We start from the raw sequence: 57,671 nt of genomic DNA, 5'->3' as shown, positions 1-57,671 counted from the left end.
CGCCCGCCGCGAGCTCCTCGACGAGCCGGTGCATGCCGCCGTCGATGCCGCGCACGGCCGAGCCCGCGGGCGCGAGCGCGCGCAGCGACGCGACGGCCCGCGCGAGCGACCCCTCGCGCTCGAACGCCTCGCGGAGCCCCGGCGCGACGGCGCCGACGTCCAGCCGGTCGAGCGGGGCCGAGTGCACCCCGGCCGCGACGGGCGCGACGAGCCGCTCCGTGACGCGCGTCCCCATGCGCGAGCGCGCGAACGTCTCGAGCGTGCGCAGGTCGGTGAAGCGGCGGGGCAGGACGCGGTCGAGGCTCGCGCGCAGCGCCCCGCCGACGCCGACCGCGCGGCGGACGTCGCGGGACCACGGCTGGGCCGGGATCCCGAGCACGCCCGCGCGGGGCAGCGGGTAGGCGCGCCCGGCGGCGTAGCCCCAGGCGCCCGCCCCCGACGGCTCGACGACGTCGAGGCCGAGCGCGGAGACGAGGTCGCCGACGGCCGCGCCGCGGGCCGCGAAGGACTCGGCGCCGAGGTCGACGCGGACGCCGTCGAGGCCGGGCAGGTCGCCGCCCCGGACCGGCCCGCCGGGGACGTCCGCGGCCTCGAGCACTACGACGCGCAGCCCCTGCTCGCGCAAGGACCGGGCCGCGGTGAGCCCCGCGACCCCCGCGCCGACGACGACCGCGTCCACCTCCTCGGGGACGGTCCCGGGGGAGGTGCGGGACGTCGTCGGCTCGGTGCTCACCGTCGGGTCGCCTCCTCGTGCGCGTCGTCCTGTCCCGACCAGTCTGCGCCGAGCGCGTGGACCAGGCCGACGACGCGCGTGAGGACGTCCGGGTCGGTGTCCGGCGGGACGCCGTGGCCGAGGTTCACGACGTGCCCGGGCGCGGTGCGCCCGCGACGCACGACGTCGCGCACGTGCGCCTCGAGCACGTCCCACGGCGCGGCGAGCAGCGCGGGATCGATGTTGCCCTGGACCGGGACGGGAGCGTGCCCGTCGGCGAGGAGCCGGGCGGCGTCGTCGAGCGGGGTGCGGTAGTCGACGCCCACGGTCACGTCCTGCACCCCGGCCGCGGTGACGGCGTCGCGCATCGCGGGGAGCAGGTGGCCGGTGCCGGTGCCGAAGTGGACGACCGGCACGCCCAGGTCGGCGACGTGGGTGAGCGCGCGCGTGCTCGCCGGGGCGGCGCCCGCCGCGTAGTCCGCGAGCGAGAGCGAGCCCGCCCACGAGTCGAAGAGCTGGGCGGCGCTCGCGCCCGCCTGGACCTGCGCGCGCAGGAACGTGCCGGTGAGGTCGGCGGCCCAGTCGACGAGGCGCTGCCACGTCTCCGGGTCGCCGCGCAGCAGCGCGCGGGCCGCGAGGTGGTCGCGTGACGGCCGTCCCTCGACGAGGTAGGCCGCGAGCGTGAACGGCGCGCCCGCGAACCCGATGAGCGGCGTCGAGCCGAGCGCATCGACGGTCAGCGCGACGGCCTCCCGGATCGGGGCGAGCGACTCCTCGGTGAGCTCGGTCTCCACGAGGCGCGCGACGTCGTCGGGCGTCCGGTACGCCTGGCCCATGACCGGGCCGACGCCCGGCGCGATGTCGACCTCGACGCCCGCGAGGCGCAGCGGCACGACGATGTCCGAGAAGAAGATGCCTGCGTCCACGCCGTGGCGACGCACCGGCTGGAGCGTGATCTCCGACGCGAGGTCCGGCCGCAGGCACGAGTCGAGCATGCTCACGCCCTCGCGGGCCGCGCGGTACTCGGGGAGGGACCGGCCCGCCTGGCGCATGAACCACACCGGTGTGATTTCCGGGCGATTTCCCGTCGTGCCCGCGCGCAGGGCCTGCACGAGCGGAGAACGGTCCGTGCGGCCGTCGGTCAGGGGATGGCCCGGGGAAAGGGCGACAGGAATCACAGCTACCGATTCTGCCTCCCTCCCGGTGGAATGATTAAATCGGAGGCACTGTGGCTCTTCTCTCCCTCACGGCCAGCCACCACGAGCTCGACCTCGACGCCCTGGAACGTCTCTCCACCGGGGCCCACTCGATCGGCGGCTCCGCGGTCGCGGCGTGCGACGTGATCACCGGTGCCGTCGTCCTCGCGACGTGCAACCGGTTCGAGCTGTACCTCGACGTGGACGCGCCCCTCGACGGGGCGGGCGTGCAGCACGCGACGGAGCACGTCGCGCGCATGGTCGCCGACGCGTCGGGCGTCGCCCCGGTCGAGGCACTCGCCTCGTTCCGCACCCGCGCCGGGACCGAGGTCGCCGAGCACCTGTTCGCCGTCGCGTCGGGCCTGGACTCCATGGTCGTGGGCGAGCGCGAGATCGCCGGGCAGGTGAAGCGCGCCCTGGAGACCGCGCACGCCGACGGCGTGACCTCCTCCACGCTCGAGCTCCTGTTCCAGACGGCGTCGCGCACGTCCAAGAAGGTCAGCACGCAGACGACGCTCGGCGGCGCGGGCCGCTCCGTCGTCGCGCTCGGCCTCGACCTCGCGGCGGCCGAGCTGCCGCCGTGGCACCAGGTGCGCGCCGTCCTCATCGGGACGGGGTCGTACGCGGGCGCGAGCCTCGCGGCGCTGCGTGCGCTCGGGTGCGACGACGTGCGCGTCTACTCGCAGTCCGGCCGCGCGGAGGAGTTCGCCGCCGCGCGCGGCGTCGAGGCCGTGACGGACCTCGTCGCGGCGCTCGAGGACGCCGACCTCGTGGTGTCGTGCTCCGGTGCGCGCGGGCGGGCGCTCGCGGCGGACGCCGCGCGTCCGGGAGGGGGCGCCGACCGCCGCGAGCAGGCCATCGAGCACGTGCTCGACGCCGCCGCCGTGGTCCGTGCGCGCGAGCGTGCCGCGGTCCGCGCCGGGGACGAGCCCGCGGCACGCCCGACCGTCGTGCTCGACCTCGCGCTGCACCGCGACGTCGACCCGCGCGTCGCGGACGTCGAGGGCGTGCTGCTCTACGACCTCGCGACGCTCGCCGCGCACTCGCCGTCCATCGCGTCGGAGCTCGTGGCGCAGGCCCGCACGATCGTCGACGACGCGACGCGCGCGTTCGAGGAGACGCGGCTCGGCCGCGCGGCGGACACCGCGGTCGTCGCGCTGCTCGCCGACGCGGAGCGGCGCGTCGCGCTCGAGGTGGCCGACGTCGTCGCGCTGCGCGAGGCGGACGGCGACCCGGTCGAGCCGGACGAGGCCGACGAGATCGCGCGCGACGTGCGGCGTCGCGTCCACGCCGACCTGCACCGCGCGATCGTCGAGGCCCGCGCCGAGGCCGTCGCGACCGCGCGGTCGGAGGAGCGCGCCGTCGTCGCGGACGCTCAGGCGCTGGCCGACGAGGCGGCGACCACCGCACGGCCGGCGAGCCCGGGATCGCTCCCCACGCCCGCCGCACGCTGAGGAATCACCCCGGGCTCGGCCGCCGCGGCCCTCCATGATCGACCGAGCCGTTCGCCCGGGCATGCAATTGACAGCGCAGTCATAGCCGGGAGAGAGTGACCGGCGGACGCCCGTCGTCGACCAGGAGCACCGTCGCCCCGCCACGAGCGGCCCGGGCGGCACCTGGCCGACTGACCCGGGGCACCCCGGGCGACGCAGCCCGGTCGCACGTCGAAGAGGACATGGCATGAGACGACCACGACTCGCCCTGCTCGCCGCCGGGCTCGCGCTCGCCGTCGCGCCGGGCACGCTGCTGCCCGCCGCCGCGGGCGCCGCCCCCGGCAACGAGGGCACCGTCACCGCGACCGCCGGCGACGACCTCACGCTCGAGGTCAACCCGTTCGTCGGCACCGAGAGCGAGGGCAACGCCTACCCGGGCGCGACCGTGCCGTTCGGCATGGTCCAGCTCAGCCCGGACAACACGAACTCCTACGCCTCGACGTCGTACAGCACGAACGCCGGGCGCGTGTGGGGCTTCAGCCACCGGCACGTGAACAGCGCGGGCTGCCCCGCGGCGGGCGAGCTGCTCGTCACGCCGGACACGAGCGTGACCCCGCGCACGACGCGCTCCTTCATCGCCATCAAGGACCAGAAGAACACCGAGCACGCGTCCGCCGGGTTCTACGAGGTGACGCTCGCGAACGACGTGCACGCCGAGCTCAGCGCGACCACACGCGTCGGTGCGCACCGCTACACGTTCCCCGCCTCGACGACGTCGCACCTGTCGTTCAACGTGGGCCAGACGCTGCGCGACGCCGGCGCGAGCTCGGTGACGTGGGTCGACGACCGCACGCTCGAGGGCTGGGTCGACAACGGCGGGTTCTGCGGCGGCACGCCGGACAAGCAGCGGTACTTCTTCAGCGCGACGTTCGACCGCCCGGTCGCGTCGAGCGGCACGTGGGGGACCGACGCGCGGTACGTCGCGGGCTCCACGACGAGCGAGGTCGCGCAGGGCAACAACGGCGCCGTCGCGGTGTTCGACACCACGAGCGACCGCGACGTCGAGGTGAGCGTCGGTGTGTCCTTCGTGAGCGTCGACGGCGCGCGCGCCAACCGCGAGGCGGAGGCCACCGCGGAGGGTGGCCAGGTCGCGTTCGACACGGTGCGCGAGGAGGCCCGCGACGCGTGGAACGTCGAGCTCGGCCGCGCCGCGATCGACGCGTCGCCCGACCAGCGCCGCGTCTTCTACACCCAGCTCTACAAGACCCTGCTGTCCCCGACGATCGGCAGCGACGTCGACGGGCGGTACCGCGGCACGGACCTCGAGGTCCACCAGGCCGACGGCTGGGACTACTACCAGAACTTCTCGCTCTGGGACACGTACCGCACGCAGGCGACGCTGCACGCGCTGCTCCTCCCGGAGCGCGCGCAGGACATCGTGCGCTCGATGTACCAGCACCGCGTCGAGGGCGGCTGGCTGCCGCGCTGGTCGCTCGGCGCGCTGGAGACGAACATCATGGCGGGCGACCCCGTCACGCCGTGGCTCGCGGAGAACTTCGCGCTCGGCACGGTCCCCGACGACATCGCCGACGAGCTGTGGGACTACCTCGTCGAGAACGCGACGACGACGCCCCCGTCGGACGTCGCGTCCGTCGGCCGACGCAGCACCGAGTTCTACGCCGAGCACGGCCACGTGCCCTTCTACCCCGAGAACGAGGGTGGCCTCGGCGGCCAGTTCGAGGAGTACCGCCACGGCGGCTCGGCCACGCTCGAGCTCGCGCTCGCCGACGCGAGCCTCGGCGCCGCGGCGGAGCGCACGGGTCGCGAGGGCGGCCAGGCGTTCCTCGACAAGGGCCGCAACTGGCGCAACCTGTGGAACCCGGACGTCCAGCTCTCGGGCGGCTTCCAGGGCATGGTCAACGCGAAGCGTCCGACGGGCGAGTTCGTCACGCTCCCCGAGCTGACCGACGTCACGCGCTCCGGCTTCCACGAGGGCGTGCCGTGGCAGTACCAGTGGATGGTGCCGCAGGACGTCACGGGCCTCCAGGAGGTCATGGGCGGCGAGGACGGCTTCGTCGAGCGTCTCGACTACTACTTCGACCAGCCGGCGCTCGCGGCGAACCCCGGCGTCTCGCCGAGCACGTGGGCCAAGGGCGGCAGCTCCTACTACACGACGATCCGCTACAACCCGGGCAACGAGCCGACGATCACGAACGCGTGGCTCTACGGGTACGTCGGGCAGCCGTGGAAGACGAACGACGTGCTCGCCGCGAACCTCAACCGCTTCCCGGACACCCCCGGCGGCGGCGTGGGCAACGACGACCTCGGCACGCTCGCCGCCTGGTACGTCATGGCGTCGCTCGGCTTCGAGCCCGTCATGCCGGGGTCCGGCATCCTCGCGCTCAACGCGCCCAAGGTGCAGGCCGCGACGCTCACGACCGACGCCGGGGCGACCCTGCAGATCGACGCGGCGGGAGCGAACGAGAAGCTGCCGAGCTACGTCGCGGGCCTCGAGGTCGACGGCGCCGCGCACACCGCCGCGTGGCTCGACGTCGCGGCGCTGCAGGACGGCGGCACGCTCGACTTCGACCTCGCCGACACGAGCGCGGGCCTCACGTGGGGCACCGGGGCGGCCGACCGCATCCCGTCGGTCTCCGCGGCGGCCCCGCCCGCCCCGGTCACGGTCGAGGCGAGCGCGCGCTGCCTCGGCGGCCGGGCGTTCGTCGCGGTCCGCGCGACCAGCACGGCTGACGAGCCCGTCGACGTCACGCTCACGACGCCGTTCGGCGAGCGCACGGTCCGGCACGTCCAGCCGGGCAAGAACGCCTACCAGTCGTTCACGACGCGCACCACGTCCGTCGAGGCGGGCACGGCGACCGTGACCGTCGTCGCCGCGGACGGCACGGTGTCCCACGTCGACGCCGCGTACGAGGCGCTCGACTGCGGCTGACCGCGGTCCGGTCGCGACAGGGGAGCGCACGCGCTCCCGCACGAGGGCCGTCGTCGGGCACCCCGCCCGGCGGCGGCCCTCGCCGCTAGGCTCGGCGCGTGAGCACCACCACGCGCCTGGGCGTCCTCGACATCGGTTCGAACACCGTGCACCTCGCCGTCGTGGACGCCGCGTACGCGGCGCGCCCCGTGCAGGCGGCGGGCGCGCGCACGGTCGTGCGCATCATGCGCTACCTCCAGCCCGACGGGTCGCTGTCGCCCGAGGGCGTCGCCGCGATGCTCACCGCGGTCGACGACGCGATGGCGCTCGCCCGTGAGTCCGGCGTCGACGAGATGCTGCCCATGGCGACGTCGGCCCTGCGCGACGCGACCAACGGGCCCGAGGTGCTCGCCGCGATCGGCGAGCGCGTGGGCCAGCCGGTGCGCGTGCTCTCCGGCGAGGACGAGTCGCGCCTGACGTTCCTCGCCGCGCGGCGGTGGCACGGCTGGGCCGCGGGCCGCCTCCTCGTCCTCGACATCGGCGGCGGCTCGCTCGAGATCGCGTCCGGCGTCGACGAGGAGCCCGACCTCGCGGCGTCCGTGCCGCTCGGCGCCGGGCGCATGACGATGGCGTTCCTGCCCGACGACCCGCCCGCCCCCGAGCACGTCGAGGCCCTGCGCGAGCACGTGCGCGCGACGCTCGCCCCCACCGTCGAGGCCTTCCGGGCGCTGCCCGCGCCCGACCACGTCGTGGCCACGTCCAAGACGTTCCGTTCGCTCGCGCGCCTCGCGGGCATGCAGACCGAGTCCGTCGGCCCGGACGACCGGTGGCGCATGCGCCGCTCGCAGCTCGCCGACTGGGTGCCGCGGCTCGCGCGCATCACGGCGGAGGGGCGCACCGCCCTGCCCGGCATCACGCCCGAGCGCACGTTCCAGATCGTCGCGGGCGGCGTCGTCGCCGTCGAGACGATGCGCGCGCTCGGCGTCGACGAGGTCGAGATCTGCCCGTGGGCGCTGCGCGAGGGCGCCATCCTGCGCCGCCTCGACCACAGCTGACGCCGGCGCGGCAGGCAGGGCTCAGGGCGCCGCGGCGATCTTCGGCTCGGTGAGGCTGAACCAGTTGCCGGAGTCGTTGCGGCTGGCCCCACGCGAGCGCGAAGCATCCGGGGACGGGCGGTCCGCCCGCGCGGACGTGCTCGTCCCGGTAGGCGGTCGGAGTGACGCCGACGATCGCGCGGAAGCGCGCGGAGAACGTGCCGAGGCTCGTGAAGCCCACGGCGTGGCAGACCTCCGTCACGGTGAGGTTCGCTGTGCGCAGCAGGGTCTTGGCGCGCTCGACGCGGCGCGTGGCGAGGTAGGCCATCGGGCTCGTGCCGAACGCGGCCGCGAACGCGCGCGCGAAGTGGAACGGCGAGTAGCCCGCGACCACGGCGACCCCGGCGAGGGTGAGCGGCTCCGTGAAGTGCGCGTCCATGTGGTCGCGCGCCCGCCGCAGGTGGACCGCGACGTCGGGCTCGACGCTCACGCCGTCCACCGCGGCTCGTCCGCACCCCACGGGCGGGCGGGGGCGGGGTAGTCGTCGACCGGGCCGCCCGCGAGCCGGTCGAGCGCGGGGCGCGTCGTCGTCACCGCTGTGTCCCGGCCGACCTGGCCGTCCCGGCCGTCCAGGCGCGCGGGGTGCACGACGACGCACCGGGGGCCAGGCGTGCGCGGTGCGGCGTGGGCGGGGTCGCGGCCAGGTGCGGCGAGCAGGGCGCGGGCGGTCCGGGCGAGCGCGCCGTCGACCTCGCGCCCGCGGCCGTCGGCCGTGCGGTCGGCGAGCGCGTCGACCACGGCGGCCGCGACGAGGTACCCCGTCGCGTGGTCGAGCGCCTGGGCGGGCAGCGCGCCGGGCGTGGTGTCCTCGGGAGCGCACGCGGTGCCGTCCCGCGACCCCTCCAGGAGCGCGATGCCGCTCGCCGCCTGGACGATCGAGTCGAAGCCGCGCCGCCCGGCCCACGGGCCGCCGTCGCCCCACGCGCTGACGCGCGCACGCACGGCACCGGGCGGGAGCCTCAGGCCGAACGCCTCGATCGCGCCCGGGCGGTAGCCGGTCACCAGCACGTCGGCCTCGTCGAGCAGGCCCTGGGCGCGGGCGAGGCCGTCGCGCGTCGTGAGGTCGAGCAGCGCCGACCGCTTGCCCTGTCCCGTGTCGAGGTGCTGGACCTCGATCTCCGGCAGCCCCGGCGGGTCGACGCGCAGCACGTCCGCGCCGAGCAGGGCGAGCGTGCGCGTCGCGACCGGGCCCGCGATGACACGCGTGAGGTCGAGCACCCGGAGCCCGGCGAGCGGGCGCGGCCCGGACCCGAGCGGGCGCGCGGGCGCGGCGTCCTCGCGCAGGACCGTGCGCACCGGTGGGCCCGACGCCGTCGCCCGGCCGGGCGCGGACGCGCGCCACGCGTCCTCGGTGCGGACGCGCACGGCGATCGCGCCGGACCCTGCCGCGCGGTCCTCGACGTCCTGGGCCGAGCGCGCGGCGAGGGCGGCGACGACGGCGTCCCGTGCCGCGGGCCCGTCCGCCGTCGTCGGCAGGTCGAGGAGCGCGAGCAGGCGCGCGCGGTGGTGCGGGTAGTTCGCGTGCGTCCGGACCCAGCCGTCCGCGGTCCGGAAGAAACCCGAGAGCGGGGCGAAGCCGTCCACCGGGGCGCCGTCGACGCGGAGCAGCCGGTCGCTCGCGAACGCCGCGGCGACGCGCTCGGGGTCAGGGGGCGGGCCGGGGTCGAACCCGCCCGCGCGGGCCGCGGCGTCGCGCACGGCGGCGACCGACGCGACCGCGAGGTCCAGGACCGGCAGCGTCGCGGCGAGGAACGGCGCGGCACCCACCCCGCGACCCTACGCCGCCGGGAGGCCCCGGTGCCCGGACCCGCGGTCGATCAGTTCCCGACCGTGACGGTACCGGGGAACCGGGCGGCCGAACGGTCGGTCGCGGAGCCGTCGCCCGCGGCGTTGATCTCGGAGATCATCATGACGAGCTCGAGGTCGGAGTCCGCCGCGCGGGCGAGGCTGGTCGCGAGCTGGTAGGGGTCGGTGAGCGGCTTCATGTCGTAGTCGGTGACGATCATGCGCGTCTGCATGCCCAGGCTGTCGTTCTCGACCGCCGTGCGCACGCTGTCCGCGAGGCGGTTCATCTGGGACTCCGTGAGCGTCATCGTCACCTGCTGGCCGGACGACACCTCGCTCGACGGGGAGAAGCCCGAGAAGTCCTTCGTGTTGAAGTACTGCGACGACATGTCGTCCGCGGTGACGTCGAACGAGTACGTGCGCGCCGAGAGGTCCTCGGTCCCCGAGGCGTCGAACGCCTGCGACATGCGGAAGTCGCCGCGGTCGCCGTACGTCGCGGTGAGGAGCTGCTCGGTGCTGCCGTCAGGGTTGGTCGTCGCGACGAGCGAGCCCGTGTTCTTGCCGATCTCCCACTCGGCCCCGCCGACGGGGGTGTCGAAGCCGACGGTCGACGTCGAGTCGAACTCGACCCGCTCGATCTTCGTCGTCCCGGAGATGCCGGTCGACGCGTCGGCGGGGATCTCGCCCGTGACGAGGTACGTGTCGTACGCGGCCTGGCCCTCCGGCGTCGAGAGGTCGAACTCCGCGCTGCGCAGCGACGCGCCGTCGAGCGACGTCGTGTTGCCGAGCATGACCTTCACGGCGTCGAAGTCGAGGCCGAGGCCCGCGTGGTTCGCGATGGCCTCGGTGGGGCCCGCGGTCACGCGCACCGTGTCGTCGCCCGTGCGCTCGATGAGGCTCGTCACGCCGCTCGCGTCCTTCACGGACGACTCGACGGCGATGTGGCGGAACGCCGCGTTGAGCTCGGTCTCCGAGTAGCTGCCGCCGTCCATCGTGACGGACGAGCCCACCGGCATGCTCCGCGGGTCGAACGGGTTGATGCTCCCGGGGTCGGTGACGCCCGCGTCGTCGGGCACCTTGACCGTGTACGCGGACGTGACGCCGGTCGTGTACCCGCCGCTGACGCCCGTGCCGCCCTTGTCGACGCCGCCCTCGACGCCGATCGAGACGTCGGACTTGGACGTGTACGTGGTGAAGCCGTCCTCCGACTTCTCCCCGACCGTGTACTCCGCACCGCCGTTGACGCCGAACGAGATCTTCGACCCGTTCGTCGTCTTCATCCAGTCGGAGAGCGAGCCGCTGCCCGAGTACGTGGTCTCGCCGCTCTCCGGGTCGTGGGTCACGCCGAACCCGACCTTCGCGTCGGTGCCCTCGGTCGCGGGGGTGCCCAGGCTCCCGTTGTCCGTGCCGGACTCGTGGTCGCCCTTCACCGTGACCTTCGGTCCACCCGGGCTCTCGTCGCCCGAGCCGGACCCGCCGCCCCCGCCGGGCCCACCCCCGGAGCCGGGTCCGCCGCCGGGACCGCCGCTGCCGCCCCCGCCCGGGCCGCCCGTGCCGTCGGAGCTGGCGCTCTCCTGCTGGTCGGCGTTCTTGCGGACCTTGTCCGCCGCGTCGCGGAGCGTCGCCGTCGCGGCAGCGAGCGCGGGGCCCAGCTCGGCGGACCAGCGGCCGCGCAGCTCGTCGCCGTCCGGGCCGGCCCAGCGGGCGCCGCTCACGGTCGAGTCGAGCGTGCTGCGCGTCGTGGTCAGCGCCTCGGACGCCGTCGTGAGGCTCTGCGCGAGCGCGCGCAGCTCGCCGATGTCGGCACCGTAGAACCCCATGGTCGTCCCTCTGTCGCTGCGGATCGTGCCTCCGGAGCGTACGCGGGCGGCCGTCGCCACGTCTCGCCCGGCTCATGGGGCGAGGTCCCCATGGGGCGCCTGGCGCGGCACGTGGGCACGGCGCGGGGTCAGGCGGAGAGGACCCCGGCGAGCCGGTCGAGGACGATCCGGCCGGCCGGCGGGACGCGGTGCGCGTCGGCCGGCGTGAGCCACGCGAGCTCGGCGATCTCGGCGTTCGGCGCCGGCTCGGGCGACCCGGGGGCCGGCTCGGCGTACATGCAGTGCATGCGCACGACCCGCCCGCCGAGGCCGTGCCCGGGTGCCTCGGCGACGAAGGCGGGCCGGACCGACGTCGGGTCGAGGAGCACGCCCAGCTCCTCGTGGATCTCGCGCACCAGCGCCTCGGCGTCCGACTCGCCGGGCTCGACCTTGCCGCCCGGCATGAAGAAGCGGTCCTTGCCGGTCGTGCGGACGGCGAGCAGGCGCCCGTCGCGGACGTTCACCCAGCCGACGGTGCGCAGCGGCGGCAGGGCGGCGGGATCGGGGGTGGGCGGGTCGGTGCGGGGAAGGTCGTGCGACGTCACCCCTCCACTGTGCCATCTCCACCGTGCCGGCCCCGCGACCCCGTGGGGCACCCGACGGTCGACGGCGGCCGGGATCCCCGACGGCGCGTGGCGCACCCAGCGAGCCGCGCGCCGTCGGGCTGCCCCTCGCGCGGCCCCAGTTCCGGCGAAGGGCGATCGTGCCGGGCCGGGCCCGGCACAGACGATCGTCACACCAACCGGCGAACCCTGCTCGTCGCGGCCCGTTCCCGCCCGGTCTGACGCCGAACACGACATTGCTGCCGTTATCCGGGCAATAACGGCAGCAATGTCGTGTTCGAGGGCGAGCAGGGTCATGCTCGACGGCGTCGGGTCACCAGGACGCGTTGCGCGCCAGCTCGAGCGCGACCTCCTGCCACCACTGTCCGGCGGGCGGCCCGCCGTTGCACGACCCGTCGCTCTCGCCGGGCAGCTTGACCCACAGCAGGGCGTCGAGGTGCGTGCCGTCGTCGACCGCGCCCGGCTGGTCGCCGAGCGCGCGACCCCGCGGGTTGCACCACTCGCCGTTGCTCCCGTTGCCGTTGCGCGACGTGTCGACGACGAACGACACGTCCCCGCCGAGCAGCGCGGCGACCTGCTCGCCGTACGCTCGCGACTCGGCCGTCGTGCGGTAGTTCGACGTGTTGAGCGCGAACCCGACGGCGTCGTCGAGGCCCACCTGCTGGAGGCGGGCCGCGGCGGTCGCCGGGCTCAGCCACGCGGAGTGCCCCGCGTCGACGTAGACGCGCGCGCCGGCGTCGGTCAGGATGCGCGCCGCGTCGCGGAGCATGCCCACGCGGTCGCCCTGGCCGGAGCAGTCGCCGAGCTGGGCGAGGGCGTCGGTCTCGAGGACGACCCACGGTTCGCCGACGATGCCCGACGCGACCGTCTCGACCCAGCTCCGGTACGCCGCCTCGGCGGTGCCGCCACCCGAGTGCGAGCCGCAGTCGCGGCCGGGGATCGCGTAGATCGTCAGGAGCGGCGTCGCGCCCTCGGCCGCGGCCGCGCTCGTGAACGCGGCGACCTTCGCGCGCGACACCTGCGCGTCCGCGTCGGTGACCCACGACGACTGCGGCGTGAGCGCGATCTTCGCGAGCAGGTCCCGGTCCGTGCCCGACGCCGCCTGCCAGGCCTCCCACGCCTGGTTCGTCTCGTCCACGTGGAACGTCACGTCGTCCGGCGTCTCGGGCGGGTCGGTGGGGTCCGGCGGGTCGGTGGGGTCGGGCGGGGCGTCGCCGCCGCACGCGACGCCGTCGAGCGTGAAGCTCGTGGGCACGGCCGGGGCGGACGCGGCCGTGCCCACGAGGCCGAAGGAGGCGCTGCCGCCCGTGGCGAGCGACGCGTTCCAGCCGACGTCGCCCACGGTGACCCGGCCGCCGTCGCGCGCGAGCGTGCCGTTCCAGAGCTGGCTCACGCCCTCGCCGGTCGGCAGGTCCCAGCCCAGCTCCCAGCCCGAGCGCGGGGCGCCCAGGTTCGTGACGGTGACGTCGGCCTGGAAGCCTCCCGACCACGAGGTCGTGATGCGGTAGTCGACCGTGCACGCTGCGGAGGGCACTGCCGCGCTGGACGTCGCGAGCGCCGCGCCGACGGTCGCCGTGGCGCCCAGCGTCGCGAGGGCCGCGAGCGCGGCGGCGAGCGCCGCGGCACGGTGCCGTCCGGGACGGGTGGGGGAGTGGACTCTCATGATCGGGGCTCCGTCGCCTCGGGGTCAGGACGTCACCACGGTAGGGACCGGCGGGGAGCCGTGGTCAGGGTGCGAAACGTTTCGCCCCGGCGCGTCGGGTGCTATGGCTTCGCGGCAAGGGTATGTTCGTCGCCATGGCATCCAAACCTCTCCAGGAACCCGCGTTCCTCGTCCTGTCCGCGCTCGCGGCCGGGCCCCTGCACGGGTACGGCATCGCGCAGGACGTCGAGTCCAGCTCCGACGGACGCGTGACGCTGCGCGCCGGGACGCTCTACGGCGCGATCGACCGGCTCGTCGCCGCCGGGCTCGTCGAGGTCGACCACGAGGAGGTCGTCGACTCGCGCCTGCGCCGCTACTACCGGCTCACCACCGAGGGCGGGTCGCGCCTCGCCGCCGAGGCCGAGCGCGCCGAGGCCCAGGCGCGCCGCGCGCTCGAACGCCTCGGCGCCCGACGCCGTGCGTCCGCAGTGGTGCGCGACGGCGCGGCACGCCCCGCCCGCGGCGTCGCGGGAGGTCTCGCCGACGGCGGGGCGGTGCCGGCATGAGCGGGGACCGCGAGCGCCGCCCCCGTGCCGCGGGCGACGGGACCGACGTGCCGGCCGCAGCGAGCCCGACGGCGGAGCCCGGAGCGACGGTGCTCGTCACCCCGGTGCTCGTGCGGGACTACCGCCGCCTCCTGCGGCTCTTCCCGTACACCTACCGGCGGGCGCACGAGGCCGAGATGCTCGGACACCTGCTCGACGGCGCGCGGCCGGGACGGTCGCGCCCGACCCGCGCCGAGCGGTGGGACCTCCTGCGTGCCGCCGCGCGCGAGTGGGCGCTCGCGCCGCTGGGCCCGACCGAGCGGCAGCGTGCGTCGGCCGCGGTCGTGGTCCTCGTCGCGCTGACAGCGGTCCTCGCCGCCCCCGCGTCGCAGGACCTCCTGCGCGTCGGCCTCGCGCTGGGGGAGGGGTCGGCGCGGGAGGTGGTGGGAACGGCCGCCTCGCCGGCGTGGCTGGCGGTCGCGACGGCGCTCGTCGCGGTGCCTCTCGCCCCGGCCTGGCTGCTCTGGGCCGGATCGGTCGTGGCCCTGGCCGCGCGCCTGCGGCGGACCGGTCTCGTGCTCGCCGCGCTCGCCGCCGCGGCGGGCGTCGTCGCGGTCGGATCGCTCGTCGCGGCGGAGCGCGCGTTCGACGCGTTCCGGGAGGTCGGGTGGGTCGTCGCCCTCCTGGCTTCCCTCGGGGCCGTCGCCGCTCGGGCGCGGCAGACGGGGCCCGTCCTGGGCGCGCGTGCGGGTGTCGCCGCACTCTGGCTGACGGCGGTGTCGCTCGCGGTCTCCGTGCCACGGAGTGCGACGGTCGTCGCGGACGAGGGGGTCTGGGTCACCGCCCCGGGCTATCCCTTCACGCTGGCAGCGGAGGTCGTGATCCTCGTGGGGGTGGCGGTGCTGCTGGTGGCGGTCCGCCCCGTGCGGCAGGCCGCTCCCGTGCTGGCCGGGGTCTTCACCGCACTGTTCCTCAGCGGCTCGGACGTCTTCTGGTCGGGCGCGCTCGACACCACGGTCGTGAACCTCGGCAACGTGCTCGGGGTGGTCGCGCTGTCGGCCGTCGTCACGCTCGTGGCCCGGTGGGTGGTCAACCGCCTCGACGAGCTCGCCGCGTCCCGGGCCGCGCACCGTGCGCTCCTGGCGGCGTCGGGCCCCGGTGCGGCGGTCGCCGCATGACCGCGGCAGACGCCCCGGCCTCTGTCGCGGACCCGCTGGTCCCTCCCGTGCTCGTGCGGGACTACCGCCGCCTCCTGCGCCTCTTCCCGTACACGTACCGGCGAGCGCACGAGGCCGAGATGCTCGGCCACCTGCTCGACGGCGCGCGGCCTGGACAGTCGCGCCCGACCCGCGCCGAGCGGGCGGACCTGCTGCGCGCCGCCGCCCGCGAGTGGCTGCTCGCGCCGCTGGGGTCGACGCCGCGCCAACGACGGGCGGCGACCGGGCTGCTGTTCGTGCTGCTCCCGGCCGTGCTCGCGATCATGGCGGCGCGGGTGCTCGCGTTCGCCGCCGCGATCGTCCGGGCGATGCTGGGCCCGGACGGCCACGCGCCGCTCGTGGCGACCGTCCCGACGGCGCTGATGTGGGCCCTGTGGGTCGTAGCGGTCGCCCTCGCTCTCGTCGGCGCGCGCCGCGTCGGCCTCGTGGTCGCGGTGCTCGCCGCCGGGGCGGGTGTGGCGGCGCTCGTCGTGTCGGTCGCGGCGGGCAGCGCCTATGCCGCGTACCTCGACGCACCGTGGGTCGGCGGACTCGTCGCGTACGCGGGAGTGCTCGCCGCGCGGCGGACGTGCCGGGTCGGCGCCGAGCCGGTGGCGCTCCGGGCAGCGACGGCCGCCGCCATGGCGCTCGTCCTCGGCGCTTTCGTCGCTGCGACCTACTCCGACGCGGCACACCTCGGGACGCCGTGGTGGTCGGGCGGCGCCCTGGCCTCGTGGACGCTCCAGGCGCTCGCTGCGCCGGTGGTCGTGCTCCTCGGCGCCGCCCTCCTGTGGCGCCGGACCCGGCAGGCGGTCCCGGTGCTCGGCGGGCTCGCGCTCGCGATGGTGCTGAGCCGCTCGACCTTCTTCTGGTCCGGCACCGTGAGCATCCAGACGGCGGACCTCGGCAACGTCCTCGGCCTGCTCGGGCTCGCGTCCGCCGCGACGCTCGTGCTGCGCTGGGCCGTCAACCGTCTCGACGAGCTCTCCGAGGCGCGGGCCTCGCACCGCGCGCTGCTCGCCGCGACGGGAGGGACACCGGGGCCGGACGCGCCGCACCCGGGCGAGCCGACCGCCGTCTGACACCTGCGCCGTCGAGCACGACGCTGCGCGCTCACGAGAACGACATGAGGGCCGTTATCCATCGGATAACGGCCCTCATGTCGTGTTCGGCGTCGGCCTTGTCAGTCCAGGTAGTCCTTCACCAGGCGGGATGCGAGGCCCGTGTACGTCGCCGGGGTGAGGTTCGCGAGGCGCTGCGCGACGTCGTCGGGCAGGCCGAGGCCGGCGACGAACTCGCGCAGGCGCGCGGCGTCGACGCGCTGGCCGCGTGTCAGGTCCTTGAGGCGCTCGTACGGGTTCTCCATGCCGGGCACGCCCGCGACGGACGCCGCGCGCATGGCCGACTGGATGGGCTCGCCGAGCACCTCCCAGTTCTCGTCGAGGTCCGCCGCCATGAGGTCGGCGTTCGCGGCGAGGGCCTTGAGCCCGCGGCGCACGTTGTCGATCGCGAGGAGCGAGTGGCCGAACGCGGGGCCGACGTTGCGCTGCGTCGTCGAGTCCGTGAGGTCGCGCTGGAGGCGCGAGGTGACGAGCGTCGCGCCGAGCGTGTCGAGCAGCGCGGACGAGATCTCGAGGTTCGCCTCGGCGTTCTCGAACCGGATCGGGTTGACCTTGTGCGGCATGGTCGACGACCCGGTCGCGCCCGGCACCGGGATCTGCGTGAAGAACCCGAGCGAGATGTACGTCCACACGTCGGTCGCGAGGTTGTGGAGGATGCGGTTGAAACGCGCGACGTCGGCGTACAGCTCGGCCTGCCAGTCGTGCGACTCGATCTGCGTCGTCAGCGGGTTCCACGTGAGCCCCAGGCCCTCGACGAAGTGCTTCGAGACCGACGGCCAGTCCACGCCCGGGACGGCGACGGTGTGCGCGCCGTACGTGCCCGTCGCGCCGTTGAGCTTGCCCAGGTACTCGGCCGCGCCGACGCGGCGGAGCTGGCGGCGCAGCCGGTGCGCGAGCACGGCGAGCTCCTTGCCGAGCGTCGTCGGCGTCGCGGGCTGGCCGTGCGTGCGCGAGAGCATCGGCACGTCGGCGAGGTCGCGCGCCATGTCCGCGAGCTGGTCGGCGAGCGCCGTCGCGGCGGGCAGCCACACCTGCTGGACGGCGCCGCGCACCATGAGCGCGTACGACAGGTTGTTGACGTCCTCGCTGGTGCACGCGAAGTGCACGAGCTCACCGACGCCGGGCAGCACGGTGTCCGAGCCCAGCGCGTCGGGCGCCGCGGCGAGGCGGCGCTTGACGAAGTACTCGACGGCCTTGACGTCGTGCACCGTCTCGCGCTCGATGGCGGCGAGCTCGGCGATCTCCTCGCCGCCGAACGTCGCGGGGATCTGGCGCAGGTACGCGACCTCCGCGTCGGAGAGCTGAGGAGCGCCGGGCACCACCGGGCGGACCGCGTTCTCGTCGACCGCCTGGACGCCGTTGCACAGCGTGATCAGCCACTCGACCTCGACGTGGACGCGCTCGCGGTTGAGCGCGGCCTCGCTGAGGTGGTCGACGAGCGGGGCGACCGCGGCACGGTAGCGGCCGTCGAGCGGGCCGAGCGCGATCGGCGGGGTCACCTCGGCGAGCGACACGCGGGCAGGGGCGTCTGCGGCAGGGTTCTCGGGCACGCCCCTGATTCTCCCACGCGTGCCCGACGGCGGCCCGTGCCTCCCGCAGTACGGGCAGGCGATCCCGGGCGGGCGAGCGATCTGTCGGCGTCGGGCGGGTCGTGGCCGTCCCCAGGACCCTCGTTCGAGCGGCCCGTCCACAGGTCGTCCTCGATCGGGACGGGCGGTGCGCGCCCCTGCGTACGGTCCTCGCCATGTCCTCCTCGCCGCCGCCGCCCCCGCCGTGCCCCGCCGCGCCGTTCGGCGTGTCGCTCGCCCGGACCCGGGTCCTCACCGCTCAGGACGACGTCGCGCGGGCAGGCGCCGCGCTCGTCGCGCCGGACCTCCCGTGGGCGGGCCACGCGCGCGCGTCGTACGACGACGCCGCAGCCGAGCGGCGCGCCGGGCTGCTCCGGCTCGGCATGCTGCTCGACAGCTGCCTGCTGCGCCTCGACACGCTCACCGTCCTCGCCGAGACCGAGGTGGCGCGGATCCGAACCGAGCTCGCCGCGGCGGGCGTACCGTGAGCGGCCCCCGCCCGGCACCCGTGGTCGTGGTGCGCGGTGGCACGGAGGCGACCGCGGTCGAGACGGCGGCGGTCGTCGCGCAGGCGGCGGCGCTGGGCGCCCGGGCGGATCTCGTCGCCGGGACCGTGGCCGCGCTCCGGGACGCGCGGGACTCCGTGGAGGTGGCGACCGCGAGCCCCACCTCGTTCGGGGGTCGCTTCGCGGCGCCGGCCCCGCTCCAGGCCACGACGGGCTGGAGCGTTCACGCCACGCCGTGCTGGTCGGCCGAGGTGCGCGCCGCGCGCGCCGCCGCGCTCGAGGCGTTCGACCTCGCGATCGGCCTGGCGCAGGAGCAGGAGCGGGGCCTGCGCGTCCTCGCGTCGCGCCTGCAGCACGCGGTGCGCGTCTACGACGACGCGGACGCCGCGGCGACGGCACTGTGGCAGGACCTCGCGCTCCTCGCCGTCGGGGGCTTCAGCCCGGTCGGTGCCGCCACCGCCGGGCTGATCGGCATCCTCTCCCTGGGGACCGTCGGGGTCCTGCACTCGTTCCTGGAGGGTCGTCCGTCCGGGCTGAGGGTCGTCACCTCGGGAGAGTCGCTGCACCCTGCCACGATCCGTGCGCTGAGCCGGGCGATCGGCCTCCTCGACGCCGACCGTCCGTGGTATCAGATGCCGACCGTCGGCAACGGCGCGTCGGTGCTGCGCGGCCTCGCGCAGCCGCTGCGGGACCGCTTCCTGCCCGACCCCGACGTCCGGCTCGTCGACACGCCACGCAACCTGCCGACGCCCACGGACGTGAGGTCCGCGCTCGGCGCCGTGGAGGCGCTCGCGACGGACTCGACGCTCAGCGTCCAGCGGATCGTCAAGGACGACGGCACCCCCACATGGGTGGTCGCGATCCCCGGCACGCAGCCCGGCAATCTCCGGTCCGTCTTCAACATGACGTCCAACTACGACCTCATGGACGACGACCCGGCGGTGCGGGCGCAGGCCGACAGCGCGCGCGCCGTGCTGGAGGCGATGCGGCAGGCCGGGATCGGGCCGGACGACGACGTCGTGCTCGTGGGGCACAGCCAGGGCGGCATGATCGCCGCGACGGTCGCGGCAGCGACGGTCGGGACCTACACCGTGCGGCACGTCGTGACGGCCGGGTCGCCCGTCGCCGGCCACGCCCTCCCGCCGGGGGTCAAGGGCACGCACCTCGAGACCCAGGGGGAGGGGATCTCCGACCTTGACGGCGCGGAGAACCGGGCGACGCCCGACAGGGTCACGGTGACCGGGACCCTCGTGGCACCGGGCGGCGGGCCGTCGCTCGAGTGGCCGCACAGCGTGCGGTTCCACCAGGAGGTGCTGGACGCCGCGGTCGAGGTCGGGGACCGCGGGCTCGAGGAGCACCTGACCGATGTCGAGCGCCTGCTCGACGGGGAGGCGGACGAGCCGCTCGTCTACGAGGCGCGCCTGGTCCCCGACCCGGACACGACGTTCTGCATCGGGGACCTGGCGGTGCCGCGGTCGCTCACCCTCCCGTGGGCCCCGGGCACGCCGTTCCCGGGAGCGCCCGGGATGCCGTTCCCCGGGGCGCCGACGCCCGGGTCGCCGTCGCTCGAGGTGCCGGGCTTCCCGGCGTCCGGTGGTCCGGCGGCCGGTGACACCAGTGCGCCGGGACCGGACGGCGAAGGTGGTGACGACGAGGTGAGGTAACGACCCGCGGCGTCGGCACCGTCGCGAGCTTCCTCAGCGCTCCTGGGCCTTCGGCACGACGGCGGACACCGCGAAGTTGATGAGCCCGATGATGAGGGCCGCGAGCAGGGCCCACCAGAACCCGCCGACGATGCGGATGCCCCAGTCCGTCTGCTCCGTGATCCACGCGGTGAGCATGAGCATCAGCGCGTTGACGACGAGCGAGAACAGCCCCAACGTGAGGATGTAGAGCGGGATGGACAGGATCTGCACGATCGGCTTGATGACGGCGTTCACCAGCGAGTAGAGCAGCGCCACCACGAGGATGATGACGACCTGCCCGCCGGCGGTGTCGGAGCCGACGATCTGGAAGTGCTCGTCGATGAACAGGCTCGTGAGCCAGATCGCGAGGCCGGTGACGAGGACGCGGACGACGAAGCTCATACCGGGCATCCTGCCATCCGGACCGGGCGCAGGCACGGTGCGGGCCGGTGCGCCGCGGGGAACCGCACGGGCAGGTGGCATGATCGAGGACCGTGGCCCACGAACCCCGCGTCCCCCTGCGTCCCGCCGTCGCCGCGCTGCCGGCCTACGTCCCCGGGGCCCGCGTCGCCCCGGGCGCGGCGGCGTTCAAGCTCTCCTCCAACGAGAACCCGTACCCGCCGCTGCCGTCGGTCGTCGCCGCGATCGCCGACGCCGCCGCGGACGTGAACCGCTACCCGGACATGTACGCGACCGAGCTCACCGAGGCGCTCGCGGACGACCTGGGCGTCGGCGCCGACGAGGTCGTCGTGGGCAACGGCTCGGTCGCGGTGCTCGCGCACGTCCTGCAGGCGGTCGTCGAGCCGGGCGACGAGGTCGTGTACCCGTGGCGCTCGTTCGAGGCGTACCCGATCGCGGTCGCGGTCGCGGGCGGGACGTCGGTCCAGGTGCCGCTGCGGACGGGGGCGGACGTCGGTCGGCTCGACCTGCCCGCGATGGCCGCGGCGATCACGGAGCGGACGCGCGTCGTGATGGTGTGCATGCCCAACAACCCGACCGGCCCGGTCGTGCACCGCGAGGAGCTCGAGACGTTCCTCGCGGCGGTGCCGTCGGACGTGCTGGTCGTGCTCGACGAGGCGTACCTCGAGTTCGTGCGCGACCCCGAGGCGCCGGACGGCCTCGCCGTGTACGCGCAGCACCCGAACGTCGTGCTGCTGCGCACGTTCTCCAAGGCGTACGGCCTGGCCGGCCTGCGCGTGGGCTACGCCGTCGCACGCCCGCGGCTCGCGGCGGGGATCCGCGCGGTGTCGACGCCGTTCGGCGTCTCCCACGTCGCGCAGCGCGCGGCCATCGCGTCCCTCGCCGCGCGCGACGAGCTGCTCCAGCGGGTCGAGCACCTCGTCGCCGACCGCGCGCGCCTCGTCGAGGGCCTGCGCGACCAGGGCTGGGTGCTGCCGGAGTCGCAGGCGAACTTCGTCTGGTTCGACCTGGGCGAGCGGACCATGCAGCGCGCCGAGGAGGCGCGTGCCGCCGGGGCGATCGTGCGCCCGTTCGCGGGCGAGGGGCTGCGCGTGAGCGTCGGCGAGCCGGAGGCGACGGACCTGTTCCTGCGCGTGAGCGCCACCTGGTTGTAGGTCAGCTCGTCGCCCGGTGAGGCGAGAGGACCTGGATGAGCTCCTCGAACGGGCGGAAGTCGTCCCTGTTCGCGGTCATCACCGCGGCGCCGTGCCGGTGCGCCTGCGCGGCGACGAGGGCGTCCTTGCCGCGCACCCGAGAGCCTGTGACGCGGTCCTTGGCGTGTGCTGCGAGCAGGCCGTAGGACCGCGTGCAGTCGAGGTCGAAGTCGATCCAGTCAAACCGGTCGTCCAGGTCGTTGAGGTGCCGACGGCGCTCGGCCGCCTCGGCGGAGGAGCGCGCGGCGCGGATCCCGAACTCGAGCTCGGCCCGGGAGAAGATGCTCGCGCCGTACGAGACCTGTGGATCGAGAGCGTGACGGGCCAGGTCGACGAGGACGTTCGTGTCGAGCAGGACGATCACGTCCGGTCCTCCCACGGGTCGCGGACGAGATCGTCGTCGCGTGCGTGCTCGATCTGGCTCACCAACCGCTCGACGTTCTCCGGGCTCATCGGGGGGATGTCCACGAGGTCGCGCCCGAGGACCCATCGGGCGCTCCGGCGACCGCGGTCGGGGACGAGTCGGACACCGGTGGGATTCCCGTACGCCGTGACCTCGATCTCCTGGCCCGTGTCCAGGACGCGGCGGATGACGGTGTGGGGGTTCTGCTTGAGCTCGCGGGTGCCGACGGTCTCCATGCCACCAGGCCATGACCACATGTAGACGTTGGTCTACACGCGGACGATCGCCCGGGTTGCCGCGGGTCGCGAGCGCGAGAACACTCGCGAGCATGGACACCATCGACACCGACCAGCTCGTCGACGAGTACGGCTGGGCCTTCGGCACCGCCGCGCTGGTCCTCTACGTCGCGGTGGCGGTGATCTTCTTCATCGCCTACGTCCGGATCATCCAGAAGGCCGGCTACTCGGGCTGGTGGATCCTCGTCGGCCTCGTGCCGATCCTCAACGTCGTCATGTTCCTGGTCTTCGCGTTCTCGCGCTGGCCCGTGCTGCGCGAGCGCGACGCGCTGCGCGCGGGCGGCGCGTACCCGCGGTAGGGCGGGCCTCCGTCGGCGCGGGGGCCGTCCGGTGGGGATTGGAGGTTCCCTACAGCCCGCCGTGACGGATGTTGGGCGACACGTCGGCAGCCGAACCTACGGTGTCGTAGCCTACGCTTGCGTAGGCTACGGAGACGTAGGTTCCGACGGCGCCCCGACCGGGCGCCTCCTGCCCCCGAGCGGGCCGGCCGCACGGCCGGGCCGCACCGAAGGAGAGTCGCGTGACCGAGAACGACGCGAGCACCACCGCGCGGGACGGCGCGAGCACGCCCCCCGACCTCCCCGACGTCGCCGGCGGTCCCGACGACGCCCCTCTGCTCCAGCTCGTGACGCCGGCCGGCGCTCGCGTCACGACCCCCGAGACGGACGGCTACCGCGAGCGTGTCGCCCACCTCGACGCCGCCGCCCTGCGCGGCCTCTACCGCGACATGGTGCTCACGCGTCGCTTCGACGACGAGGCGACGTCGCTCCAGCGGCAGGGCGAGCTCGGCCTGTTCGCGCAGTCGAAGGGCCAGGAGGCCGCGCAGATCGGCTCCGGCCGCGCGCTCGCCCCGCAGGACTACGTCTTCCCGTCCTACCGCGAGCACGGCGTCTCGCACGTGCGCGGCATCGACCCGACGGCGCGCCTGCGCCTCTTCCGCGGCGTCGACCACGGCGGGTGGGACCCGACGGAGCACAACGTGCACCTGTACACGCTCGTCATCGGGTCGCACACGCTGCACGCGACCGGGTACGCGATGGGCGTGCAGCGCGACGGCCTCGTCGGGTCGGGCGACCCGGAGCGCGACGCGGCCGTCGTCACGTACTTCGGCGACGGGGCGACGTCGCAGGGCGACGTCAACGAGGCGCTCGTGTTCGCCGCGGTGAACAACGCGCCCGTCGTGTTCTTCTGCCAGAACAACCAGTGGGCCATCTCCGAGCCGACGACCAAGCAGTCCCGCGTGCCGCTCTACCGCCGCGGCGGCGGGTTCGGCGTCCCGAGCGTGCGGGTCGACGGCAACGACGTCCTCGCGTGCTACGCCGTGACGGCGGAGGCGCTCGAGCGGGCGCGCACCGGTGGCGGCCCGACGTTCGTCGAGGCGTTCACGTACCGCATGGGCGCGCACACGACGTCGGACGACCCGACCAAGTACCGCTCGCGCGCGCAGGAGGAGTACTGGCGCCGCCGCGACCCGATCGACCGGCTCGAGAACCTGCTCCGCGCCGAGGACGCGTGGGCCGACGCGTTCGCCGCCGACGTCGCGGCCGAGGCCGACGCGCTCGGCGAGCGGCTGCGCGACGAGGTCCGCGCGCTCGCCGCGCCCGACCCGTCGACCATGTTCGACCACGTGTACGCGACCCCGAACGCGGTGGTCGAGCGCGAGAAGGCGTGGTTCGCCGACTACCAGCAGTCCTTCGAGGTGCCGGCCGCGGAGGTGGCCCGATGAGCGAGAACAAGACCCTGACCCTCGCCCGCGCGATCAACGAGGGCCTGCGCCGGTCGCTCGAGACCGACCCGAAGGTCCTGCTCATGGGCGAGGACATCGGCGCGCTCGGCGGCGTGTTCCGCGTGACGGACGGGCTGCAGAAGGACTTCGGCGAGGACCGGGTGGTCGACACCCCGCTCGCGGAGTCGGGCATTCTCGGCACCGCGATCGGCCTCGCGCTGCGCGGCTACCGGCCCGTGTGCGAGATCCAGTTCGACGGGTTCATCTTCCCCGCGTACGACCAGATCACGACGCAGCTCGCGAAGATGGGCTACCGCTCCGGCGGGAAGCTGCAGGTGCCCGTCGTGATCCGCGTGCCGTACGGCGGCGGGATCGGCGCCGTCGAGCACCACAGCGAGAGCCCGGAGGCGCTGTTCGCGCACACCGCCGGCCTGCGCGTGGTGTCGCCGTCCACGCCGCAGGACGCGTTCACGATGATCCAGGAGGCCATCTCCTCGCCCGACCCGGTGCTGTTCTTCGAGCCCAAGGGCCGCTACTGGGAGAAGGGTCCCGTCGAGACCACCGGGCGCGGCGAGGGCGCGACCGTGCTCGACCGCGCCCGCGTCGTGCGCGCGGGCACCGACCTCACGCTCGTCGCCTACGGGCCCACGGTCGCGACCGCCCTGCGCGTCGCCGCGGCGGCCGAGCAGGAGGGCCGCAGCATCGAGGTCGTGGATCTGCGCAGCATCTCCCCGCTCGACACCGCGACCGTGGTGGAGTCCGTGCGCCGGACCGGGCGCTGCGTCGTCGTGCACGAGGCCCCGACCTACCTGGGCTCCGGCGCCGAGGTCGCGGCGCGGGTGACGGAGGAGTGCTTCTACTCGCTCGAGGCGCCCGTGCTGCGCGTCGGCGGGTTCCACACGCCGTACCCCGTCGCCAAGATCGAGCACGACTACCTGCCGAGCCTCGACCGCGTGCTCGACGCCGTCGACCGCGCGTTCGCGTTCTGACGCGACCGTAGCGACCTCGACAGCGCCGACCGGGACCACCAGGAGGACCACGCAGTGCCCACCTTCGAGAAGTTCAACCTCCCCGACGCGGGCGAGGGCCTCACCGAGGCCGAGATCGTGCAGTGGCACGTCGCCGTCGGCGACGCCGTGACGGTCAACCAGACGATCGTCGAGATCGAGACGGCCAAGTCGCTCGTCGAGCTCCCGTCGCCGTACACGGGCGTCGTCGCGGAGATCCTCGCGCCCGAGGGGACGACGGTCGAGGTCGGCGTGCCGATCATCGTCGTGGACACCGACCCGTCCGGTGCGGCGCCGGCGCCGAGCGCGCCCGCGGGCGTCGTGCCCGACGGCGCGGACGCCGCCTCGGCGCCCGCCTCGCCCGCGGCAGGTCCCGTCGCCGACGACGCCGCGGCGCCCGCGGTGTCCGACGCACCGGCGGCGGGCGGGTCCGGCTCGGTGCTCGTCGGCTACGGCACCGTCGAGCCGGGCACGGCCCGCCGTCGTCGCCGCGGCGCCCCCGCTGACAACTCCCAGCCCGCAGAACTGTCAGCAGATGCTCGCGGTATCGCGCGACGAGGTGCTGACAGCTCGACGGCGAGCGGCGCCGTCGGGCACGTGCACCTGCCCGTGCTCGCCAAGCCGCCGGTGCGCAAGCTCGCGAAGGACCTCGGTGTCGACCTCGCGAGCGTCGCCGGCACCGGACCGGGCGGGATCGTCACGCGCGAGGACGTGCAGGCGTACCACGAGCAGGCGAAGGCGAAGCCGCTGGCGACGTACGCCGACGACGACCAGCCGTGGCTCGCGACCGGCGCCGTCACCCCCGACGGGCGCCAGACGCGCGTGCCCGTGAAGTCGGTGCGCAAGCGCACGGCCGAGGCGATGGTGACGAGCGCGTTCACGGCCCCGCACGTCACCGTCTTCCACACCGTCGACGTCACCAAGACCATGCGCCTCGTGCACACGCTGCGCGAGGACCGCGAGTTCACCGACGTGCGCGTCACCCCGCTGCTCGTCACCGCCAAGGCGCTGCTCCTCGCCGTGCGCCGCCACCCGGAGATCAACGCGAGCTGGGACGACGCCGCGCAGGAGATCGTCTACAAGCACTACGTGAACCTGGGGATCGCGGCGGCGACGCCGCGCGGGCTCGTCGTGCCGAACATCAAGGACGCGCACCGCCTCGACCTGCACGGTCTCGCGGGCGAGATCGCGGACCTCACCGCGACCGCGCGGGCGGGCCGCACGTCGCCCTCCGACATGTCCGACGGCACCATCACGATCACGAACGTGGGCGTGTTCGGCATCGACACGGGGACACCGATCCTCAACCCGGGCGAGGCCGCGATCCTCGCGTTCGGCGCGATCCGCGAGCAGCCGTGGGTCCACAAGGGCAAGATCAAGAAGCGCTGGGTCACGCAGCTCGCCCTGAGCTTCGACCACCGCCTCGTCGACGGCGAGCTCGGCGCGCGCGTCCTGGCCGACGTCGCGAAGGTCCTCGAGGACCCGGCCCGCGGCCTCGTCTGGGGCTGACCGACCGCCGAGGTAGAGCCCTGGTCCCGCGACCAGGGCTCTACCTCGCGCGACCGGGCTCTACCTCGCGCGACCGGGCTCTACCTCGGGGCGGCGGGCGCTCACAGGTCGTGGGGTGCGGGTGTGCGGAAGACCTCACACGGGCTTAACGACGGCCGCGCGCGGGGGAAACACGGCGTTCCTAGCGTCCTCGGTACTGACCGGGACCTGCTGAAGGAGCCGCCATGTCCGCGCCCACGAGCCCCACCACCCACGAGGGTGAGCAGTCCGCAGAGCACCCCTCCGGCACCTCGGCCACCGCGACGGTCGCGGCTGCGGCGCCCGGGGCCACGACCGCCGTCGGGCCGACCGCCGCCTCGACGGCCGGCCGCACGGCGACCGCCCCGACCCACCGCTCGGGGCGCTGGATCGACCGCTGGGACCCGGAGGACCCGACGTTCTGGCGCGACGGCGGCCGGAAGGTCGCGACGCGCAACCTGTGGATCTCGGTGTTCGCGGAGTTCCTCGGCTTCGCGGTCTGGGCGCTGTGGTCGATCGTCGTGCCGCAGCTCCCCGCCGCCGGGTTCACGTTCACGGTCGACCAGCAGTTCTGGCTCATCGCCGTGCCGAGCCTCGTCGGCGCGACGCTGCGCATCCCGTACACGTTCGCGGTGCCGCTGTTCGGCGGCCGCAACTGGACCGTGGTCTCGGCGCTCCTGCTCCTGCTCCCGACGGCGGCGCTCGCGGTCGCGGTGCAGGACCCGGGGACGCCGTTCGGCGTCATGCTCGCGGTCGCGGCGCTCGCCGGGTTCGGCGGCGGCAACTTCGCCTCGTCGATGGCGAACATCTCGTTCTTCTACCCGGAGCGGGAGAAGGGCAAGGCGCTGGGCCTCAACGCCGCGGGCGGCAACCTGGGGACGGCGGTCGTGCAGCTCGCGGTGCCGCTCGTCATCGTCGCCGGGGCGGGGGTCGCGCTCGAGCGCGCGGGTCTCATGATGATCCCGTTCATCCTGCTCGCGGCGTTCCTCGCGTGGCGGTTCATGGACAACCTGTCCACCGCGAAGGCCGACCCGAAGTCGTTCGCCGCGGCGACGCGGAACAAGCACACGTGGATCATCTCGTTCCTCTACATCGGGACGTTCGGGTCGTTCATCGGGTACGCCGGGGCGTTCCCCATGCTGCTCAAGGGCCAGTTTCCCGAGGTGACGCTCTCGATCGCGTTCCTCGGCGCGCTCGTCGGCTCGGTCACGCGGCCCCTCGGAGGCGTCATCGCGGACCGGGTGGGTGGCACGCGCGTCACCATCGTGTCGTACGGGGTGATGGCGCTCGGGGCGTTCGGCGCGATCCAGGCGCTGCAGTCGCACAGCTTCGGCCTGTTCTTCGCGTCGTTCCTCGTCCTGTTCGTCGCGACGGGCATCGGCAACGGGTCGACGTACCGGATGATCCCGGCCGTCTTCCAGGCGAGCGCCGTCCCGGGCGGCGCGCTCGACGGACCGACGGCGGTCGACGCGGCGGCGCTCGACGAGGCCAGGGCCCGCGCTCGCAAGGCCGCGGCCGGGTGCATCGGGATCGCCGGCGCGATCGGGGCGTTCGGGGGCTTCCTCATCCCGCGCGGGTTCGCCGCCTCGACGAGCCTCGCGGGCTCGCTCGTCCCCGCCCTGTGGACGTTCATCGGGATGTACGTGGTCATGGCGGTCGTCGCCTGGGCCGTGTACCTGCGCAAGGGGTCGGCGCTCGCGTCGGCCGGGATCTGAGCGTGGACACGCACTGCCCCTACTGCTCGCTGCAGTGCGGCATGTCGCTGACACCCGGCGCGGGACCGATCCCGGTCACCGTCGCCCCGCGCGACTTCCCGACCAACCGGGGCGGGCTGTGCCAGAAGGGCTGGACGAGCGCGACGGTCCTCCGCGCGGCCGACCGGATCACGACCCCGCTGCTGCGCGGGGCCGACGGCGAGCTCCGCCCGGCGTCGTGGGACGACGCGCTGGACGTCGTGACCGCAGGGATCGAGCGCGTCCAGGTCGAGCACGGCCGGGACGCGGTCGCGATCTTCGGCGGCGGCGGCCTGACGAACGAGAAGGCGTACGCGCTCGGCAAGTTCGCGCGCACCGTGCTGCGCACGGCGAACATCGACTACAACGGGCGCTTCTGCATGGCGTCGGCGGCTGCGGGCGCGAACCGCGCGTTCGGCGCCGACCGCGGGCTCCCGTTCCCCCTCGCCGACCTCGGCGGCGCGGACGCGGTGCTCCTGCTCGGGTCCAACCTCGCCGAGACCATGCCGCCGTCGGTCCAGCACCTCGCGGGCGTGCGCGGGCGCGGCGGGCTCGTCGTCGTGGACCCGCGCCGCAGCGCGACGGCGGCGCTCACGGGCGAGCCGGGGGACGTCGTCGGGCAACGTGCCGATGTGCCCGACGACGGGCGCTCGCCCGGTCGCGTGGCTCCGCCTGCGGGTGCGGGGCCGGTGGGCGACCAGGGCGTGCACCTCCAGCCCGTGCCCGGCACGGACCTCGTCGTGCTGCTCGCGCTGCTGCACGTCGTGGTCACGGAGGGGCTCGCGGACGCGGAGTACCTCGCCGCGCGCACGTCGGGGTTCGACGACGTCCGGCGCTCCGTCACGGCCTGGTGGCCAGAGCGGGCGGAGACGGTGTGCGGGATCCCGGCGGAGCGGCTGCGGCACGTCGCGCGGCTCCTCGCGGCGGCGTCGCCCGTCCACGGCGGCGCGGGCGCGTACGTGCTCACCGGGCGCGGCGTCGAGCAGTCGTCGCAGGGCACCGCGACGGTGACGGCGGCGATCAACCTCGCGCTCGCGCTCGGGCTGCCGGGCCGCGTCGGCTCCGGCTACGGCGCGATCACCGGCCAGGGGAACGGCCAGGGCGGGCGCGAGCACGGGCAGAAGGCGGACCAGCTCCCGGGCTACCGCAAGATCGACGACCCGGCGGCACGCGCGCACGTCGCGGGCGTCTGGGGCGTGGACCCGGCGACGATCCCCGGCCCGGGGATGCCCGCCGTCGAGCTGCTGCGCTCGCTGGGCGCCCGGCCGGGACCGGACGGAACGGGCACGACGTCCGTCGAGGACGGGCGTCCGCGCGCTCTCCTCGTGCACGGGTCGAACGTCGTGGTCAGCGCTCCGGACGCGGACCGGGTCGCCGCGAACCTGCGCGCCCTCGACCTGCTCGTGGTGTGCGACCTCGTGCCGTCGGAGACGGCGCTCCTCGCCGACGTCGTGCTGCCCGTGACGCAGTGGGCCGAGGAGGAGGGCACCATGACGTCGCTCGAGGGTCGCGTCATCCGGCGCCGTCGTGCCGTCGACGCGCCCGGCGAGGCGCGCTCGGAGCTGTGGATCCTCGCGGAGCTCGCGCGTCGCCTGGGCTCGTCGGTCTCCTTCCCCACGGATCCCGCCGTCGTCTTCGACGAGCTCGCGCGCGCGTCCGCGGGCGGCGTGGCCGACTACTCGGGGTTGAGCCACGCGCGTCTCGACGCGGACGAGGACGACGGCGGTCCGGGGCTCTTCTGGCCCGTCCCGTCGGGCGCGCCCGACGCGGGGCAGGCCGCCGTGCCGCACCCGGGGACACCGCGGCTGTTCCTCGACCGGTTCGCGACCCCGGACGGGCGGGCGCGGATGGTCGCGGTCGACCACGTCGGGCCGAGCGACGACGTGCGCCCCGACGCCCCGCTCTACCTCGTCACCGGCCGCGTGCTGCAGCACTACCAGTCGGGCGCGCAGACGCGCCGCGTGCCCGAGCTCGACCGGCTCGTGCCGGCGCCGTTCGTCGAGCTGCACCCCGTCCTCGGCCTGCGGCTCGGCGTCGGCGACGGCGACCGCGCCCGTCTCACGACGCGCCGCGGCGCGATCGAGGCCGTCGCGCGCTGGACCGACCGGATCCGGCCGGACACGGTCTTCATGCCCTTCCACTGGAGCGGGGAGGGCAGCGTCAACCGCGTCACGACCGACGCGACCGACCCCGTCTCGGGCATGCCCGAGTTCAAGGTGTGCGCCGTGGACGTGCGGCGCGCGCCCGAGGTGCAGGAGGTGGGCGCATGACGCGCGTTGTCGTGGTCGGCAACGGCATGGTCGGGTCGCGGTTCGCGAGCGACCTCGTGGCGCGGTGCGGGGCCTCCGCGGGGACGGCGGCCGTCGAGGTCACCGTGCTGGGGGCCGAGGAGTACGAGCCGTACAACCGCGTGCTGCTCAGCGAGGTCGTGGCGGGCAAGGTCGACGTCGCGGCGATCGGCCTGCCCGGCGCCGACGACGCGCGCGTGACCGTCCGGCGCGGCACCGAGGCGATCGCGATCGACCGCACCGCGCGCCGCGTCGTCACGAGCGAGGGCGCGCACCCGTACGACGTCGTCGTCCTCGCGACCGGGGCGGCCGCACGGGTCCCCGACCTGCCGGGCCTGACGGACCTCCCGGGCGGCCTGCCCCGCGGCGCGCACGCGCTGCGCACGCTCGACGACGCGCGCGAGATCGTCGCGGCGTCGCTCAACGCCCGGCACGCCGTGGTCGTCGGGGCGGGCGTGCTCGGGCTCGAGGTCGCGTGCGGGCTCGCGCGCCGCGGTGTCGCCGTGAGCCTCGTGCACGGCGGCGGGAGCGTCATGGACCGCCAGCTCGACGGTGCCGCGGGCGGCGTCGTCGCGCGCAGCCTCGCGGGGCTCGGCGTGCGGACCTGGACCCGTGCGCGCACCGAGCGCGTCGTCGTGGGAGCGGGCTCCGTGCGCGGCGTGACGCTCCGCGTGCCCGACAGCGGGGCACCCGCCGGACCGCCGGCCCGCCCGGGGGGTGGCGCCGGGGCGGCGGTCGACGCGACGCGCCTCGTCGAGCTCGAGGCCGACCTGCTCGTGCTCGCGTGCGGCACCGTGCCCGAGGCCGGGCTCGCGCGCGCGGCGGGCCTCACGGTCGACCGGGGGGTCGTCGTCGGGCCCGACCTGGCGAGCCCCGACGACCCGCGGGTGTTCGCGATCGGCGACTGCGCGCAGCCGCCCGAGGGCGGCACCGGGCTGATCGCGCAGGGCTGGGACCAGTCGCGCCGGCTCGCGGACCACCTCGCGGAGCGGCTCGCGGTCACGATCCACCGGCGCGACGCCGGGAGGCCGGGCGCCGCGCAGGGGGCGGCGCCGGTCCGACCGCGCGTCCGCCTCGGGGTGGACGCCGGTCGGCCGAGCATGGCGTTCCGCCTCGCCATGAACGTCGTCGCGGTCCCGGTCGGGGAGTCGCCCGGGCCGTCGGCGCAGGACCGTCCCGGGGGCGCCGCCCGCCCTGCGCGACCCGGGTCCACGGGTCGTCCGCGTCCTGCTGGGCCCGGGAACCCCGGTGCGGACGAGCGCCCGCGGGCCGGGACCGACGTCGTGCGCGTGAAGGCGGCGGGGCTGGAGATCGTGACGATGGGCGTGTGCGGCGAGCGGCGGGCGCCCGACCCCGCGCACCGGTCCGTGACGCTGAGCGACCCGGCGTCGGGGCGGCACGTCGAGGTCGTCGTCGCGGACGGCCTGCTCGTCGGCGCGACGTGCGTCGGCGCGCCCGAGGTGGGCGCCGACCTCACGGCGACGTACACCCGTCGGGTCCCGGTCCCCGCGGACCCGGCCCACCTGCTGCTGCGCCCGGTCGCGCAGGCCCCCGCGCCGGCGTCGTCCCCGACCCACATGCCCGACCGCACGACCGTCTGCACGTGCAACGGCGTGACCAAGGGCGACGTCGTCGGGTGCTGGCACGACGGCGCCCGCAGCGTGGACGACGTCGCGCGGGCCACGCGCGCGACGACGGGCTGCGGCGGCTGCAAGGACGTCGTGTGCGGGCTGGTCGACTGGCTCGCGCACGCCGACCCGGAGCAGCCGCAGGGCGAGGCGACTCCGGCGCGCGCCGGCCTCGGCGCGTGAGGTCGGCAAGCTCTGTCGAGATCGGCAGTCACGATCGCCGATCTCGGCACGACCTGCCGATCTCGCACCGCTCCGCCGACCTCACACGGGCGGGCGCATCCGGGTGAGAACACCGTTACGGACGGGCAACGGACGGGGCACGGTCGCGAAACCGCCCGTCCGTAGCGTCGTCAGCACCTTCCCGGGAACTCTCCTCGCTCTCGTCGTACCCCGCGGACGGTGACCGACCCCGCCCCGACGCCCCCAGGAGCCCGCCGTGACCGGACCTCAGACCGATCCCGCCCCCGCCCCGGCACCCGGTGCGCCCCGGCACCTCGTCGTCGTCGGCGGCGGCATGGTCGCGCAGCGGCTCGTCGAGGCGCTGCGCGCACGCGACACCGACGGCGCGTGGCGCGTCTCGCTCTTCGCCGAGGAACCCCGCAAGCCGTACGACCGCGTCGCCCTGACGAGCTACTTCTCGGCCCGCGACGCCGACGAGCTCACGCTCGGCGACCCGGCGCTGTGGGACGACCCGCTCGTGACGCTGCACCGCGACTGCGCGGTGACGTCGATCGACCGCGAGGCGCAGACCGTCACCGACCGCCTCGGGCGGGTGCACGCCTACGACGAGCTCGTCCTCGCGACCGGGTCGAACGCCGCGCGCCCCCCGATCCCCGGCAACGAGCTGCCGGGCGTGTTCGTCTACCGCACGATCGACGACGTCGCGGCCCTGCGGGGCTGGGTCGAGGAGAAGCGGCGCAACGCCACGACGGAGGGCGGCTGGGAGCGCCCCGTCCGCGGCGCGGTGATCGGCGGCGGACTCCTGGGCCTGGAGGCGGCGGGTGCGCTCAAGGCGCTCGGCGCGCAGGCCACCGTCATCCAGTTCGGCACGCACCTGATGGACGCGCAGATCGACCTGGGCGGCGGCGAGGCGCTCAAGCGCCTCATCAACGGCATGGGCATCGCGGTGCGGTGCAACACCGGGACCAAGGAGATGAAGGTCTCCCGCAAGACGGGCCACGTGGGCCGGCTGGACTTCGTCGACGGCGGGCGCCTCGACGTGGACGTCGTCGTCATGGCGACGGGCGTGCGGCCGCGCGACGAGCTCGTGCGTGCGGCGGGCCTGGAGGTCGGCGAGCGCGGCGGGGCGGTCGTGGACCTCGCGTGCCGCACCGAGGACCCGCACGTCTGGGCGATCGGCGAGGTCGCGTGCATCGAGGGTCGCTGCATCGGCCTCGTCGCCCCGGGCTACGCCATGGCGGAGGTCGTGGCGGACCGCCTGCTCGGCGGCGAGGCGACGTTCCCCGGCGCGGACACGGCGACCAAGCTCAAGCTCCAGGGGGTCGACGTCGCGAGCTTCGGCGACGCGTTCGGCCGCACCGAGGGCGCGATGGAGCTCGTGTGGGCGGACCCGGTCGCGGGCGTCTACAAGAAGCTCGTCCTGTCCGACGACGCGCGCACGCTCCTGGGCGGCGTGTTCGTCGGCGATGCGTCCCCGTACGCGTCGCTGCGGCCGATGCTGGGGACCGAGCTGCCCGGCGACCCGGGGCTGTTCCTGCTCCCCGAAGGGTCCGGGGGCGGGGCGCCGAGCCTCGAGCTCCCCGACGACGCCACGGTCTGCTCGTGCAACAACGTCAGCGCGGGCACCATCCGCGGCGCGGTCACCGAGCACGGGTGCACCGACCTCGCGGGTGTCAAGGCGTGCACCCGGGCAGGGACGAGCTGCGGGTCGTGCCTCCCGCTCGTCAAGAAGATCACGACGACCGAGCTCGCCCGGGCGGGCGTCGAGGTCTCGAACGCGCTGTGCGAGCACTTCGACCTCTCGCGCGCGCAGCTCTTCGACGCCGTGCGCGTCGCGGACCTGCACACGTTCAGCGAGATCATCGGGCGGTTCGGGCGCACGCCGGATCCCGTGACCGATACCCAGGGCGCCGTGCTCGTCCGTGACGCCGGCCGCGGCTGCGACATCTGCAAGCCCACCGTCGCGTCGATCCTCGCGTCGCTCGGCAACGGCCACATCCTCGAGGGCGAGCAGGCGGCGCTGCAGGACACCAACGACCACGTCATGGCGAACATGCAGAAGGACGGCACGTACTCCGTCGTCCCGCGCATCCCCGGGGGCGAGATCACGCCCGACGGGCTGCTCGTCATCGGCCAGGTCGCCAAGGACTTCGGGCTGTACACGAAGATCACGGGCGGCCAGCGCATCGACATGTTCGGCGCGCGCATCGAGCAGCTCCCGCACATCTGGCGGCGGCTCGTGGAGCACGGGTTCGAGTCCGGGCACGCGTACGGCAAGTCGCTGCGGACCGTGAAGTCGTGCGTCGGGTCCACGTGGTGCCGGTTCGGCGTGCAGGACTCGGTGGGCATGGCCGTCGAGCTCGAGCTCCGCTACCGCGGCCTGCGCTCGCCGCACAAGATCAAGCTCGGGGTCTCCGGGTGCGCGCGCGAGTGCGCGGAGGCGCGCGGCAAGGACGTCGGTGTCATCGCCACGGACAAGGGCTGGAACGTGTACGTCGGCGGCAACGGCGGGTTCACGCCGCGGCACGCACAGCTCCTCGCCGAGGACCTGGACGACGAGGCGCTCATCCGCACGATCGACCGCTTCCTCATGTACTACATCCGCACGGCCGACCGCCTGCAGCGCACGGCCGCGTGGGTCGAGGACTACGAGGGTGGGCTCGACGCGATCCGCGAGGTGATCCTCGAGGACTCGCTCGGCATCGGCGCCGACCTCGACGCCGCGATGTCCCGCCACGTCGGCGACTACGAGGACGAGTGGCGGGCGGTCCTGGAGGACCCGGAGAAGCTGCGCCGCTTCGGCTCCTTCGTCAACGCGCCCGCCGAGCCCGACCCCGACCTCGCGTACGTCACCGAGCGCGGCCAGATCCGGCCCGCGACGGCGGGCGAGCGCGCCACCCTGGAAGAGGCCCGCGCCGCGGGCCTCGCCACCGTCCCCGCCGGCCCCGTGGTGATCGCCGGCACGACCCTGGAGGTCCGTCGATGAGCGTCGTGTCAGCAGAGCAGGTTGCGCACTCGGGGGAGACGTCGGACGCCGTGGGGTGGGAGCGCGTGTGCCTCCTGCGCGACCTCCTCGTCGAGCGCGGCGCCGCCGCGCTCGTCGGCGGGGTGCAGGTCGCGCTCTTCCGCCTCCCGGACGACACGGTGCGCGTCGTGCAGCAGCGCGACCCGTACTCGGGCGCGAACGTCATGTCGCGCGGCATCGTCGGCACGCGCGGGGGAGTGCCCACGGTCGCCGGGCCGATGTACAAGCAGGTCTTCGACCTCGCGACAGGCCGGTGCCTCGAGGCCGCCGGATACGTGCCGGTCCAGGGCCTCGCCCCGGACCTGGCGACCTGGCCCGCCGAGGTGCGCGACGGCGTCGTGCACGTGGGGGCCCGCCCCGCCGCCGGCGTCGAGGTCGCGGGCGGTGCGGCGTGACCACGCTCCTCGGGCTCGACCTCGCGGGCCGCACGGTCCTCGTCGCGGGCGGCGGTCCCGTCGCGGCGCGCCGCGCCCGAGCGATGGCCGACGACGGCGCGCACGTCCGCGTCGTCGCGCCCCAGGTCTGCGAGGACCTGCGCGACCTCGTCGCCGCCTCGCTGCACGCCCCGCTCCTCGGGCCCGGCCCGGCCACGTCGTCGGCCCACCGGCTGCCCGACGGCGGCGCCGTGCCGGGCGGCCGCGTCACCTGGGCGCCGCGCGAGGTCCGCGAGTCCGACGTCGAGGACGCGTGGCTCGTGCTCGCGGCGACGGACGACTCGGCGACCAACCGCGACGTCGCCACGTGGGCGGCAGCTCGCCGCACGTGGTGCGTCAACGCCGGGGCCGCGCACGAGGGCACCGCGCGCACGCCCGCGACGACCCACAGCGGTGACGTGCTCGTCGGGGTCGTCACGGACGTCCCCCCGGCGCACCTGTCAGCAGACCGTCGCGCTCGGGCGCGACGAGCCGCTGACAACCTGGCGGAGCGGCGGCGCGACGGCGGTGCGGACCCGCGGCGGGCCCGCGCCGTCCGCGACGCGATCGCCGAGCACCTGCGCTCCGGTGGCGCCGACCAGCGTCGCCTCCGGCCCGTCACCGGCGGGCTCGGGAGCGTGACGCTCGTCGGTGGCGGACCGGGCGCCGTCGACCTGCTCACCGTCCGGGGGCGCCGGGCGCTCGCGGAGGCGGACGTCGTCGTCGCCGACCGGCTCGGACCCGTCGACGTGCTCGACGAGCTCGCCCCGGGCGTCGAGGTGATCGACGTCGGCAAGACGCCCGGGAACCACCCGGTCCCGCAGCACGAGATCAACGCGATCCTCGTGGAGCAGGCGCAGCGCGGGCGGCGGGTCGTGCGGCTCAAGGGCGGCGACCCGTTCGTCTACGGGCGCGGCGGCGAGGAGGTCATCGCGTGCCGGGAGGCGGGCGTCCCGGTGGACGTCGTGCCGGGCGTGTCGAGCGCGCTGAGCGTGCCGGCGCTCGCGGGCATCCCGCTCACGCACCGGGGGACGGTCGCCGCGTTCCACGTGGCCAGCGGGCACGACGGCCTCGACGACGCCGCGCTCGCCGGGGTGCGCGACCGCACGGCTACGCTGGTGGTCCTCATGGGTGTCTCGCAGCTCGCACGCATCACGGCCCAGGCGCTCGGCGCCGGGGCCGACCCGGCGCTGCCCGTCGCGATCGTGGAGAGCGGCTCGACGCCGCGCCAGCGCGTCACCCGGGCCCCGCTCAGCGAGGTCGTGGAGCGTGCCGCCCAGGTCGGGGTCCGGGCCCCGGCGATCATCGTGGTGGGGGACGTCGCCGCCGAGGGACGGCTCGACCCGGCGACGGTCGCGTGAGCAGCACCGGCAGCAGCACCGGGATCGACCCGCCCGTCGCGACGTCGACCCACGGCGGGTCGATCTCGGACGCTCGCGTCGATCTCGCGCCCGACCGCGCCGCCCTCGGCCAGGTCATGGCCGGCTGCACGGTGCTCGTCACGGCCGACCGCCGCAAGAGCGAGCTCGCCGCCGCCCTGCAACGCCGGGGTGCCGAGGTCCGCCACGCGCCCGCGCTGAGCATGATCCCGCACGCCGACGACGAGCAGCTCCTCGCCGGGACCCGCGACCTCGTCGAGCACCCGCCGGACGTCGTCGTCGTCACCACCGGCATCGGCTTCCGCTCCTGGGTCGAGGCCGCCGACGCGCACGGCCTCGCCGACCGCCTGCTCGAGGTCCTCGCCGACGCGCGGATCGTCGCGCGCGGGCCCAAGGCGCGCGGCGCGATCCAGGCCGCCGGGCTCACGGCCGACTGGGTCGCCGAGTCCGAGACGTCGGCCGAGATCGCCGACGTGCTGCTCGGCGAGGGCGTCGCCGGGCTGCGCATCGCCGTCCAGCACCACGGCGCCGGGGCAGACGGCCTCGACGTCGTCTTCGCCGAGGCCGGAGCCGAGGTCGCGAGCCTCGTCGTCTACCGGTGGGGTCCGCCGCCCGACCCCGAGGCGCTGCGCGCGTCCGTCGAGGCCGCGGCGGTCGGCGAGATCGACGCCGTCGTGTTCACCTCCGCGCCCGGCGCCGAGGCGTGGCTGAGCGCGGCGGAGGAGCACGGCGTGGGCCGGCTCGTCGTGTCGCGGTTCCAGGACGGGTCCATGGTCGCGGCGGCCGTCGGGCCGATCACCGCGAAGCCGCTGGAGCACCGCGGGGTCACGCCGCTCCAGCCGGAGCGCGGGCGGCTCGGTGCCCTCGTGCGCACCCTCGTCGCGCACTACGAGCAGGCCGAGACCGTCGCGCTCGCGACCGTCGCCGGCGCGCTCCAGATCCGCTCGCGCGTCGCCGTGCTCGACGGCGAGGTGCTGCCCCTCTCGCCCAGCAGCCTCGAGGTGCTGCGCCTCCTCGCCGCGCGCCGCGGCGAGGTCGTCACGCGCGACGACGTGCTCGACGTCCTGCCCGGCGACTCGCGCGACCCCCACGCGGCCGAGGTCGCCGTGGCCCGCCTGCGCGAGGCGACCGGCCGGCGCGACCTCGTCAGGACCGTCGTCAAGCGCGGATACCGATTGGAGCTCGCATGAGCGCGGAGATTCTGGCCTTTCCCTCGGGAGCGTCGTCCGACGCGCAGCCGGGGGAGGCCGGTCGCGGGGCGCCCGCGGGTGCCCTGCCCGTGCTGGTCGGCTGCTCGCACGGCACGAGCGACCTCACGGGGCGCGACGTGATCCGCGCGCTCCTCGACGACGTGCGCGCCGCGCGCCCCGACCTCGACGTCCGCGAGGCGTTCGTGGACGTGCAGCAGCCCGAGGTCGCGGACGTCGTGACGTCGGTCGTCTCCCCGTCCGCGGCGGTCGGCGACCCGCACGGTTCCGCGGCGGGCGTCGCGCCCGGCTCCGCGGCGGAGGGCGCGCAGCCGGGTGACGCGGTCGTCGTGCCGCTCCTGCTGTCCGCCGGGTTCCACGTGAGCGTCGACGTCGCGGCGGCGGTCGAGGACCGCGGCCCCGGCAGCGGTCGTGCGGCCGCGTCGGCCCCGCTCGGCCCCGACCCCCGCCTCGTGGAGCTGCTCGCCGACCGGCTGGCCGACGCCGGCCTGCGCCCCGAGGACGCGGTCGTGGTCGCCGCCGCCGGGTCGAGCCGCCCGGGTGCCGCGCGCGACGTCGAGGAGCTGGCCGCGGGCCTGCGCGAGCGCGTGCCCAGCCCGGTGACGGTCGGCTACGGCGCCATGGCCAAGCCCTCCGTGCCCGACGCCGTCGCCGCCGCCCGCGCCGACCTCGCCCCGGGCGGGCGCGTCGTCGTCGCGGCCTACCTGCTCGCGCCGGGCTTCTTCTACGACCGCGTCCTCGAGGCGGGCGGCGACGTCGTCACCGCCCCGCTCGCGCCCGACCCCCGCCTCACGGCGATCGTCCTCGACCGCTACGCCGCCGCCGCGTCCACCCTCGCCCGCTGAGGGCGGACCCGGGTCGCCCGAGCAGCGCCCTGGCCTGCGTCGGGCGACCCGCGTTCTACCCCGCCGGGGCCGGTCGGGTGCGGGGCGCGACGAGGAACGCCGTGAGCGCGACCGCGGCGGTGATCCCGAAGCACACGACGTACGCGCCGAGGCCCAGCGCGTCGCGCAGCGCCCACAGCAGGGAGCCGGTGATCGCGAGCGCGACGGCGGCGGCCAGGGCGTTCGCGACCTGGAGGGCCGAGCTGTTCGCGCCCTGCTGGCGCACCGCGGACAGCTCCAGGGTGAGGACCGAGACCGTGGGGCTGACGAAGCCCATGCCCGTGCCGGCGACCGTCCAGGCGAGCATGCCGACGATCGTCGGCACGCCGGGCAGGGCCAGCAGCATGACGGCGCCGACGCCGAGGGTGATGAGCGCCGTCCCGAGCCGCACGTACGCGACGTGCGGCCAGGCCCAGCGCGCGTGCCCGCGCACCCACGCGGCGGCGGACCACCCGACCGCCCCGAACGTCAGCACCGCGCCCGCCGCGGCGGGGGACAGGCCGCGCTCGTGCGACAGGAGGAGCGGCAGCAGGACCTCGGTCCCCGTGAAGGCGGCACCGATGAGCGCGCCGATCGCGATCACCGCGGGCAGTCCTGACGCCGCGCGGGCGGTCCCGCGCGGGAGCAGGCGGGGGACGGCGGCGGCGATCACGCCGAGCGCGACGACCAGGAGGACGGCGAGCAACGGCCCGTCGTGCTGGCCCGCGACGTGCAGCAGCCCGACCCCTGCCGCCGCGACGATCGCCCACCACAGGGGCGCGCGACCGGTCGCCCGGTCGGCGGGCGCGGCGTCGGTCGCCTCCCGGTGCGCGTCCGCCACGGACACGGCCCGCAGCCCGGGCCACATGAGGGCGAGGGCGGGGACGGCGAGGACCGGCACGGCGAGGAAGACCCAGCGCCAGCCCGCGTGCTGCACGACGATCCCGGCGATCGCGGGGCCGACGATCGACGGGACCATCCACGCCGCGGCGAACGCGGCGAAGACGCGGGGGCGCCGGTCCTCGGGGTAGACGCGCGCCACGAGGACGTACAGCGCCACGAGATAGGTCCCGGAGCCGAGGCCTTGGAGCACGCGCCCGGCGACGAACACCTCCATGCTGGGCGCGAGCCCCGCGACGAGCAGGCCGACGAGGAACAGGCCGACGCCGGTGAGCAGGGGCGCCGTCGGGCCCGAGCGGTCGCCCCAGCGGCCGCCGACGACCATCCCGACCACGCTCGCCGCGATCGTGCCGGCGAAGGCGACGGCGTAGAGGGAGAGGCCGTCGAGCGCGGACGCGACCGTGGGCATGGCGGTCGCGACCGCGAGCGCCTCGAACGCGCCGAGGAGCACGAGGGCGAACATCCCGGACATGACGACGCGCTGGGTCGCAGCCGGCAGGGTGGCGGGACGTTCGCCGGCGGCAGGGGGTGCGGCGTCGCGCGGCGTCGCGGTCTCCGGTCCGGGCGTGGGTGCGTCCGCGTCGGACGTGGCGGCGGGCACCGAGGCGGGGGTCCGCGTCATACGAGCACGACCTTCCCGGTCGTCGCGCGCTCCTCGAGCTCGCGGTGCGCGCGGGCGGCCTCGGCGAGAGGCACCTGGTGCGTGACGACGTGCCACGTCCCGTCCGCGGCGAGCGCGAGCGCGCGCTGCTGCAGGGTGAAGAGGTCGCCCCACGGGCGCGCCTGCGGCCCGACGGCCCACCGCACCTCGGGGCCGCCGTCGCCGGGGTCGTCCGCCGCGCGGTTGCCCTCGCCCGACGACCACCCGAAGAGCACGAGGCGTCCGCCCGGCGCGACGAGGCTCGCCGCGACCGTCCCCGGGTCGCCACCCACGCCGTCGAGCAGGACGGTCGCCCCGTCGGGGGCGTGCTGCCCGACGGCGGCCCGCGCCGCGTCGAGCCAGCCGTCGGCCCGGTAGTCGATCACCACGAGCCGCTCGGCGTGCGGATCCCGGGCGAGCGCGCGCACGAGCGCGACCTTCTCGGGACCGCCCGCGAGCCCGACGACCCGCGCTCCGGCCGCGAGCGCGCTCTGCACGAGGAGCGTGCCGAGCCCGCCGGCAGCGGCCGTGACGAGCACCGTGTCGGTTGGAGCGAGCTCGGCGAGGTCGAGGATGCCGACGGCGGTGCGGCCGGTCCCGATCATCGCGATCGCGTCGGGCGCCGTGACGTGGTCGGGGATGCGGTGCAGCGCCTCGACGGGCACGACGGCCAGCCGCGCGTACCCACCGCCGTCAGGGGTGGCGCCGAGGTGGGCGGCGACACGCCGTCCGCGCCACGCGGCGTCGACACCGGGCCCGACGGCGTCCACGACCCCGGCGACCTCGCGTCCGGGGATGGTCGGGAGCGCGGGGAGCGGCAGGGGACCGCCCGCGGCCTCGCCGCGGCGCAGCGTCGTGTCGAGCAGGTGCACGCCGTGCGCACGGACGGCGACGAGCACCTGGCCCGGCCCGGGGACGGGGTCGGGGACCTGGTCGAGGACGAGGTTCTCAGGTGGTCCGAAGGCGTGCAGGCGGATGGCGTCCACGGGTGCTCCTCAGTTGCTGCGGGCCGCGCCCGAGGGGCGGCACGCGACCCGGTCCGGGCGCGCCCTGCTAGTGTCGAACCTCAACAATTGTTGAGGTCAAGCATCCCGCGGCGGCGTCCTCGTCGCGGCCGTCCGGCGAGGAGCCCGCGTGCCCGACGACGTCCCGTCCCCGAGCGACGAGCTCACCGTCGGCCAGCTCGCCGCACGCAGCGGCGTCGCGGTGTCCGCGCTGCACTTCTACGAGCGCGAGGGGCTCATCACGAGCCGCCGGACCCCCGGCAACCAGCGGCGCTTCGCGCGCGAGACGCTGCGCCGGGTCGCGTTCGTGCGCGCGTCCCAGCGCGTCGGCATCCCGCTCGCGCGCATCCGCGCCGCGCTCGCGACGCTGCCCGGTGACCGCACGCCGACGGCCAAGGACTGGCACCGCCTCTCAGCCGGGTGGCACGCCGACCTCGACGCGCGCATCGAGCAGCTCACGCGCCTGCGCGACCACCTCACGGACTGCATCGGCTGCGGGTGCCTGTCGCTGCGCAGGTGCGTGCTCGTCAACCCCCACGACGCGCTCGCCGACGAGGGCCCCGGCCCGCGGACCCTGCTCGTGGAGGGGATCGAGGACTGAGCGCCGGGCGTCAGGCCGGAGCCAGCAGCGACCCGAAGCTCGTGCGGCGGCGGAGCGCGAACCCCAGCCGCTCGTACACGCCGATCGCGCCGACGTTCTCGGCCGCGGCGTGCAGGAACGCGCGGTCGCCCCGCTCCTGCACGTGGAACGCGACGTCGCGGACGAGGCGCGACGCGAGGCCACGGCCGCGGTGGTCCGGATCGGTCGTCACGGCGCTGATCTCCGTCCAGCCGGCAGGGTGCAGGCGCTCGCCCGCCATCGCGACGAGCCGGCCGTCGTCGTCCCGGAACCCGACGTAGCGCCCGAGCAGGTAGGTGCGGGCCTCGAACGGCCCGGGGCGGCTGCGCTCGACGAGCGCGAGCATGTCCGGCACGTCGTCCGCACCGAGCACGACCGCCTCCGGATCGGGCCGGGTGGCGAGACGTTCGGTCTCGACGAGCTGAACGCCTTCGACGCGCGCCTCGAGCGTCCAGCCCTCCGGCGGCTCGACCCCCACGGGTGGCGCGGAGAAGCGACCGCCCGGACCGACGAGCGCGGCGATCGCGTCCCAGACCCCGGGCTCGTCCCACGAGCGCACGCCCGTGATGGGCGAGACGTCGGCCGGGTAGCGCCGCGCGAGGTCGTCGCCCTCGGCGAGGTGCGCGTGGGCGCCGGTGAGGGCGCTCCACGACGGGTTGTCCAGGGCGGCGTCGTCGACGCCGGTGGCGTCGGGCGTCGTGCTCGTCGCGGTCATCGTGCTCCTCCTCGCCCGGTCGCCCGGGTGCGTGTCGTCGTCAGTGTCGTCGTCACGGTCGTCCGGCCGTGCGTGTCCTCCGGGGCGAACGCTCGCAGGCGCGCGCCTCTTCCAGGTGCGCTCAGCCCTCCCACCGGTCCCGGTGGACGACCTCCGCGAGGGGCCGACGGCGCGGCTCGGACCAGCGCCCGCGCGCCGGGTAGCCGAGCGGGACCAGGCCCATCGTCAGCGCGTCGTCGGGCAGGCCGAGCAGCGCGGCGACGTCGCGCTCGCGGACCGTGTGGAAGGTCGTGAGCGTCGTCCCGAGCCCGTAGGCCCGGGCGGCGAGCACGAGGTTCTGCACCGCGCCGTAGATCGAGGCGCCGAGCCGGGGGTCCGTCGAGCCCGCCGCGTTCCGCAGCACCGGCACGACCCACACCGGCGCCTCCTCCAGGTGCAGGGCCAGGTGCTCGACGGCGCGGAAGCCCGCGTCGCTCACGCCCGCGTCGTCGGTCGCGGCCCCGAGGACGGCGTCGCGGCGGTCCCCGTACGCGGTGCGCCATCCCTCGCGGTACCACTCGGCGATCTGCGCCTTGGTGGCCGGGTCCGTCACGACGACCCAGGCCCACTGCTGGCGGTTGCCCCCGCTGGGTCCGCGGACCGCGGCGTCGAGGATCGCGTCGAGCACGTCGTCCGGCACCGGCTCCGGCGAGAGGTAGCGACGCGACGGCGTGGAGTGGAGCGCTCGAAGGATGGACAGATCCTCAGGTGTGGTCACGGTCGCCGAGGGTACGGGCTACCATCCGGCGCGTTCGCGGGTCCCGGCCGCCGTCTCGCAGGGTGGTCGTCTCCCGCGGCGCGTCCTGATCCACAGGCCTCGGACGGGGGAGCAGATGGTCACGGAAGTGCCGGTCACGGACGTGCTGGTGGTGGTGCACGTCGACACGGGGAGGCACGACGACGCGGACGGCCTCCGGGCGCGCGTCGCCGCGCTCGAGGGGGCGGGGGTGCACGCGCTGACCTTCGCGCCCGGGCCGGACGGCGGGCTCACCGCGGTCGAGGCGGCCTCCTTCGCGGCGGCGTGGACCGACCGCGTCGGGCTCGTCGCCGTCGTCAACCCCGTGCACGCCGAGCCGTTCCACCTGTCCAACCAGCTCTCCAGCCTCGACCGCGTCTCCCGCGGCCGGGCCGGGTGGTGGCTCGACGTGGTCGACGACGTCGCGCACGCCCGGGCGCACGGCACCGAGCCCGTCGGGTCCGAGGACACGACGGCGCTCGTGCAGGACGTGGCCGAGGTCGTCGAGGCGGCCCGGCTGCTGTGGGACTCGTGGGAGGACGGCGCCCTCGTCGCCGACCGTGCGACCGGCCGCTTCCTCGACGCCGAGCGGGTCCGCCACGTCGACTTCGTCGGGCAGCGGTTCTCCGTCAAGGGCCCGGCGCTGCTGCCACGGCCGCCGCAGGGCCACGTCCCGGTCCTCGCCGAGGCGCGGTGGCTCCCCGCGGAGGCCCGCGACGTCACCGTGGTCGGCGAACCGGCGGTCGTCGACGTCGCCGGTGGACCCGTGCTCGTCGACGTCGCGGTCACCGGCGAGCCGGGTCATGTCGTCGAGGTCGTCGGCCGCCTCGCCGGGACGGACCCTTCCCTCGTCGGAGCGGACGAGCGTGCGCGCCCCTACCCGCTGGTCGTCCGCCTCGTGCCGGACCGGTCGGACGAGGCGTGGGCCGCCGTCGGGCAGGTCCTGGCGACGCTGCGGGCACGGGGACTCACCGCCCCGCCACCCGACCCTGGCAGGACGCTGCGCGACCAGCTCGGGCTGGAGCGCCCGGTGGGCCGGACCGGCCACGCCGCCACGACGATCGGAGCACGACCATGAGCGCACCGACGGACCCCTCGGCCACCGGCAGGTCCCGCCGCGAGCTGCACCTCGCGGCGTTCTTCCCGTTCGGCCCGCACTACGACTGGACGTCCGTCGCCGACCCGACGACCTACTACGACGCCGAGACCTATGCTGCGCTCGCGCGCTCCGCCGAGCGCGGGCTGTTCTCGGCCATGTTCCTGGGCGACAGCCAGCGGCTGCGCGAGCACCTCGGGCGAGTCAACGACACGGTCGTGACCGGGCGGCCGGACCAGCTCGTCCTCTTCGCGCACCTGGCCGCGCGCACGCGGCACCTCGGGTTCGTCGCCACGCTCAACACGACGTTCATGGCCCCGGCGGACCTCGCGGCCCGGATCGCGACCGTCGACCGGCTCAGCGGAGGACGCGCGGGCTGGAACGTCGTCACGACGAACGACGCCTGGACCGGGGCGAACTTCCGTCGCGGCGGCTACCTGCCGCGTTCCGAGCGCTACCGCTCGGCCGAGGAGCACCTCGCGATCGTCCACGCGCTGTGGGACGCGGACCAGGGGACCACGGTGCGTCGCACGGGGGCGCACCACGACGTCGTCGCTGCCGCCACCCTGCCGCCGTCGACGCAGGGCGCGCCGGTGATCTTCCAGGCGGGCGAGTCCGACGAGGGCCGCGACTTCGCCGCCCGGCACGCCGAGGGCATCTTCTCGCGCTACCTCGAGCCCGCACCGGCGGCCGCGTTCGCGGCCGACCTGCGCCGTCGGCTCGTCGCGCACGGACGCCCCGCGGACGACCTGCGGATCTTCCCCGCGGCGAGCATCACCCTGGGAGACACCGAGGCGGAGGCGCGGGAGAAGGCCGAGTGGTTCGACCGCCGGACCTGGACCGACCGCATGGTCGTCGCGGTGGTCGAGGCCGTGTGGGGTCGCGACCTCTCGTGGCTCGACCCCGACGGCCCGCTGCCCGACGTGGACCCCGTCTCGGCCGAGCAGACGCGCACCCACGGCGTCGTCAACAGCCGCGACAACCCCGTGGAGACCGCGGCCGCGTGGCGCCGCCTCAGCGCCGAGCGAGGACTGACCGTGCGCGGCCTCGTCGACTCGCTGCACGCCGCGGCCGCGTTCGTCGGGACGCCGGCGTCGGTCGCCGACCGTCTGGCGGCGGCGGTCCGGGCGGGGGAGCTCGACGGCATCAACCTCACGCCGCAGTCGGTCCCGGACGGGTTCGACGACGTCGTCGACCGGCTCGTGCCCGAGCTGCAGGAGCGCGGCGTCTACCGCACCCGCTACCCCGGCACGACGCTGCGCGAGAACCTCGGCCTGCGTGCGCCGGTCCACCACCGGCTCGCCGCCGCGGGGTGACGCCGGGGTGACCTCGCGGTGATCTCGGCCCGCCGCACCGGGTCACGCCGGTGCGGCGGCACCCGGCTCGCGGCGCGCGCGGGTGCTCACCAGTTCTTGGTGCCGCTCCCGCTGCCGTCGCCCGGGTCGGTGCCGGTGCCGGGCTGGTCGCCGTAGAGGTCGCGGTACTCCTGCTCGAGGCGCTCCTGCTCGTCGCGCGCCTCCGAGCCCTGCTGCTGGAGCTCCTCCTGGCGCTGCTGCTCCTCGCGCTCGGCCTGGCTCTGCTGGTCCTCGCCCTCGGAGCCCTCGCCGCCCGAGGCCTCGGACTGCTCGTCTCCCTCCGAGCCCTCACCCTCCTGGGTGTCCCCGCCGCCCTGGTTCTCGGGCTGGGATTCCTGCGCCTGCTGCTGCTTGTCCTGGAGGCGCTGCTGCGCGGCCTCGTCCTGCTGCTCCTGCTCGGGAGTCTGCTCGGACTCCCCGCAGTCGGGCCAGCCCCGGATCTGCTCGGCGGTCGCGTACTCCTGCTCGGCGTACTCGTACCAGTCCTGGACGTCCTGGCGCAGATCCTCCGGGTCGGGCTCCTCGCTCCCGTCGCCGTACGGGTCGAGGACCTCCTCGTCGTACGGCAGCCCCGCGTCGCGGGCGGCGACGGCCTCCTCGACGAGCGCGAGCTCCGCCGCCTTGCCGTCCGCGTACGCCATGTCGCCGTCGCCCTGGATCTCGTACGCGAGCGACAGGTTCGTCTGGATCATGCAGCGTTCCTCGGGCGTCTCGTGCTCCGCGAGGTCGTACGCGCGGTCCAGGGACGTGATCGCGTCGTACAGCGCCCACGAGTCCTCGGAGCGCGCGAGCGCGGTCCCGTGGTTGAAGTGCGCCTTCCACGGCTCGACGATGTTGAAGGTCCGCTGGATCCCGTAGTAGTCCGCCGCGGTCGTCGCCTCCCCGGCCTCGTAGCGGTCCTTGGCCGTCGCGGCGATCGGCGCGAGGAGCGCCAGCTTGACCCCGAGGACGACGAGCGCGAGCACGACGGGCAGCATCCCGACGAGCCACCAGGTGCGCCGGCGCAGCCGCGCGGCGCGCAGCGCCGCGACACCCGTCGGGCGCGGCTTCCGCCGCCCCGTCGGGGGCGTCGGGGGAGAGGGCCAGGTCATCGACGCACCTCCACCCGGTCCGCCGTGGGGGTGGCCGACGGCGACCGGTCGCCGTCGCTCTGCGCGCCCGGCCCCCCTGCGCCCGGGCCGGGCGCGGGTCCGCCGGTCGCCCTCGCCCGGACCGTCGTCGGGCGCACGAGCGAGCGGCTGGCCGAGCGCGACCAGAACCACGCCTCGAGGCCGAGCAGCGCGACGAGCGCGAGCGCGAACGGCCAGACGACCGGGCGGTACGCCGTGACGTCGCGCCGGCCGTCGGCCGCGACCTGCTGCGGGTCGACGCCCGTGACGAGCGACGCCGTCTCCGACGGCTCCTGCCGGTGCACGTACGGGACGCCGAGCTGGTCGGCGAGCGCGGTGAGCGACTCCTCGTCGAGCACCGACAGCGCCTCGACGGGCTCGCCGTCCTGGCTCGGCTGCGACCAGTCGATGATGTACTCCGCCTCCTCGGGCTCGACGTCCGGGTCGTAGTCCTTCATGCGGCCGCCCTCGGCCGTGCCGTAGCCGAGCACGGCGCCGCCGTCGACCAGGGGTGCGAGGTCGGCGAACGAGCGCGGCTCGCCCTCCGCCGTCTGCTCGCCGTCGGTGAGGAAGAAGACGAGGCGCACGTTCGCCGGGTGCTGCTCGGCGGACCCCTGGAGCGCGGAGCGCAGCTCGTCGAGGGGCCGGTCCGTGAGCGAGCCCTGCGAGTACCGCGTGATCTCGCGGTGGAACGTGTCCGCCCACGACGTGATCGCACGCGCGTCGGTCGTCAGGGGGAGCTGGCGCGACGCCTGCGAGTCGAAGGAGATGATCGAGTAGCGGGCGCCGGGGATCGCCTCGGTGAGGCTCGTGATGTCGTGCCGCACGCCGTCGAGCCGCTCCTGTCCGCCCTCGGGCCCGTAGTCCTCGGCCGCCATGGACCCGGTGCGGTCGACGACGAAGAACATGTCGACGTTCGCGACCGACGTGTCGCGGTCCGTCGACGCGACCGACGGCGCGAGCCCGATGATCCCGAGCAGGACCACCGCTCCGGCGCGGCGCAGCCAGGCCGCGCGCGGGGCACCCGGGCGCGGGGCGCCGTCGGGCCCGGGGCGTCCGGCCACGACCCCCTGCCACACGGCCAGGCCGAGCAGGGGCAGGACGAGCAGCGCGAGCGCCCACACGGGCACGAGCGGCTGCAGCGTCACTCCTCCGAGAGTCATCGCGTCACTCCTTCACCCGCCACGCGACGACGAGCAGCAGCGCGACGCCGAGGACCGCGACGAGGAACCAGCCCGCGGGCCGGTCCGTGACGATCACCTCGGGCGACGCGTCGAGCTCGACGGCCTGCTGCGCGACGACGTCGTCGACCATGCCCTGCACCGCGGCCGGGTCGTCGGCGAGGAAGTAGAGGCCGCCGCCGTCCTCGACCGTGCTGCGGTACTCGCTCTCCTCGGGCGTGCCCTCGTAGCGCTGCGAGCCGCCGAAGATCCCGTGCAGCGTGATGTCGCGCGACGCGACGAGGTCGGCCGCCTGGGGGAGCGTGTAGATCGGCTCGCCGGACACGTAGTTGTCGGTCGCGAGGATGATCGAGCGCGAGCGCTCGGTGTCCTCCGCGTCGAACTGGAGCGCGCAGCTCGCGAGCCCGTCGCCGATGAGGCTCGCGCCGGAGAGGTTCGCGGTCGTCCCGGCGGTGAACTGCGCGTACTCGAGGATCTCCGCGTCGTCCGACCCGCCCGTGTAGTCGAACGTGGACGGGTCCTTGTCGAGCGCGTCGATGCCGCCCTGCAGCTCCTCCCGCACGAGCGTGTAGTCGTCCGTGAGCGGGAAGACCGTGCGCGAGGACGAGTTGAAGATCGACAGCGCGATCCGCTCGCCCTCGAAGTTGTCCACGAGCTCCTGGAACACCTTGAGCACGGCGCCGTCGTACTCGATCATCGAGCCCGACACGTCCAGGCACAGCACGATGTCGCGCGTGCCGAGGCGGTCGACCACGACGTCCGTCTCGACCGGGCGCGCCGCCACCGCCCCGGCGCCGACGACCGCGACGAGCAGCCCCGCCGCCGTGAGCCCCTGCAGCACGCGGTAGCGCCGCACCCACGCGGCGAACGCCGGCACGCGCGCGAGGTACTCGGAGTTCGCGACCCAGAGCACGTCGGCGTCGGCGTCACGCCTCCGGCGATGCCGGGCGAGCCACCAGGCGACCGCGCCCGCGGCGAGGACGGCGGCGACGAGCACGACCCACAGCCACGGCCACAGGATCGACGCGCCCTGGGGTCCGGGCACGACGGCGGTGCTCGTCGCGAGCGCGTGCCTCACCATCCGCGCACCACCGATCGCGCGCGGTCGATCGAGTCCTCGGCGTCGGTCGCCCGCGCCGCGGGGTCGTTGTCGTGGTCCGCGAACGACGGCCGGTAGTACCGCGCGATGACCTGGGTGAGCCGCCCCGCCTCGCCGATCTGCTGGATCTCGGAGAGAGTCATGGACGATGCGTCCTGCCCGAGCCGACCGGTCGCGAAGCCGCGCATCTCGGCCGAGAGCGCGAGGTGCAGCGCGCGCTCGTCGAGCTCGCCCGCGCGGAACCGCTCCGCGACGGCGTCGAGCCGCCGCTCGTACTCGGCGCGCAGCGAGGCGTACGGGTCGTAGGGGCCGGTGGGGAGCAGGGGGGCCGGGGGCGGCGTGGCCTTCTCCGCCGCGCTCGCGCGCGTCAGCCAGATCACGAGGAACACGACGGCGGCCGCCGCGAGGATCGCCACGATCCCCAGGACGGTCCACCACCCCGAGTAGCCCACGGGGTCGACGAGCTCATCGACGGGCACGCTTCTGCCTCCCCAGGAGCTCGACGAACCGCTGCACGACGTCGTCCGACCCCTCGACGAGCACGCCCTCGACCTGGAGGGTGCGCAGCCGCTCCGCGACCTCGGCCCGCCGCGCGGCGAGGGCCTGGGCGGCGGACTCGGCGAGCGACGCCCGGCCGCGCAGGAACGCCGGCAGGCGCAGCGTCCCGTCGACGTCCGCGACCTCGCCCGCGGCGTGCGGCCCGACGCCCGCGCTCACGGGCGAGAGGTCCGCGACCTGGACGACCATGACCTCGTGGCGCACGCGCAGCGACCGCAGGAGCTGCTCGTGCTCGGCCTCGGGCCGTGCCTCGTCGGTCACGACCACGATCAGCGAGCGGCGCCGGAACGCGGACCGGGCGCGGTCGAGCGGACGCACGAGGTCGCTCGCGGGGGCGTCAGGTCGCCACAGGTCCTCCACCGTGCGCAGCAGCACCTCGAGGTCCTGCGTGCTCGCGCGGGGCGGGAGCTGGACGAGCCGCCGGGCGTCGCCCGCGACGAGCGCGACCCGGTCGCCGCGGTCGCGCGCGAGGTAGGCGACGAGCGCGCAGCAGAAGCTCGCGACCTCCGCCTTGGTCTCGCCGCTCGGCGCGGTCGCGCCCATCGTGCGCCCGGTGTCGACCACGAGCACGAGGTTGAGGTTCGACTCGCGCACGAACCGGCGGATGATCGGCAGCCCCGCGCGCGCGGACGACTTCCAGTCGATGTCGCCGACGTCCTCGCCGGGTGCGTACAGGTGCAGGTCGTCGAAGTCCTGGCCGTGCCCCTTGAAGACCGACCGGTGCCGTCCCTCGAGCAGGCCGGACGCCCGGCGCGCGACCGGCAGGTCGAGCCGGGCCCGGACCTGGGCGAGACGGGAGACGTCGGGCACGTGGTGCTCTCTCGAGAGGGTGAGGGGTCGCTCAGGGCGTGGGGACGGCGTCGAACACGGCGTCCACGAGCTGCTCCGGCGGCACGTTGTTGGCGAGCGCGTCGAACGTGCGCACGAGGCGGTGCCGCAGCACCGAGTAGCGCACGGCCTTGATGTCGTCCGGGATGACGTACGCGCGGCCCGCGAGGATCGCGAGCGCCTGGCCCACGCGCATGAGCGCGATGCCGCCGCGCGGCGACGCGCCCACGCGCACGTGGCGGTCGAGGCCGGGGATCGGGCGTGGCCCGGACAGGCGCGTCGTGTTGATGAGGTCGACGACGTACCGCTTGATCGAGTCGTCCACGTACACGTCGTCGACGAGGCCGCGCAGGAAGCGGACGTCGTCGAGCGAGATCGGCTGCGCGGTGAGGGGCTGCGTCATCTGCCCGGTCGCGATGCGCTGCAGGATCTCGAGCTCCTGCGGCGGCGTCGGGTACGTGAGCACCTCCTTCATGAGGAAGCGGTCCATCTGGGCCTCGGGCAGCACGTAGGTGCCCTCCTCCTCGATGGGGTTCTGCGTCGCGAGCACCATGAACGGGTCGGGCAGCGCGAAGTTCTCGCCGCCGATGGACGTCTGCTTCTCCTGCATCGCCTCGAGCATCGCCGACTGCGTCTTGGCAGAGGAGCGGTTGATCTCGTCGAGCAGCACGACGTTCGCGTGCACCGGGCCGAGCTGGGTCGTGAACTCGCCGGTCGCGTAGTTGAAGATCTGCGTGCCGACGATGTCGTTCGGCATGAGGTCCGGCGTGCACTGGATGCGGTGGAACGACCCGTCGACGGCCGCGGCGAGCGTCTGGGCAGCCGTCGTCTTGGCCAGCCCCGGCACCGACTCGAGCAGGATGTGGCCGCCCGCGAGGAGGGAGCTGACCAGCGCCGTGCGCAGCGCGTCCTGGCCGACGACGCGCTGGTCGAAGACCTGGCCGACGCGCTTGAGCAGGTGGCTCGCGCGGTCGAGGTCCTGCGTCGAGATGCTGCCGTGCCCTGCGGCCATCGATCGTCCTCCGGGTCGTGCGTGGTCGTGCGGGTGTGGTCCCGTGCGCGGCCGGAGGGGTGGACGGAGCGTCGCGAGCCCCCGGCGAACCCGGCCCAGTATGCCAGCGCGACCTCCGCCGGACCGGGCGTCGTCCACAGGTCCGGGTGGGGAGAGGTCCCCACCCGGTCTCCGCGCGGCCTCGTCTCCGGGACCGTCCGCGGGCATGTCGGGAATGTCGCGCGGGCGCCGCGGGGTTGGGCTGGCATGAGCCACGACGCCGTCGGGACGACCGACACCACCACCGCGGGAGCACACGCCCCGGCCGCCGCCCCCGCCCCCGACCGGCTCGGCGAGCCCGCGCTCCTCGCGCTCCTCGCCGCGCGCCACCAGGGCGTGCTCGCGACGGTCAAGAAGGACGGTCGCCCCCAGCTCTCCAACGTCCTCTACGCCTGGGACCCCGACGCCGGCGTCGCGCGCGTCTCGGTCACCGCGGACCGCGCCAAGACCCGCAACGCCGCGCGCGACCCGCGCGTCTCGCTCCAGGTGAGCGCCGAGGACTTCTGGAGCTACGCCGTCGTCGAGGGCGACGCCGAGCTGAGCGCCGTCGCGCTGGACCCGCACGACGCCGCCGCCGACGAGCTCGTCGAGACGTTCCGGGCCGCCTCCGGGAGCGAGCACCCCGACTGGGAGGAGTTCCGGCGCGCGATGGTCGCCGACCGCCGCCAGGTGCTGCGCGTGCGCGCGACCCGCGTCTACGGGATGGCGCGGCTGCCCCGGCCCTGACGCGGAGGCCGCCGTCGTCCACAGGCGATGACCGGAGGGGTCCGCACGCTCGCTACCCTGGTCCGGTGACCACGACTGCCCTGCGCCGCGCGCCGTCGGACGCCCGACCCGCGAACCCGTGGTGGCTCGTCCTCGCCGGACCGTTCGCCGTCGTCGTCGCGGTCGTCGCGGTGCTCGCCGCCGGCGCGTTCTCGGCCGCGTTCACCGTCCCGGCCGGCTTCCCCGACCCGGGCGCGCTCGCGCGCCTCGGCACGCCCGTCGTCACGGTCCTCACCGAGCTCGCCGTCGCGCTGACGCTCGGCTCGCTCGTCCTCGCGGCGTGCGTGCTGCCCGCGGGGACGCCGGTGCGCAAGGCGCTCGGGGTCGCGGGCGCGGCGGCGGCGACGTGGGCCGTGCTGTCGGTCGTGCAGGTCGTGCTGCGCTACTCCTCGATCTCGAGCACGCCGATCACGGGCCCGACGTTCGGCGACCAGCTCGGCCTCTTCGTCTCGCAGGTCAGCCTGGGCCGCAACTACCTCGCGATCATCGTCGTCGCGGCGCTGACGTCCGCCGCCGCGCTCGCGGTGCGCGGCGCCACGGGCGCGATGTGGACGGCGGCGCTCGCGCTCGTCGCGATCGCGATGCAGGCCAACACCGGCCACGCCGCGGGCGCCGTGAGCCACGAGCTCGCGGTCTCCTCGATGTTCCTCCACCTGGCCGGGGCGGCGCTATGGGTCGGCGGCCTGGGCACGCTCGCGGTCGTGCGCGTGCGCGGCGGGCTGGGACGCGCCGACTTCGCGTCGTCCGTCGCGCGGTACTCCGCGATCGCGCTGTGGTGCTACGTCGCCGTCGCCGTCTCGGGCATCGCGAACGCGAGCCTGCGCGTCGACACGCTCGCGGGCCTCACCACCGACTACGGCATCCTCCTGCTCACCAAGCTCGCCCTGCTGCTGGTCCTCGGCGCCGTCGGGTTCGCGCACCGCGAGCTCGTCGTGCGGCGGCTCGCCGGCCCGACGGCCGTCGCGCGGCCGGGCGCCGGCCGTGCGTCGTCGAAGGACTCGTCGAAGGGTTCCTCGAAGCCCGCGGCGAAGGTCTCGTCGAACGGCTCGTCGAGCAAGGCAGCGACGTCGTCCTCCACGGGCGCGAAGGGCGCCGCCGCGGAGGGCACGCGCTGGTTGTTCTGGCGCCTGGTCGCGGTCGAGCTCGCGATCATGGGCGCGGTGTCCGGGGTCGCCGTCGCGCTCGGGTCGACCGCGCCGCCGGTGCCGCAGGAGGAGCCGCTCGACACCTCCGCCGCGTACCAGGTGACGGGGCACGCGCTGCCGCCGGAGCCGACGCTCGCGCGCTGGTTCACGGAGTGGCGCTGGGACCTGCTGCCCGCGTTCGCGTGCGTCGCGGCGCTCGTCGTCTACCTGCGCTGGGTGCGCCGCCTCGCGAAGCGCGGCGACTCCTGGTCCGTAGGGCGCACCGTCTCGTGGTGCATCGGCATCCTCATCCTCTTCTGGGTGACCTCGGGCGGGCCGGCCATGTACGGCCACGTGCTGTTCAGCGCGCACATGGTCCAGCACATGATCCTCGCCATGGTCGTGCCGATCTTCCTCGTGCTCGCGGCACCCGTGACGCTGCTCCTGCGCGCGGTGCCGCCGCGCAAGGACGGGTCGCGCGGCCCGCGCGAGTGGGTGCTCGCGATCGTGACGTCGCGCGTGGGCCAGTTCTTCGCCAACCCGATCGTCGCCGCGGTGAACTTCGCCGGCTCGATGATCGTCTTCTACTACACGCCTGCGTTCGAGTACGCCCTGACGACGTACGCCGGGCACCTCGCGATGCTCGCGCACTTCACGCTCGCGGGGTACCTGTTCGCCAACGCGCTCGTCGGGATCGACCCCGGCCCGCACCGGCCGCCGTACCCGCAGCGCCTGCTCCTGCTCTTCGCGACCATGGCGTTCCACGCGTTCTTCGGCGTCGCGCTGACGTCGGGCGAGGTGCTGCTCGTGCCGGAGTGGTTCGGTCTGCTCGGCCGCGAGTGGGGCCCGAGCGCGATCGCCGACCAGCAGCGCGGCGGCGGCGTGGCCTGGGGCATCGGTGAGCTCCCGACGCTGATCCTCGCGATCGTCGTCGCGGTCATGTGGACGCGGTCCGACGAGCGCGAGGCCCGGCGGAGCGACCGCCAGGCCGACCGCGACGGCGACGCCGAGCTCCAGGAGTACAACGCCATGCTCGCCGAGATGTCGAAGCGCGACGACTGACCCACCCCCTCCCCGCCGAACACGACATGAGGGTCGTTATGAAGCCCATAACGACCCTCATGTCGTGTTCGGGGGCGGGTCGTGTTGTGTTCGGCGGCGTGCGACCGGTGAGGTAGGAGCAGCCTGCTGTGGGTCCAGACCGTCCACAGGACCCGGATCCCACGGTCTCGTCCACAGGCGCCGTGAGGACGGCTACGACCGCGCCGCCTGACCTGCTCCGATCGATGCATGCGCACCGTGACCGCAGTCCCGCCCGAGCTCCTCACCCTTGCCAGCGCGCAGGAGGGACTGCTCTCCGCGCAGCAGTGCGACGACCACGGCGTCGGCTCACACCGCCGCTCACGTCTCGTGCGCCAGGGCCGCTGGCAGCGGATCACCCACGCGGTCCTCGACACGAACGCCACGCCGCTTCGTGATCGAGACGGTCCACGCCGGCATGAGCACCTGCGGCGCCGGGCCGCTTGGCTCGGGCTGCTCGCCTACGGCCCGGAGGCGATCGCAGTCGGGCCGTGTGCACTGGTGCTCCTCGGGGTGGAGGGCGTACGCACGGACGTGAGGCCTGAGGTGGCGCTCCCCGGGGCGTGCGCCGGGCGACCCCGCGACGGCATCCTGCTGCGGCAGTTCGACGACGGTATGACCGTCACGCAGATCGAGGGCAGGTGGGTCGCGACCCCCGACTGGGCGCTGGCGCAGGCCGTGCCGGAGATGGGCAGGATGCGAGCCATCGCCGCGATGGACAGCGCACGGCACCGCGAGCTCGTGAGCGCTGAGGGGCTCGCGCACGCGCACGACCTGGCGCGCGGTCGACGCGGCGTCGCACGGACGCACGCCTGGTGGGCGCAGTCCGACGGCCGCGCCGAGTCTCCGCTCGAGACGTTCGCACGGCTCGACTGCACGGATTCCGGCATCGCGCCCGACGACCTCCAGGTAGAGGTGGTCGACGACGGTCGGTTCCTCGGGCGCGGCGACCTCGGCTGGCGGCTGCCCGGCGGCCGGTGGCTGATCGCCGAGCTCGACGGCGTCGACGTTCATAGCGAGCCGGCTGCGCTCCTGCGGGACCGAGCCCGTCAGAACGACCTCGTCGCGTGCGGGGCAGTGGACTTGCTGCGCTTCACCGGACGTGACGTCACGACCCCAGGGTCGCCGCGCCCCGGCCGTCTGGTCACCGACGTGCGTCGGCACCTGGCCCGAGCACGACCCACCCGTCGTCGAAAACGACATGAGGTTCGTTATGCGCTGCAAAACGACTCTCATGTCGTGTTCGGCGGGGGCGGGGTGGGGGCGAGCGGGGGGCGGGGGCGTGATAGGACGTACGGGTGAGTAACGACGCCGCCACGCCCGGTATCTCCGGCCCCTCCGAGACCCCGTTCCACGATCTCGACCACTACCTCGCGATCCCGCGGGTCGGGGGGCTCGCGCTCTCGCCCGACGGGGAGCGCCTGGTCACGACCGTGCAGACGCTCGACCCGCAGCGCACCGGGTACCGGACCGCGCTGTGGGAGGTCGACCCGGCGGGGGAGGCCCCGGCGCGTCGGCTCACGCGCAGCACCAAGGGGGAGTCGAGCGCGACGTTCACCGGGGCGGGTGACGTCCTGTTCACCTCGGCACGGCCCGACCCGGACGGCGGGTCCGACGACGACCCGCAGGCCGCGCTGTGGCTGCTCCCGGCGACGGGCGGCGAGGCGCGCGTCGTCGCGACGGCGCCCGCGGGCGTGAGCGGCCCGCTCGCCGCGGCGGACGCACCGGTGGTCTCGGTCGCGGCGTCGGTGCTGCCGAGCGCGCGCGACCTCGCGCACGACGCCGAGCTCCGGTCCGCGCGCAAGGACGCCAAGGTCGCGGCGATCCTGCACAGCGCGTACCCGGTGCGCCAGTGGGACCACGACCGCGGCCCGGACGAGGCGCACCGGTTCGTCGGCGACCTCACGGCGCTCGTGGACGAGCCCGCGCACCCGCTCCCGGCCGGGTCCGCCGACGAGAAGACGGGCGACAGCCCCGACCAGCCCCGCGACCCCCGCCTCCTCGACCTGCACGACGTGACCCGCGGCGTCGGGCAGGGTGCTGCGCCGGGGCGTGCGCTGCACGAGCACTCCGCGGACCTGTCGGCCGACGGCACGACCCTCGTCACGACGTGGCAGGTCGCCGGCCCCGGGCCGCAGGTGCGCAACACGCTCGTCGCGATCGACACCGCGACGGGCGCACGGCGCACGCTCGTCGACGAGCCGAGCGCGGAGGCGCACTGGCCGCGCATCTCGCCCGACGGCGCGTGGGTCGCGTTCGTGCGCGAGACGATCTCGACGCCGCACCAGGCGCCGGAGGAGAGCCTCGCCGTCGTGCCGCTGCACGCGCCGGACGGGCCCGCCGGAGTGCCGCCAGCCGCGGACGGCCCCGCCGTGCACGACGACTCCGCGACGACGCGCGCCGAGAACCACGCGACCCCGCGCACGCTCGTGCCGCACTGGGACCGCTGGCCGACGTCGCTGCGCTGGCTCCCCGACGGCTCGGGCCTGCTCGTCACGGCCGACGACGACGGCCGCGGCCCGGTCTTCCTCGTCGCCTTCTCCCCGGACGGCACGGCGGAGAACGGCACCGCCGAGCGCGTGACGAGCGACGACGCGGTCTTCACGGACGTGCAGGTCGCGCCCGACGGCCGCACGGCGTACGCGC

48 protein-coding genes and 1 pseudogene (2 of these 49 cut by a window edge) are annotated in these 57,671 nt (G+C 75.2%); 28 read left to right on the top strand and 21 right to left on the bottom strand.

All coding sequences use genetic code 11. From position 1 onward, the window contains the following. Together NF338_RS04985 and hemE are read right to left on the bottom strand one after the other, a co-directional pair. A protein-coding gene (locus NF338_RS04985) for a protoporphyrinogen/coproporphyrinogen oxidase (protein ID WP_264029760.1) crosses the window boundary here: on the bottom strand, positions 1-733 show its 5' portion. The gene continues 749 nt to the left of window position 1, outside the view; the window shows 733 of its 1,482 coding nt (coding positions 1-733); its start codon is at positions 731-733; its stop codon lies beyond the left edge, outside the window. Further along, complete coding sequence (gene hemE / locus NF338_RS04980) at positions 730-1,890, bottom strand: uroporphyrinogen decarboxylase (RefSeq protein ID WP_264029759.1); 1,161 nt, start codon at positions 1,888-1,890, stop codon at positions 730-732. The genes NF338_RS04985 and hemE overlap by 4 nt, the downstream gene beginning before the upstream one ends. A gap of 50 nt (positions 1,891-1,940) precedes the next feature. On the opposite strand from hemE, the gene NF338_RS04975 reads away from it, so the two are divergent. The 3 genes from NF338_RS04975 (at position 1,941) to NF338_RS04965 (ending at position 7,325) form a co-directional block, all read left to right on the top strand. Beyond that, entirely contained in the window at positions 1,941-3,362 is a 1,422-nt protein-coding gene (locus tag NF338_RS04975) for a glutamyl-tRNA reductase (RefSeq protein ID WP_264029758.1), read from the top strand. Positions 3,363-3,588: 226 nt separating this feature from the next. Further along, positions 3,589-6,291 (top strand): GH92 family glycosyl hydrolase, encoded by a 2,703-nt coding sequence (locus tag NF338_RS04970; protein WP_264029757.1) that lies wholly within the window; start codon positions 3,589-3,591, stop codon positions 6,289-6,291. 98 nt (positions 6,292-6,389) lie between these two features. After that, positions 6,390-7,325 (top strand): Ppx/GppA phosphatase family protein, encoded by a 936-nt coding sequence (locus NF338_RS04965; RefSeq protein ID WP_244286349.1) that lies wholly within the window; start codon positions 6,390-6,392, stop codon positions 7,323-7,325. 154 nt (positions 7,326-7,479) lie between these two features. On the opposite strand, the pseudogene NF338_RS04960 reads toward NF338_RS04965, so the two are convergent. From NF338_RS04960 to NF338_RS04940, 5 genes and pseudogenes are all read right to left on the bottom strand, one after another. Then, positions 7,480-7,743 (bottom strand): annotated as a pseudogene (locus tag NF338_RS04960) (helix-turn-helix transcriptional regulator); the annotation flags it as partial. 47 nt (positions 7,744-7,790) lie between these two features. Next, positions 7,791-9,131: a CoA transferase gene (locus NF338_RS04955; RefSeq protein WP_264029756.1), complete on the bottom strand. Its 1,341-nt coding sequence runs from the start codon at positions 9,129-9,131 to the stop codon at positions 7,791-7,793. A gap of 50 nt (positions 9,132-9,181) precedes the next feature. Then, positions 9,182-10,969 (bottom strand): hypothetical protein, encoded by a 1,788-nt coding sequence (locus NF338_RS04950; RefSeq protein WP_264029755.1) that lies wholly within the window; start codon positions 10,967-10,969, stop codon positions 9,182-9,184. 128 nt (positions 10,970-11,097) lie between these two features. Then, entirely contained in the window at positions 11,098-11,553 is a 456-nt protein-coding gene (locus NF338_RS04945) for an NUDIX hydrolase (protein ID WP_264029754.1), read from the bottom strand. Positions 11,554-11,884: 331 nt separating this feature from the next. Next, positions 11,885-13,234 (bottom strand): glycoside hydrolase family 6 protein, encoded by a 1,350-nt coding sequence (locus NF338_RS04940; protein WP_264029753.1) that lies wholly within the window; start codon positions 13,232-13,234, stop codon positions 11,885-11,887. Positions 13,235-13,368: 134 nt separating this feature from the next. On the opposite strand from NF338_RS04940, the gene NF338_RS04935 reads away from it, so the two are divergent. The 3 genes from NF338_RS04935 to NF338_RS04925 are packed head-to-tail and all read left to right on the top strand — an operon-like array spanning position 13,369 to position 16,036. Continuing rightward, positions 13,369-13,779: a PadR family transcriptional regulator gene (locus tag NF338_RS04935; protein WP_264029752.1), complete on the top strand. Its 411-nt coding sequence runs from the start codon at positions 13,369-13,371 to the stop codon at positions 13,777-13,779. Then, positions 13,776-14,936, top strand: a complete 1,161-nt coding sequence (locus tag NF338_RS04930) for a hypothetical protein (RefSeq protein WP_264029751.1) — start codon at positions 13,776-13,778, stop codon at positions 14,934-14,936. Before NF338_RS04935 ends, NF338_RS04930 begins: the two co-directional genes overlap by 4 nt. Continuing rightward, entirely contained in the window at positions 14,933-16,036 is a 1,104-nt protein-coding gene (locus tag NF338_RS04925) for a hypothetical protein (RefSeq protein WP_264029750.1), read from the top strand. Before NF338_RS04930 ends, NF338_RS04925 begins: the two co-directional genes overlap by 4 nt. 101 nt (positions 16,037-16,137) lie before the next feature. Here the strand turns inward: NF338_RS04925 and purB are convergent, their stop codons facing one another. After that, positions 16,138-17,625 carry an adenylosuccinate lyase gene (gene purB, locus NF338_RS04920; protein WP_264029749.1) on the bottom strand — a complete coding sequence of 496 codons (1,488 nt, stop codon included), beginning with the start codon at positions 17,623-17,625 and terminating at the stop codon, positions 16,138-16,140. Between the two features lie 194 nt (positions 17,626-17,819). Between purB and NF338_RS04915 the strand changes: the two genes are divergently transcribed. Further along, positions 17,820-18,131: a hypothetical protein gene (locus tag NF338_RS04915; RefSeq protein WP_264029748.1), complete on the top strand. Its 312-nt coding sequence runs from the start codon at positions 17,820-17,822 to the stop codon at positions 18,129-18,131. Beyond that, on the top strand, positions 18,128-19,813 hold the full coding sequence (locus tag NF338_RS04910; protein WP_264029747.1) for a hypothetical protein: 1,686 nt from the start codon (positions 18,128-18,130) through the stop codon (positions 19,811-19,813). The genes NF338_RS04915 and NF338_RS04910 overlap by 4 nt, the downstream gene beginning before the upstream one ends. Positions 19,814-19,846: 33 nt before the next feature. On the opposite strand, the gene NF338_RS04905 is transcribed toward NF338_RS04910, so the two are convergent. Continuing rightward, positions 19,847-20,236, bottom strand: a complete 390-nt coding sequence (locus NF338_RS04905; RefSeq protein WP_087470757.1) for a phage holin family protein — start codon at positions 20,234-20,236, stop codon at positions 19,847-19,849. Between the two features lie 92 nt (positions 20,237-20,328). Here NF338_RS04905 and hisC point away from each other — a divergent pair, with 92 nt between their 5' ends. Then, on the top strand, positions 20,329-21,408 hold the full coding sequence (hisC, locus tag NF338_RS04900) for a histidinol-phosphate transaminase (RefSeq protein WP_264029746.1): 1,080 nt from the start codon (positions 20,329-20,331) through the stop codon (positions 21,406-21,408). A gap of 1 nt (position 21,409) precedes the next feature. Here hisC and NF338_RS04895 read toward each other — a convergent pair whose 3' ends face one another. Beyond that, positions 21,410-21,811 (bottom strand): PIN domain-containing protein, encoded by a 402-nt coding sequence (locus NF338_RS04895; RefSeq protein ID WP_264029745.1) that lies wholly within the window; start codon positions 21,809-21,811, stop codon positions 21,410-21,412. Further along, the gene (locus NF338_RS04890) at positions 21,808-22,086 is read right to left on the bottom strand and encodes a hypothetical protein (RefSeq protein ID WP_264029744.1); all 279 of its coding nucleotides are present in this window, start codon (positions 22,084-22,086) and stop codon (positions 21,808-21,810) included. The genes NF338_RS04895 and NF338_RS04890 overlap by 4 nt, the downstream gene beginning before the upstream one ends. Before the next feature lie 92 nt (positions 22,087-22,178). Here NF338_RS04890 and NF338_RS04885 point away from each other — a divergent pair, with 92 nt between their 5' ends. The 12 genes from NF338_RS04885 (at position 22,179) to NF338_RS04830 (ending at position 39,108) form a co-directional block, all read left to right on the top strand. Further along, entirely contained in the window at positions 22,179-22,445 is a 267-nt protein-coding gene (locus NF338_RS04885) for a DUF805 domain-containing protein (protein WP_264029743.1), read from the top strand. Positions 22,446-22,666: 221 nt separating this feature from the next. Beyond that, positions 22,667-23,872, top strand: coding sequence for a pyruvate dehydrogenase (acetyl-transferring) E1 component subunit alpha (gene pdhA, locus NF338_RS04880; RefSeq protein ID WP_412846107.1), 1,206 nt, complete (start codon positions 22,667-22,669; stop codon positions 23,870-23,872). Continuing rightward, a complete protein-coding gene (locus NF338_RS04875; protein WP_264029742.1) occupies positions 23,869-24,861 on the top strand; it encodes an alpha-ketoacid dehydrogenase subunit beta in 993 nt (330 codons plus the stop codon). Before pdhA ends, NF338_RS04875 begins: the two co-directional genes overlap by 4 nt. A 54-nt stretch (positions 24,862-24,915) precedes the next feature. Next, a complete protein-coding gene (locus tag NF338_RS04870; protein WP_264029741.1) occupies positions 24,916-26,388 on the top strand; it encodes a dihydrolipoamide acetyltransferase family protein in 1,473 nt (490 codons plus the stop codon). Between the two features lie 224 nt (positions 26,389-26,612). Continuing rightward, the gene (locus NF338_RS04865) at positions 26,613-28,121 is read left to right on the top strand and encodes an MFS transporter (RefSeq protein ID WP_264029740.1); all 1,509 of its coding nucleotides are present in this window, start codon (positions 26,613-26,615) and stop codon (positions 28,119-28,121) included. Between the two features lie 41 nt (positions 28,122-28,162). Beyond that, a complete protein-coding gene (locus tag NF338_RS04860; RefSeq protein WP_264029802.1) occupies positions 28,163-30,409 on the top strand; it encodes a molybdopterin oxidoreductase family protein in 2,247 nt (748 codons plus the stop codon). Next, on the top strand, positions 30,406-32,238 hold the full coding sequence (locus NF338_RS04855; protein WP_264029739.1) for an FAD-dependent oxidoreductase: 1,833 nt from the start codon (positions 30,406-30,408) through the stop codon (positions 32,236-32,238). Before NF338_RS04860 ends, NF338_RS04855 begins: the two co-directional genes overlap by 4 nt. A gap of 256 nt (positions 32,239-32,494) precedes the next feature. Continuing rightward, positions 32,495-35,224: a nitrite reductase large subunit NirB gene (nirB, locus tag NF338_RS04850; RefSeq protein ID WP_264029738.1), complete on the top strand. Its 2,730-nt coding sequence runs from the start codon at positions 32,495-32,497 to the stop codon at positions 35,222-35,224. Then, positions 35,221-35,658: a nitrite reductase small subunit NirD gene (nirD, locus tag NF338_RS04845; RefSeq protein WP_264029737.1), complete on the top strand. Its 438-nt coding sequence runs from the start codon at positions 35,221-35,223 to the stop codon at positions 35,656-35,658. Before nirB ends, nirD begins: the two co-directional genes overlap by 4 nt. Then, positions 35,655-37,037: a uroporphyrinogen-III C-methyltransferase gene (gene cobA / locus NF338_RS04840; protein ID WP_264029736.1), complete on the top strand. Its 1,383-nt coding sequence runs from the start codon at positions 35,655-35,657 to the stop codon at positions 37,035-37,037. Before nirD ends, cobA begins: the two co-directional genes overlap by 4 nt. A 116-nt stretch (positions 37,038-37,153) precedes the next feature. After that, entirely contained in the window at positions 37,154-38,245 is a 1,092-nt protein-coding gene (locus NF338_RS04835; protein ID WP_204543423.1) for a uroporphyrinogen-III synthase, read from the top strand. Further along, entirely contained in the window at positions 38,242-39,108 is an 867-nt protein-coding gene (locus NF338_RS04830; protein WP_264029735.1) for a sirohydrochlorin chelatase, read from the top strand. The genes NF338_RS04835 and NF338_RS04830 overlap by 4 nt, the downstream gene beginning before the upstream one ends. A gap of 55 nt (positions 39,109-39,163) precedes the next feature. On the opposite strand, the gene NF338_RS04825 is transcribed toward NF338_RS04830, so the two are convergent. Both NF338_RS04825 and NF338_RS04820 read right to left on the bottom strand, forming a co-directional pair. After that, positions 39,164-40,648: an MFS transporter gene (locus NF338_RS04825; RefSeq protein ID WP_264029734.1), complete on the bottom strand. Its 1,485-nt coding sequence runs from the start codon at positions 40,646-40,648 to the stop codon at positions 39,164-39,166. Then, positions 40,645-41,652: an alcohol dehydrogenase catalytic domain-containing protein gene (locus NF338_RS04820; protein ID WP_264029733.1), complete on the bottom strand. Its 1,008-nt coding sequence runs from the start codon at positions 41,650-41,652 to the stop codon at positions 40,645-40,647. The genes NF338_RS04825 and NF338_RS04820 overlap by 4 nt, the downstream gene beginning before the upstream one ends. Positions 41,653-41,800: 148 nt before the next feature. Between NF338_RS04820 and soxR the strand changes: the two genes are divergently transcribed. Next, on the top strand, positions 41,801-42,271 hold the full coding sequence (gene soxR, locus NF338_RS04815; RefSeq protein ID WP_244286351.1) for a redox-sensitive transcriptional activator SoxR: 471 nt from the start codon (positions 41,801-41,803) through the stop codon (positions 42,269-42,271). Between the two features lie 10 nt (positions 42,272-42,281). Here soxR and NF338_RS04810 read toward each other — a convergent pair whose 3' ends face one another. Together NF338_RS04810 and NF338_RS04805 are read right to left on the bottom strand one after the other, a co-directional pair. Next, entirely contained in the window at positions 42,282-43,004 is a 723-nt protein-coding gene (locus NF338_RS04810) for a GNAT family N-acetyltransferase (RefSeq protein ID WP_264029732.1), read from the bottom strand. A gap of 121 nt (positions 43,005-43,125) precedes the next feature. Beyond that, entirely contained in the window at positions 43,126-43,761 is a 636-nt protein-coding gene (locus NF338_RS04805; protein WP_264029731.1) for a nitroreductase family protein, read from the bottom strand. A 115-nt stretch (positions 43,762-43,876) separates the two neighbouring features. Here NF338_RS04805 and NF338_RS04800 point away from each other — a divergent pair, with 115 nt between their 5' ends. After that, on the top strand, positions 43,877-44,857 hold the full coding sequence (locus NF338_RS04800; protein ID WP_264029730.1) for an LLM class flavin-dependent oxidoreductase: 981 nt from the start codon (positions 43,877-43,879) through the stop codon (positions 44,855-44,857). Continuing rightward, entirely contained in the window at positions 44,854-46,191 is a 1,338-nt protein-coding gene (locus NF338_RS04795) for an LLM class flavin-dependent oxidoreductase (protein WP_264029729.1), read from the top strand. The genes NF338_RS04800 and NF338_RS04795 overlap by 4 nt, the downstream gene beginning before the upstream one ends. A gap of 86 nt (positions 46,192-46,277) precedes the next feature. Here the strand turns inward: NF338_RS04795 and NF338_RS04790 are convergent, their stop codons facing one another. The 6 genes from NF338_RS04790 to NF338_RS04765 are packed head-to-tail and all read right to left on the bottom strand — an operon-like array spanning position 46,278 to position 52,017. Beyond that, positions 46,278-47,321 (bottom strand): hypothetical protein, encoded by a 1,044-nt coding sequence (locus NF338_RS04790; RefSeq protein ID WP_264029728.1) that lies wholly within the window; start codon positions 47,319-47,321, stop codon positions 46,278-46,280. After that, positions 47,318-48,502 (bottom strand): vWA domain-containing protein, encoded by a 1,185-nt coding sequence (locus tag NF338_RS04785; RefSeq protein WP_264029727.1) that lies wholly within the window; start codon positions 48,500-48,502, stop codon positions 47,318-47,320. The genes NF338_RS04790 and NF338_RS04785 overlap by 4 nt, the downstream gene beginning before the upstream one ends. Positions 48,503-48,506: 4 nt before the next feature. Next, the gene (locus NF338_RS04780; RefSeq protein WP_264029726.1) at positions 48,507-49,601 is read right to left on the bottom strand and encodes a vWA domain-containing protein; all 1,095 of its coding nucleotides are present in this window, start codon (positions 49,599-49,601) and stop codon (positions 48,507-48,509) included. Continuing rightward, on the bottom strand, positions 49,595-50,098 hold the full coding sequence (locus NF338_RS04775) for a hypothetical protein (protein ID WP_264029725.1): 504 nt from the start codon (positions 50,096-50,098) through the stop codon (positions 49,595-49,597). The genes NF338_RS04780 and NF338_RS04775 overlap by 7 nt, the downstream gene beginning before the upstream one ends. Then, positions 50,085-50,987, bottom strand: coding sequence for a DUF58 domain-containing protein (locus NF338_RS04770; protein ID WP_264029724.1), 903 nt, complete (start codon positions 50,985-50,987; stop codon positions 50,085-50,087). Before NF338_RS04770 ends, NF338_RS04775 begins: the two co-directional genes overlap by 14 nt. Before the next feature lie 31 nt (positions 50,988-51,018). Beyond that, the gene (locus NF338_RS04765) at positions 51,019-52,017 is read right to left on the bottom strand and encodes an AAA family ATPase (RefSeq protein ID WP_047231854.1); all 999 of its coding nucleotides are present in this window, start codon (positions 52,015-52,017) and stop codon (positions 51,019-51,021) included. 246 nt (positions 52,018-52,263) lie between these two features. On the opposite strand from NF338_RS04765, the gene NF338_RS04760 reads away from it, so the two are divergent. From NF338_RS04760 to NF338_RS04745, 4 genes are all read left to right on the top strand, one after another. Next, positions 52,264-52,782 (top strand): PPOX class F420-dependent oxidoreductase, encoded by a 519-nt coding sequence (locus NF338_RS04760; protein WP_264029723.1) that lies wholly within the window; start codon positions 52,264-52,266, stop codon positions 52,780-52,782. A 65-nt stretch (positions 52,783-52,847) separates the two neighbouring features. Then, positions 52,848-55,007 carry a bifunctional copper resistance protein CopD/cytochrome c oxidase assembly protein gene (locus tag NF338_RS04755; RefSeq protein ID WP_264029722.1) on the top strand — a complete coding sequence of 720 codons (2,160 nt, stop codon included), beginning with the start codon at positions 52,848-52,850 and terminating at the stop codon, positions 55,005-55,007. A 228-nt stretch (positions 55,008-55,235) separates the two neighbouring features. Then, positions 55,236-56,327 (top strand): endonuclease domain-containing protein, encoded by a 1,092-nt coding sequence (locus tag NF338_RS04750; protein WP_264029721.1) that lies wholly within the window; start codon positions 55,236-55,238, stop codon positions 56,325-56,327. Beyond that, positions 56,324-57,671, top strand: the 5' portion of a protein-coding gene (locus NF338_RS04745; protein WP_264029720.1) for a prolyl oligopeptidase family serine peptidase. Its footprint extends 965 nt past the window's final position; the window shows 1,348 of its 2,313 coding nt (coding positions 1-1,348); its start codon is at positions 56,324-56,326; its stop codon lies beyond the right edge, outside the window. The genes NF338_RS04750 and NF338_RS04745 overlap by 4 nt, the downstream gene beginning before the upstream one ends.

The organism is Cellulosimicrobium sp. SH8 (assembly GCF_025818875.1).
GTDB classification, from domain to species: Bacteria; Actinomycetota; Actinomycetes; order Actinomycetales; family Cellulomonadaceae; genus Cellulosimicrobium; species Cellulosimicrobium cellulans_D.
Note: the sequence above shows the minus strand (reverse complement) of the source record. Positions and strands in the feature narration are given on the sequence as shown.

Excerpts from the sequence above, each read along its gene's own strand:
- NF338_RS04830 (WP_264029735.1), top strand. The coding sequence starts at position 38,242 with ATGAGCGCGGAGATTCTGGCCTTTCCCTCGGGAGCGTCGTCCGACGCG.
- NF338_RS04835 (WP_204543423.1), top strand. The coding sequence starts at position 37,154 with ATGGCCGGCTGCACGGTGCTCGTCACGGCCGACCGCCGCAAGAGCGAG.
- NF338_RS04795 (WP_264029729.1), top strand. The coding sequence starts at position 44,854 with ATGAGCGCACCGACGGACCCCTCGGCCACCGGCAGGTCCCGCCGCGAG.
- NF338_RS04790 (WP_264029728.1), bottom strand. The coding sequence starts at position 47,321 with ATGACCTGGCCCTCTCCCCCGACGCCCCCGACGGGGCGGCGGAAGCCG.
- NF338_RS04765 (WP_047231854.1), bottom strand. The coding sequence starts at position 52,017 with ATGGCCGCAGGGCACGGCAGCATCTCGACGCAGGACCTCGACCGCGCG.
- NF338_RS04800 (WP_264029730.1), top strand. The coding sequence starts at position 43,877 with ATGGTCACGGAAGTGCCGGTCACGGACGTGCTGGTGGTGGTGCACGTC.
- NF338_RS04875 (WP_264029742.1), top strand. The coding sequence starts at position 23,869 with ATGAGCGAGAACAAGACCCTGACCCTCGCCCGCGCGATCAACGAGGGC.
- NF338_RS04915 (WP_264029748.1), top strand. The coding sequence starts at position 17,820 with ATGTCCTCCTCGCCGCCGCCGCCCCCGCCGTGCCCCGCCGCGCCGTTC.
- NF338_RS04940 (WP_264029753.1), bottom strand. The coding sequence starts at position 13,234 with ATGAGAGTCCACTCCCCCACCCGTCCCGGACGGCACCGTGCCGCGGCG.
- NF338_RS04825 (WP_264029734.1), bottom strand. The coding sequence starts at position 40,648 with ATGACGCGGACCCCCGCCTCGGTGCCCGCCGCCACGTCCGACGCGGAC.
- NF338_RS04890 (WP_264029744.1), bottom strand. The coding sequence starts at position 22,086 with ATGGAGACCGTCGGCACCCGCGAGCTCAAGCAGAACCCCCACACCGTC.
- NF338_RS04885 (WP_264029743.1), top strand. The coding sequence starts at position 22,179 with ATGGACACCATCGACACCGACCAGCTCGTCGACGAGTACGGCTGGGCC.
- NF338_RS04785 (WP_264029727.1), bottom strand. The coding sequence starts at position 48,502 with ATGACTCTCGGAGGAGTGACGCTGCAGCCGCTCGTGCCCGTGTGGGCG.
- NF338_RS04810 (WP_264029732.1), bottom strand. The coding sequence starts at position 43,004 with ATGACCGCGACGAGCACGACGCCCGACGCCACCGGCGTCGACGACGCC.
- nirD (WP_264029737.1), top strand. The coding sequence starts at position 35,221 with ATGAGCGTCGTGTCAGCAGAGCAGGTTGCGCACTCGGGGGAGACGTCG.
- NF338_RS04865 (WP_264029740.1), top strand. The coding sequence starts at position 26,613 with ATGTCCGCGCCCACGAGCCCCACCACCCACGAGGGTGAGCAGTCCGCA.
- NF338_RS04950 (WP_264029755.1), bottom strand. The coding sequence starts at position 10,969 with ATGGGGTTCTACGGTGCCGACATCGGCGAGCTGCGCGCGCTCGCGCAG.
- NF338_RS04750 (WP_264029721.1), top strand. The coding sequence starts at position 55,236 with ATGCGCACCGTGACCGCAGTCCCGCCCGAGCTCCTCACCCTTGCCAGC.
- NF338_RS04855 (WP_264029739.1), top strand. The coding sequence starts at position 30,406 with ATGACGCGCGTTGTCGTGGTCGGCAACGGCATGGTCGGGTCGCGGTTC.
- NF338_RS04860 (WP_264029802.1), top strand. The coding sequence starts at position 28,163 with ATGTCGCTGACACCCGGCGCGGGACCGATCCCGGTCACCGTCGCCCCG.
- NF338_RS04935 (WP_264029752.1), top strand. The coding sequence starts at position 13,369 with ATGGCATCCAAACCTCTCCAGGAACCCGCGTTCCTCGTCCTGTCCGCG.
- NF338_RS04930 (WP_264029751.1), top strand. The coding sequence starts at position 13,776 with ATGAGCGGGGACCGCGAGCGCCGCCCCCGTGCCGCGGGCGACGGGACC.
- NF338_RS04905 (WP_087470757.1), bottom strand. The coding sequence starts at position 20,236 with ATGAGCTTCGTCGTCCGCGTCCTCGTCACCGGCCTCGCGATCTGGCTC.
- NF338_RS04970 (WP_264029757.1), top strand. The coding sequence starts at position 3,589 with ATGAGACGACCACGACTCGCCCTGCTCGCCGCCGGGCTCGCGCTCGCC.
- NF338_RS04760 (WP_264029723.1), top strand. The coding sequence starts at position 52,264 with ATGAGCCACGACGCCGTCGGGACGACCGACACCACCACCGCGGGAGCA.
- NF338_RS04925 (WP_264029750.1), top strand. The coding sequence starts at position 14,933 with ATGACCGCGGCAGACGCCCCGGCCTCTGTCGCGGACCCGCTGGTCCCT.
- NF338_RS04780 (WP_264029726.1), bottom strand. The coding sequence starts at position 49,601 with ATGGTGAGGCACGCGCTCGCGACGAGCACCGCCGTCGTGCCCGGACCC.